Genomic DNA, 57,671 nt, shown 5'->3' with positions numbered 1-57,671 from the left:
CCTGAGGGACATTAATTATTGGACAGAAATCGTGAACAGCAGCCGGGATGCCGAGGTTATTTCCATATACGAGATGGAAAGCAACGAGAATGTCTGGGCTGACTGGCTGAACCAGGAAAACGAGATTGCGGTCAATGACCGCAAAACAATGAATGCAGGCGGCGGAAAATACCTGAATTTTATCGCTTTCGTCCTGCGAAAAAAATAACAGACACACAACACTGAGGTCTGTACAAAAAAAGAAATATAGAAAGTGAAAAGAACCAAAAAATAGCTTTTAACCAAAAATATCCCCATAAAAATACAGGAAACAAATCGTGAAAACTGTCATTACGGTTCAGCACACACAATCTCAACATCACATAAACGGGATGATCGGCTCATGGACAGACTGGGACCTCTCTGAAATTGGAGTTCAGCAGGCTCAGCGAATTGCACAAAGGCTTGCTCCGGTAGTTAAAGATCAGGAGTGGTGCATGTATACTTCCAATCTGCTCAGGTCAAAACATACAGCAGAAATCATTGCTGAAACCTTAAACTTACACCCGCTAGTCACAGGTGCACTTCGTGAACGAAACCTTGGCTCTGCCGTGGGAAAATCGGTGCAATGGTTTAGGGAAAATATGCAGAGGCAGGAACACTCTGTCTATGACCGCTTCTTTGATGATGCCGAATCAAGAAAGGATGTATGGGACAGGCTTTTACCTTTTGTCAATGAAATTATTACCTCCGGTGATTCAAATGTTATACTCGTTTCCCACGGTGACACTCTTAGTATCCTCAATGCTATCTGGCTTGGCATGGATGCAGATGACCTCAATAGATGTGACCTGTCCGGTTTAGCCGGCGGAGTCTCCTTTCTTTATTTAAAAGATGACGGAAAACGAGTCATCCGCAGGTTAAGCGATATGTCTTTTGTAGCCGAATAAATAATTTTTTAACGGTTTTTTAATGATTTTTTCTCCTGACTTTTTATAGAGGACTAATTTAGAGCAGGCATAATCAGAAAACGATAGCACCTTCCCCAAGTGATTCCTTGTCAGGAGTCTTATATCCGGTATCCGCATCGTAGAGATTGCCCTGTTCTACCTCCTCAAGGCTCACATGCCCAATATTAAGGTCTTCATCGTAACCGACGTATCCCTTATGCGTCTTAGGAACGGATATTACGTAATCCAGGAAACTCCCCTTTATACTGTAAAATCTATCCCTTCTTTCAAGGCTGTCCTTAACAGACTTAATTTCCTGATACTCTTTCCAGATTGCGGAAGCATTCAAATCTGCCTCTACAAAAACATCAACCTGGGGATACTCATCCTTAATCAGTTTAAACTTTTTTTCAGCGGATTCAAGACTTAAAACATACAAATAATCCAGAATTTCATCGGACTCATCATTACTTACAGCTTCAGACAAAAGACTGAAATAAAGTTTGTTCATATCCAAAAATCTGCTTTCCTCAATCTCAGTGCAGTTTTCCAGAACACGCCTTGTCTTGTCCAGAAGGGTTATATCATACACTAAATCCGAGAATCTTTTCCCATTTTCGTTTAGAACCGAATATATGTTTACAATCCCGTATTTCAGTCTGGAATTTCTGTTGCACCGGCCCGCAGCCTGATTTATCGAATCCAGAGGACCGAAATCCCTGTAGACAACGTCCATGTCGATATCGACACCGGCTTCAACAAGCTGAGTACTTACGACAATCAACCGTTTTTTTCCTTTCAGGCACCGTATTTTCTTTATTTTTTCAAGTCTGTCATGCGGTACAACATATGTAGAAAGAAAAATACATTCTGACAAATCTTCTCCCGCAAGGTTGGATTTTATGTACTCATACAGATCAAGGGCTGATTTTTTTGTATTCATTATGAAAAGGAAATCAGACCTTTGATTTTCAAAAATGTCTTTAAGGCACACAGACTCGAAATCACACATTTTAACAGGATCTTTGAAATATCTCATCCTTACCCTGTCAAAAGACCTGAAATATTCGTCTCTTCCTGTACAAAGTTCGGTTATCTCTTTTTCCGGTTTAAAGATCAAAGGCTGGGTTGCTGTGATGAATACGAAATATGTGTTGAACAACCTTGAAAATACATCAAGATATTTTCTGAACACAGGCCAGTATTTTGGAGGAAGCGACTGTACCTCGTCAAGAAGGACTATCGAATTCACAATATTATGATATTTAATAAGAGTATGATTCCTGTTTGAAAACAGGGAATGAAAAAGCTGTACAAACGTCGTGACAATGATTTCAGAATTCCATCCCTCAATCAGATACCTGCTCTCACGTGTTGAATATTCCTCGCCTTTCTCTGACCTGTAATAGATTTCTGACAAATGGTGGTGTTTGAGCAAAACATCTGTTGCCGGTTTTTTCCCGTAAAAATTTTCATAAACATCCTCAAAAACCGCAAAGTTCTGATCGATTATGCTTGTAAACGGAAGTGAATATATTATTCTCGGGTAGAGATTTATCTTATCATGGACCCTGTTTCTAAGTTTCAGCGCAAAGCCGATGGCTGCAAGGGTCTTGCCTCCGCCTGTCGGGACATTTATAGAATATATTCTGTCACTCAAATCCAGTTTCTCAGCTTTAGAATTAATATCCCGGAATATTTTCATCCTGACTAAATTTATGCCTTTTTCCGGGAATCTCCCTTCAATATAGGACTCAGCCATAGAAGAATCAAGTTCTGCACAACTCAACTCAGGATACACACCTGATGCATCAGATTTGTCAGATGAGATAAGTAATGAATAAAGGTACTGTTCTAAAAGGGTATATTCAAGTCTCTTCTCCTCCAAAAGATATTTCCTGGATTCACGTACCCTTTTTCCTTTTGAGAAATCGCTTAATATTGCATCGTAATTTTCAAAAAAACAGTCAATATCTGTTTTATTAAATTCTACGTCATAAAGAGAGTACAAAGACCCGCGATCAATGGACTTCAGCTGTTCTTTCGTCAGATATTTGTTATCATCGTTTAAATCACGGATTTCATTTGATATATTGCCGATATCCCCGTGATGCCTTCTGACAACCTCATAAGAAATATACCTTATAAGTGAAAAAAGACCTTTGTCGGCAACCGATTTTTCAACCTCTTTCCCCGTAATATACCAGCAGAATACCGCAGATATAAGACCGTGGTTTGTCAGAGGACCGGTTCTTTTAATCCCGGAATCAATGCTCTCTTTAAGATAGTCCTGAAAATATTTTGTGGACTTTCCGAAATCATGCGAAAGAGCAATTGACTTTACGATTACAGAAAGAGACTTGTCATCTATTCCTATAGATGAAAAATCCGGTTTTCTGCTATTTAATGATTTTAATGAAAATTCCTTGACATTTTCGAGATGAATACGAAGCGGTTTTTGGGGGTGTGAAAAAAGTTCAGAGGAAGACAATATTGTCACCGCTGCCCAGTTTGCAGAAATCCTTTACGCTCGCAGATATTGGTTTGGCACAGCGTTCAAATACGACATTGTCGTATTCAAGAACGCACCTGTCTTCATCCATTTCAACAGGCTGTCTTTCCGAGATATATTCAAGACTGTCCTGAAAATCCAGTTTAATTACTTTTGATTCCGGGATTACACTGTGTAGAGTTGCTTTTTCACCCGATGTAACGGTTTCATATTCAAATTCACCCACAAATTTAAAACTCGCGATATGCTCGCTTATACCAAGGCATGGCGTATATATGCACTTATGCCCGGAAAGAAGGCTCTTTACCTTTTCATACAGTTTTTTGTCCGAGTGAGCGAAGTAAACACGAAATGATGGATTTTTTAAGAATTCAAAACGGATCTGAGTCCTGTTTGTAATACAATGCATCTTTTTGAAATCACTTTCGGTTTTTATAAGGTTTTCAGGGATTCTAACCTTTTCCACAGGACTGTTGAGCCCCACTGCAAGGTTCTCACATGATTTTGATGAAAATTTGAGATATTCATCCTTATCGATTCCTGCTATCGCTCCGATAAGCCCCGCCAGAGAGGTTCTCGTGGGAACCGAATATGTAAGAGGAGAAGTCGTCGTGTATATTTTCCTGAAATGCCCGTATTCTCCCCAGATATCAAAGGCCAACAGTTTATCCACAGGCTGTCACCTCACAGTGAAAGTTCTGATAACTTTATACCTGTTTTCCCAAGAGCTTCCTGAAGAGAGATTCTTTCTTTGTTTTCAGTAAAGATTACCCTGCCGTCAGCCTGATATTCTATATCCTGTATTTTGCTGCTGTTGGCAAAAAGACATCTCATGAGTTCACCGATTTCGAGTGTAAGTTCCGAGATGTCCCTCACCTCATCCAGAGGTTTTTCAGAATCAGCCAGAATCATATCCCCTATATCACCTATGTGATAGTCGTCCTCTTTGTAGTTCACTTTCAAAAGAAGTCTTGGTACCTGACCGGCCTTTGACCTTGAGATCAGGTTTTTCGTTCCGTTCCACATGCCGTCAAGAAGAAGCATTGCATCTTCTTCAGTCATTTTCGTTATTTTTGCGGCATTTTCGTTTATGATTCCGTAAAATCTTATCAGGGAATACGGGAGGATATAATTCTCGGTAAAAGTGCCCTGCTTTTTACCCTTTTCTGAAGGCATAGTTGTAGTCCCTTTTACGTATTTCATCTGGACAGGATGAACTGACCTTCCGATTCTGAACTGGACGGGACCTGTAAAAGTTATACTCTTCTTTTTTATTGCAGTAGTAGCTCCGAAGAGACGAATATCAACACATTTGCCGATTAATTCGTCAGGAGTTTTTATATTAAGTGAATCAAGTCTCTCCTCTTTTGTCTTCAGCGTATCATTTTCATTTCTGGTCTCTTTTATGAAGATCTCCTGATGTTTGAAATCATACAGGTAATCCCTGATTGTCCTTTTCAGCCTTACATCAGTGACAAGGTTCGTCATTGTGTCTTCATCGATTCTGGGCTTATTCTCGTCAAGCGGGTCTCCGTTAGGGTTTGCGTCCTTTATGTCATACATGAAAATAATTTCTGATCTATTCTTAATTTCACTCATTTTTCTCATCGTCCTCTGATTTTTCTTCTTTTTCTCTCTTAAACAGGTCTGCAAGATTCATTCCAAGCACAAAATAATAGCTTATTTCATCTTTCGGTATCTTCCAGTTTTCCCCGGCACCTATCATATGGACCGAGATCTTCTCCTCAAGGTCGCGATAGTAGTTCTTTTTGTATTCTGTAAGCTTGTTCTCTATCTGCGGAAGAAGCCTCTTTATAAGTTTTTCATCCAGTTTTAACCCCTGAAGTTTACTTCTGAAAGGATCACTGCCCCTTTCACGGTACTGAATGTTCAAAAGCTTCTGCGTAAGTACTCCCTCCAGAAAAACGGATTTTTTTATATCGTCGCTGAAAAAGTCAGGAAAACTTTCAAACAGAATATCCGCTACTTCTGAATCGGTTTTATCATTCATCTTTTTTAAGTTCTCAATCGTTACATCGTCAATCATTTTTACACCATAATTTCCCTTTAACAGTTTAAGTTCGTTTAAAAAGAGCAGCAGCTGAAAGCTTCTCATAAGAGTTTCATCGAGTGGTTTTTTGTTTGTGTACTGCGCACGGATTCGCCTTACAAATCCGGAGAAGAGAATTTCAGCTTCCAAAGCTTCATTCTGGAAGATTTTCTTTGCAATTCTCAGGAAATAACTGCTTGTGTCCTGATTGTTGTCTTTCCCGAAGAAGTGCCAGATATTAGCAAAAGTAAACAAAAGATCCCTTTTCCCGGTGAACTCCCGGTTACTGTCATATACGGACTCTTTCCCGCTGAAAAAAGGTATCATTTCCACCTTTTTTTTGGCTTCAAACAATTTTCCGAGCCTTGAAGGAAATATATCCTCGATAAGCATAATTATATTGAACGCACTGTTGTTTTCCTCATAAATCATCAGGTCCACGGTAAAGTAATTCTCTTTTTCAGAAAGATACTCAAAGACCTCAGTTTTTGTTGCATCAAGAAGGTTTGAATAATTCTTTGAGAGTGTGAATTTCTTAAACTCCTCATCATCAAACTGCCTGAAAATGTCATAAATTTCGGATTCATCTTTCTCAAGAAGAGGTTTTGGAATAAGGAAATAATCAAATCCGCAAAAATTAAATTTAGAATGCCTGCTTAGGAATGTTTTTCCGGCTTCAAGCGTCAGTGCACATCCAAGGCACACAGGATAATTTTTCCAGGATTTCGACTGATCAAAACCTCCGGATACCATACCGATATTATTTACGGTATAAAACGGATATGTGCTTACAAAACCATAAACTTCCCTTTTATTGCCGCAGACAAAACAGGTTTTATCTTCTTCAATGGACTTTTTGTTGTGTTTGCTGTAATATGCCTGAATTGCTGAGTTCACAAGAGATTTTTTAAAGGTGGAAAAATCCCCGATATAATGAGGCTTTCCCCCTGTTATTATACCAAGTGTTATTATGGCCCCGGTTCCTTTTTCAAGTTCTGTATATTTTTCCTTTAGATCCCCCGTTATTTTTTCACTGTTTTCATCAACACAACTACCTAGACCCTTTAAAAAGGTTTTTTCCTCTTCATTTAAGCTGTAAACGCCATCACCATTAATATTTTTGAACCATCCGAAAAACTTGGTTTTCAGTGTTTTTTCAGGTTCGGTAATTCTGGAAGTGGGTGTTGAATCAGGTCCGTTTGCACCGCTTCCCTTTCTGTAAAGATAAGAATTCATTTTACTTGATGAAATGTCCTCAAGATCAATTCCCTGATACCTGAAAGGCTTTTCATCTGAGTTTATCATAATTTTCAGGACTTTTTTGTAGTTCTCGGACGATTTCGGGTTGTCAGCAAGAAGAACCACACAGTCTTCAAAATTTTCAGGATCCAGTTTTGATTCAGAAAGAGAATATTCCCCCACTTTATTTAGTGCGTCAATCATCAGATAACACACTTTTTTCTGTGTAGCCTTTATAGCATATATTTTTAACGAAATTCAATTGAAAAGCTATTTATTTCTTGGAAAAGTTCACTATCTATAAAATCAAGGGGGAAAAAGAGAATATAATGACTGAACTTGAGATCTTTATGCTAAAACTTTATTCAGATTCTGAAATCAAAGGTTCGGCATCACAGCTCAGGGGATTTTTCGCAACAAAATTCAACGAATATGTTCTTCTTCACCAGCATAATGCCGACAGTTTAATTTACAGGTATCCGTTTGTCCAGTATAAAATAATAGACAATGTCCCGGTTGTAATAGGAATTAACGAAGGTGCCAAAGTTCTTAAGGAAATATATGACAAATACGGTTCAATAAGGCTTGGAAGCGCGGTCTACGAAATATGTGAGAAGGATATCAGGCTGAATAAATCCGAATTCGGCTTAACCGGAGAGTTTCATGCATACAGATTTCTGACACCATGGATAGGACTAAACCAGGAAAACTATCACAGGTATTACGGGCTTAAAAATTCAGAAGAAAGAAATGATTTTTTAAGAAGGATTCTTACCGGCAACATACTGTCCATGTCGAAATCACTTGGGTATACAGTTCCCGACAGAATAAAATGCGATCTTAAATTAAAGCCTTACAAAACATCTGTAAAATCGATTACCCACATGGGATTTTTAGGAAAATTCTATGTAAACTTCAGAATTCCTGATTATATGGGTCTCGGCAAATCGGTATCCAGGGGTTTTGGCGCTGTAGAGGAGATAAAATGAACTAATGAATTTAAGGTGAAACGTTAAATGGATCTTGTAATAAACACTTGGGGGTCTTTTCTTAAAAAGAAGGGCAATCTCTTTTTAATCAAAACAAAAGAAGGGTCAAACGAGATTGCCGCCGACAAAATAAATACGATACTCATTACAGGCTCTGCCGGAATTTCATCGGATGCCGTAGAACTTGCACTTTCAAAAAATATAGACATTGTTTTTCTTGACAAATACGGAAACCCGTACGGCAGAGTCTGGCACTCAAAATTCGGCAGTACTAACCTTATCAGGAGGATACAGATAGAGGCGGGAAGAAACAGAATCGGAACTGAACTATCCAAAGAGTGGATGAATGAAAAGATCAACAACCAGATTGGCTTTATAAAATACCTAAAAAAGAACAGACCCAAAACCGGTGAAATTTTTGACGACGCAATATCCTTCATGTCTTCTTTTCCGGATAAAATAAACGCACTTTCAGGGACGCCTGATGAAATAAGGGGCACTGTTATGGGATACGAAGGCTCCTGTTCAAAGAAGTACTTTGAAGTCTTAAGCACAGTGATGACGGATACCTGGAAGTTCAACGGGAGAAGCAGAAATCCGGCAAAAGACGGGTTCAACTGCCTTTTAAATTATGGCTACGGCATGCTTTATTCGGTCGTTGAAAAATCCTGCATCATATCCGGGCTTGACCCGTTTGCAGGTTTTCTGCATGTTGACAACTACAACAAGATGTCATTTGTCTTTGATCTCATCGAAAAATACAGGATTTTCATAGACGTCCCGGTAGTCTTCCTCTTCACGAAAAAAATGGTCAGTGAGGATTATTTTGACGAGATTCCGGGAGGTCTCTATCTTAACGCAGACGGCAAAAAAGCTATGATTGCAGCTATAAACCAGAGCCTCGAAGAAAAAATTTCATATTCCGGAAAGAATATGATGAAGAAAAATATAATCCGGGCCGACTGCCACAACATTGCCAACCGGCTTTTAAAATATGAAAACGAGGTTTTGGGATGACTCTCGTATGGGTTATATACGACATAGTCAAAAACAAAACCCGCTCCAAAGTCGTTAAAATCTGCAAAGACGCCGGTCTGTACAGGGTCCAGAAAAGCGTATTTTTAGGAGACATCAATTCAAATTCAAGGGACTCCGTTATACTTGAAATTGAGAGCATTATTGACCCGGAAGCCGATTCCGTATACATCTTTCCTATGGACAAGGCGACTTTTGAGGGCATCACTCTTCTCGGCCAGGCTTTTGACAAGAAATATGTATCAGACGAAATCATAACGAGGTTTTTCTGATGGACGACAAAAACCCGATAATCAATATATCAGACGTTTTGGAATACGAGTTCTGTCCGAGATTCATCTATTTCATTTACTGTCTCGACATCCCGCAGCACGAAGAGCTTAGGTTCAAGGTCCTCGAGGGGAGAGAGATTCACAAAAAAGTAACGCAGGTCAACAGAAACTACATCAGAAAGAAGATAGGTGCACAGTCACGTGAGTTCGACGTTTTTCTTGCATCCCAAAAATACCATTTCAAGGGAATTTTAGATGAAATTTTATTTCTAAACGACGGTAAAGCAGCTCCCCTTGAATACAAGTTCGCGGAGTATAAAGACAATCTGTTTAGGACCACGAAGTCACAGCTTATTCTCCAGTCAATACTTATTGAGGAAAACTACGGCAAAAAAGTGGACCGAAGCTTCGTATGCTATGTAAGAAGCAACCATAAACTGGTTGAAATGGATATCAGGCAGAGTGACGTCGATAAAGTAAAGGCAGAGATTTCTGATATCCTAAATATTATCAGAACCGGATTTTACCCGAAGACAAAGAAAAATATCAACAAATGCACCGACTGCTGCTACAGAAACATCTGTACATGAAAAAATAAAAGAAAAACAGCAACCTGTTCGGCAAGCGGTATGAGCAGAATCTATGAAAATAACAGAACTGAATGCACAACAGTTATTAGTTTTCAGTTATTTGTTTTTGAATATTTAATTAATTTGAAAAGATTTCATTAAAAGCTTAGATATCAAAACATGATTAAATCTTGAGGGATAAGATATAGACAGATAAACCTCAGTTTAATTTATTAATCTGTAGGACTTATTTACTCGTGTAGCAGGAGTTACTTTTTCTTATATTTATAAAGGGTTTGATAATTTTGCCAGAAGAAAACACAACCATAATTTCGGGCAGAAATCACGGTTTATACGTAAAAAGAAGAAAAATTGCCTGCTCTTGAAGAACTACATCCAATAAAACAAGGATTGAAACTCAATTTCACCTCCTTTTACAACTCATTTTCCAAATATGCTTGAAGAACTACATCCAATAAAACAAGGATTGAAACTTTTTGGATAATTTCGTCCGCTTACATTCTGCATCTAACTTGAAGAACTACATCCAATAAAACAAGGATTGAAACAGAATTTTGCAGGTGCTCTGATGCGGGCATCCTTTGCACTTGAAGAACTACATCCAATAAAACAAGGATTGAAACTGGTGAGCTTCTCCAATGATTTCTGTTTCCGCCCGCTTGAAGAACTACATCCAATAAAACAAGGATTGAAACAAGCCCCATATTGTTATAGCAAACATACAGATTATCTTGAAGAACTACATCCAATAAAACAAGGATTGAAACTCGAAACGCTTCCTACGGTTTCCGGGGGGTGGTTTCGACCTTGAAGAACTACATCCAATAAAACAAGGATTGAAACTACATACATCAAAACCTATATATTCTCAGGAACCTACTTGAAGAACTACATCCAATAAAACAAGGATTGAAACTTCAATCGAGGATAACAAATAGACAGCACGCCTAAACTTGAAGAACTACATCCAATAAAACAAGGATTGAAACAGGGTGGGTGGCACTGTATGTGATATCTTTTCTGTACTTGAAGAACTACATCCAATAAAACAAGGATTGAAACGGCCTGATAATGAAATTGCAATTGTTATAAGACCTGCTTGAAGAACTACATCCAATAAAACAAGGATTGAAACACACCTGTCCACCAACAGAAGTGAAAGCATGATAAACTTGAAGAACTACATCCAATAAAACAAGGATTGAAACAACGGTAAACTATGCAAAGCCGATGACAACGAATATACTTGAAGAACTACATCCAATAAAACAAGGATTGAAACAAGAAAAAGATTGCAGGAAAAGAGAAAAGGGACGTTCTTGAAGAACTACATCCAATAAAACAAGGATTGAAACCAGAAAACTATTTCTGACGACGTTCTGACTCCTTCACTTGAAGAACTACATCCAATAAAACAAGGATTGAAACCAATTAAATCTTATTGTTGCGTTGCTTTCAGGTATATTCTTGAAGAACTACATCCAATAAAACAAGGATTGAAACTGATTACGTCACAGCCTGCAATACCATAACCTGAGACTTGAAGAACTACATCCAATAAAACAAGGATTGAAACAAATAATTGTAACCTTCGTCAAGATAGATATCCGAACTTGAAGAACTACATCCAATAAAACAAGGATTGAAACAAACCACAAAAACAAAATATCTGAACTTATGGGTTCGCACTTGAAGAACTACATCCAATAAAACAAGGATTGAAACCATATGCAAACCTCCGTAATGCCTTGAAGAACTACATCCAATAAAACAAGGATTGAAACTACATCTGGCCTTGTGTACTCTAATGTTTATTCTTCCTTGAAGAACTACATCCAATAAAACAAGGATTGAAACCAGATGCAGACCTCTGTAATGCGTACCTCCGTAATCTTGAAGAACTACATCCAATAAAACAAGGATTGAAACTTGTGTTCATGTCGGTTATTCCGGTTATTGCATAAAATCTTGAAGAACTACATCCAATAAAACAAGGATTGAAACTGGATATGGGTACAGGCAAAACCCTAACAATACTTGAACTTGAAGAACTACATCCAATAAAACAAGGATTGAAACTCGATGATTCAACGGATCATAGTTATTCTAATTCGTCCTTGAAGAACTACATCCAATAAAACAAGGATTGAAACTCAAATCTCTGTATCACGTGTTCTGTAATCTGTCCATTCCTTGAAGAACTACATCCAATAAAACAAGGATTGAAACTGCGGGGGACAAGAGACCAAGCCGAAGCATTTGATCAACTTGAAGAACTACATCCAATAAAACAAGGATTGAAACTGTTTCTTCTTCGGCCTCTGTAACTTGGTTTTTGAATGCTTGAAGAACTACATCCAATAAAACAAGGATTGAAACAGAGCCAGTTTCAGTTTTCCTAATGATGAAACAAACGTTCTTGAAGAACTACATCCAATAAAACAAGGATTGAAACCACGTTGCCCCGGCTGCCATACCCGCAAATGGAATCTACTTGAAGAACTACATCCAATAAAACAAGGATTGAAACAAATGAGGATCAAGTAGTTCGCAGTTTGAAGGTAAAATCTTGAAGAACTACATCCAATAAAACAAGGATTGAAACCAGGATGCTGCTGATGCATGTTTTGTTTCTCGCACTCTTGAAGAACTACATCCAATAAAACAAGGATTGAAACATACTGAGACCGGAGCGATTGATTACGTCCCTTGTCTTGAAGAACTACATCCAATAAAACAAGGATTGAAACTCAAAAATCATAGGTGTAGCAAATGAATGAAAATAGTCTTGAAGAACTACATCCAATAAAACAAGGATTGAAACCAAAATCTGTTGCAACCTCTTCCCCAAACCTATCATCTTGAAGAACTACATCCAATAAAACAAGGATTGAAACCTGGTTGTCAAAACGTACCGTATCGGTTGGCATGCAGTGCTTGAAGAACTACATCCAATAAAACAAGGATTGAAACTCTATGTATATGGTGATACATAGTTCGCAGAGGCCACCTTGAAGAACTACATCCAATAAAACAAGGATTGAAACGACTGCATTGACACCCGTAAAAGAGCCTTGAAACGCACTTGAAGAACTACATCCAATAAAACAAGGATTGAAACATCAGACTCCTCGGACTGAGACGGAGCAGTAAACCGCCTTGAAGAACTACATCCAATAAAACAAGGATTGAAACTACGGTTTTGAGAAAGCAAAAGGTCTAAATCATGCTCTTGAAGAACTACATCCAATAAAACAAGGATTGAAACTCTGAATTTGTTTCTTTGTCTTCTAATGGTACATTGCAGCTTGAAGAACTACATCCAATAAAACAAGGATTGAAACTTCTATCTCTTACAGCCTTTGCAATATACCAATTGACTTGAAGAACTACATCCAATAAAACAAGGATTGAAACCATTCAGCAAGTCTGAGGATTCTTTCTTTACCGGTTTTCTTGAAGAACTACATCCAATAAAACAAGGATTGAAACTAACCAGGATTCTTGGATACTGCGTGCCACCTGTTCTTGAAGAACTACATCCAATAAAACAAGGATTGAAACATTGCTTATATCCACCTGAAAAAGTTTGCAGAAGAGCTTGAAGAACTACATCCAATAAAACAAGGATTGAAACTTGGCCTGTGCTCTTGGAGTCCCGATCTCGACAAGCCTTGAAGAACTACATCCAATAAAACAAGGATTGAAACGTAGTCCCAAAATTGATCAGCTCCTAGGTATACAGCTTGAAGAACTACATCCAATAAAACAAGGATTGAAACCCGTTTGGTAATATCTCGTTAAGTGAAACCTGCACACTTGAAGAACTACATCCAATAAAACAAGGATTGAAACATTTTATGGTTTCATTGTGCCAGTCAATTTCAGCAAGGCTTGAAGAACTACATCCAATAAAACAAGGATTGAAACATATTTTCAATACCAAAACGGATTGTACTTGTTTACTTGAAGAACTACATCCAATAAAACAAGGGTTGAAACTCACATTAGAAGCCCTCTTCAACTTCTATGATACGACCTTCAAGAATTACATCCAGTAAAACAAGGATTGAAAATAACTGCCCAAATCCTTACTAAGGGTCTAAAAAACAGACAACTAATGATAGCCTTTTCTAAAACGAAACACAACATATAACCTGCAATTAATGACGAAATTTAAATCGAAATCAATACTGCAGTCAAAAAATATTCAAACAACAAATATCAGCCTGGATTTCATGCTGCGGGCATTTTATATGGTCACGGGCCTTTTTCTTACAGCCGCAGGAATCGCACTGTCGACAAAAGCGGACCTCGGAACGTCTCCGGTATCTTGCATACCCTACGTATTAAGCCTCGGCCTTCCTCTGACAATAGGAGAATGGACGTTTATTATGAACTCGGCGTTCATTTTCTTCCAGTACTTAATACTAAGGGATAAGTTCCCGCCTTACCAGCTGGCACAGGTATTAATAACCTTCGTATTCAGTGCATTCATCGATTTGAACATGATGCTAATGTCGGACATGCTTATATCAGGCTACCTGCCACAGTGGATATTCTGCCTTTTAAGCTGCGTATTAATAGCACTCGGTGTATGCTTCCTTCTTAAGGCTCACATCCTGATGCTTGCAGCGGAATCGCTGATTCTTGTAATATCAAAGGTCCTTAAAGCTGAATACGGGAGGATTAAAGTATTCTTTGACTCCTCTATGGTCATCATCGCAGCTCTCCTGTCATTTATATTTATGGGCTACCTTGCAGGAGTACGTGAGGGGACAATCGCGGCAGCACTTTTAATCGGGACGATGGTCAGGTACATGAACAGGCTGAGTTTCTTTAAACGAAAACCAGACTAAAAAAATATTTTCAGACACCTGAAAAAAGACAATAACAAAACCCGACTGATATTTTAAAAAAAAGATATATTCTTTATCCGTTCAGGATATCCTTCGATATCCACTCGCCGATATCAGAGGTCCTCATCGAACCTCCCATATCCCGTGTCACGGCTTTTTTCTCTATCGAATGCTCGATTGACGAAACGACCGCATTCGCCGCTTCCTTCTCTCCGAGAGTGTCAAGCAAAAGTGAACCTGCCCAGATTGTCGCAAGAGGGTTTGCAACATTTTTGCCCCTGTACTTGGGTGCCGAGCCGTGAATAGGCTCAAACATCGACGTCCCCTTCGGGTTGATGTTTCCGCCGGGTGCAAGGCCGAGACCTCCCTGGATCATCGCTCCGAGATCGGTTATGATGTCGCCGAACATATTGGGTGTAACCAGGACGTCAAACCACTCCGGGTTTTTGACGAACCACATCGTAACGGCATCGACAAAGTTGTACTCGGTTGCAACGTCCGGATAGCTCTTTTTCGTCTCCTCGAACACCTCGCGCCAGAGGCCGTATACGTCGGTCAGGACGTTTGCCTTGTCAACGGAAGTAACTTTTTTGTCCCTTGACTCCGCAAGAGAGAACGCATAATCCATAACACGCTTCGAACCCTGCCTGCTTAAAACTCCTATCTGGTATGCAAGCTCGTCCGCATCGGTCTCGACATCGACACCAAACTTAACGCTGTAGAGTTCACGCATAACCGAAAGCTCGTCCCTCTGTTTTCCGGCCTTAGCCCTTGACCCGATGCCGACATAAAAGTCCTCGGTATTTTCACGGACCACCACAAAGTCAATGTCCTCCGGCTTCTTGTTTGCAAGCGGGGTCTCAACGCCCTTCAGGAGTTTTACCGGTCTTAAGTTTACATATTCGTCGAAGTAAAACCTCATCGAAAGAAGGATTCCCTTCTCAAGAATTCCGGGTTTTACCCTCTCGTCACCGATAGCGCCAAAATAAATCGCAGGATACCCGGAAAGCTCCTTTAACTCGTCCTCCGTTATAAGTTCACCGGTCTTAAGGTACTTCTCCGCACCGGTATCGTAGTCGGTCCACTCTATATCGAAACCGAATTTCTCTCCGGCCGCATCCAGGACCTTTCTGCCCTCGGCAATGATTTCAGGTCCTATTCCGTCTCCCGGCATGCACGCCGCCTTATATAATGTCATACTCTTAACAAGCCTCAAACTGTAATTATAATATAAATCCTGAAAAGATTCGGGGGAATTCCCCGCAAAAACTTTTCAGCGCCTCTTTGCGTATTCAACAAGACCTCCGGCATCGACAATCTCCTGCATGAACCCCGGGATAGGCTCAAGAGGATACCTGTTTCCGCCGGCTTCGATGTAAGCCTCTTTCAGGTTTACGGTAACTTCTTCGCCGTCTGAAATTTTGTCCGTATCTTTGCATACCACAGGAAGAACTCCGGTGTTAATGGAGTTCCTGTAGAATATCCTTGCAAAAGACTTTGCGACAATATATTTGACTCCTGCACCCTTAAGCGCAATCGGGGCATGCTCACGGGACGAGCCGCAGCCGAAGTTTTTGCCTCCCACGATAACGTCGCCGTCCTTCGCCTCTTTGGAAAACTCGTCACGTGTGCCCTCAAAGGCATGCGATGCAAGCTCCTTAGGGTCATATATCGTAAGAAACCTTCCCGGAATTATCGCGTCGGTATCGATGTCGTCCCCGAACTTCCACACTCTTCCCATAATCAGACCTCCCTTGGGTCGGTGATTACACCTTTTATCGCACTTGCAGCCGCCGTTGCAGGCGAGGACAGGTAAACGAAAGCTTCTGTGCTCCCCTGCCTTCCCCTGAAGTTTCGGTTGGACGTCGATAAAGAGACCTCTCCCGGTGCAAGAAGACCGAAGGCTCCTCCCATGCAGGGGCCGCAGCACGGGGCCTCGACAAGCGCTCCCGCATCGATAAACTTCTCGATAAGTCCGGCCTTCAGGACTTTTACGTACTCGTCCTTTGACGCGGGGACAAGAATCACTCTCACGTCCTTCGAGAAGACGTTGTCGCCGAGGATGTCCGCCGCCTCCTTAAAGTCCTCGAACCTCCCGTTTGTGCACGACCCGATGAAGACCTGGTCTATGTGCTTTCCGGCAACTTCTGAGACATCTACGACGTTGTCGACATTATGCGGGACGGCAACCTTCGGGTTAAGCTCTGATACATCGTACGAACGCTCTTCAGAATACTTCGCGTCAGGGTCGCTTTCAAGAGTGAAAGGGGTGCACGTGCACCTGTCTTTGAGGTAGTCCCACGTCTTCTTGTCAGGAGGAACGATTCCCGCCTTTGCACCCATCTCGATTGCCATATTAGAGCAGGTAAGCCTTCCCGGAATCTCCATATCCAAAAAAGTGCTCCCGCAGAACTCAAGGGCCTTGTATGTCGCACCGTCGGCACGGATGTCGCCTGCAAGGCTTAAAATAAGGTCCTTCGGGCCGACCCTGTCACCGAACTTTCCGTCTGCACTGACTTTTATCGTCTCCGGGACCCTGAAGTAAAGTTCGCCGAACTTCAGGACATAAGCCATGTCAGTTGAACCTATTCCCGTGGCAAACACACCAAGTGCACCGTAGGTGCAAGTATGAGAGTCCGAGCCTACAACAATGTCTCCGGGCTTAACCCTTCCCTTTTCGGGGACCACCTGGTGGCAGACTCCCTCTTTTATGTCATAATTGTAGATTCCCTGTTCCTTCGCAAACTCTCTCATCATCACGTGGTTTTCCGCGGCATTTATGGAGTCGGCCGGGATCTGGTGGTCAAAGAGCATGATTATCTTTTTCGGGTCAAAGACCTTATCCCCGCCCATATCGCGAAATACATTTATCGCAAGAGGACCGGTGATGTCATGTATCATCGCGGCGTCAACAGGTGCCATCACGACATCACCCGCTTTGCAGCCCTTTTTGCAGTGGCGTGAAAATATCTTCTCGGATATCGTCATTCCCATTTTAAAGTCACATCCATGAAATTTATCTTTATGAAAGCCAGACTGAAAATACCTGAAATATCAAAGATATATTTCACTCATTTCCAGTAATTTTATTTTATTCTGCTGCCGGTTCAGTAAAGAAGAATCAGGTTTTCCTATCCTCTCTGTAAAGCGACCCTTCCGGTTCTCACAAGCTCAATTATCCCGTAAGGCTCAAGAAGGTCTTTTATTGCAAGGATCTTCTCAGAATCTCCTGTTATCTCAAGGACAAGCGCCTTTTGTGAGACATCAATTATGTTCGCCCTGAATATCCCTGCGACCTGCATAATTTCGGAACGCTGAATGCCGGGGTCGGCATGGACTTTTATCAGTGAAAGTTCACGCTCGACATGCTCGTTTTCAGTGATATCAGTTATTTTTATGACGTCTATAAGCTTATTGAGCTGTTTTTTCACCTGCTCTATATGTGTATCATCACCGTCTACAACGATTGTAATCCGGCTCATATCCGGTGTTTCGCATGTCCCGACAGCAAGACTTTCTATGTTAAACCCTCTTCTCGAGAAAAGTCCCGAAACTCTTGCAAGGACACCGGACTTGTTCTCGACGAGCACACTTAATATATGCTGATTCATGGCTCACCCGCATTTTTGCAGTGCTTTCCTATCATCTCGCTTATGGCGGCCCCTGCCGGGACCATAGGGAATACGTTCTCCTCGCGTTCTATCCTGAAATCAAGAAGATACGGGCCTTCATAGTCCACAGCCTTTCTCAGGGCCGGTTCCACTTCTTTCACAGAATCCACCAACATACCTTTTATCCCGTAAGCTTTTGCGATTCCGACAAAGTCCACGGGAGGAAGCTCTGTATACGAATATCTCCGGTCGTAGAAGAGCTCCTGCCACTGCCTGACCATGCCGAGGTACATATTGTCCAGGATTACCATTTTCAGGGGCACTTCATACTGTGCCACCGTTCCAAGCTCCTGTATATTCATCTGGAAGCTCCCGTCGCCTGCAATGACAACGACAGTCTCCCCGGGCTTTGCAAAGCAGGCGCCGATTGCTGCTGGAAATCCAAATCCCATAGTGCCGAGACCCCCTGAGCTTATCCACTGCCTCGGCCTCCTGAAACCGTAGTGCTGCGCAGCCCACATCTGGTTCTGGCCGACCTCGCTTACGATTATCCCGCCGCTGTCAAGGATTTCCGACAGCTTTCTTATAACATACTGCGGGTGAAGCTTTCCGTCGTCTGCAATTGCAAGCGGGTGGTTTTCACGCCATGTTTTGACCTGTTTAACCCAGGGTTCACAGAAGCATCCCTTTTTTTCGGCCATTTTGCAGAGTTCTGATAAAACAAGCTTCGCGTCGCCTACAATTGGGACATCAGGACATACGTTCTTCCCAATTTCGGCCGGGTCTATATCCATGTGGATTATTTTGGCATTAGGAGCGAAATATTTGATATTTCCAGTTACCCTGTCGTCAAACCTTGCCCCGACCGCAATCAGTAGGTCGCACTCGGTGACCGCATAGTTTGCGTATTCGGTCCCGTGCATACCAAGCATCCCAAGATTTAAAGGATGATCGCACGGAATGGCCCCGAGCCCCATCAGCGTAGTCGTAACGGGAATGCAGAAAAGCTCTGCAAATTCCTTAAGCTCTTCTGACGCTCCTGATGATATGACACCTCCGCCGGCGTATACAAGAGGCTTCTTCGCTTCGTATATCATGTCAAGGGCCTTTTTTATCTGCCTGGAATGGCCTTTCAGCGTCGGTTTGTACCCGCGAAGCTCGGCGTCTTTTGAAAGGACGTCTTTTGGGTCGACGGCCTGAGTCAGAACGTCCTTGGGAAGGTCTATTAATACAGGGCCTTTTCTACCCGTTCCTGCGATATGAAACGCCGAACTGACAACTCTTTTAATCTCTTTTGCGTCCTTTACAAGGTAGTTATGCTTCGTAACAGGCATAGTAATCCCTGTTATGTCAGACTCCTGAAAGGCGTCATTTCCAAGCATTCCTGTAGGGACCTGCCCTGTCAGTGCAACGACCGGAACAGAGTCCATATTTGCTGTCGCTATTCCCGACACAAGGTTGCATGCTCCGGGGCCTGAAGTAGACAGGCACACTCCGACCTTTCCGCTTGCCCTTGCATAGCCGTCGGCCGCATGTACAGCAGCCTGCTCGTGCCTTACAAGGATGTGCCTGAGGTCTGAATCATAAAGCTCATCGTATACCGGCAGGACTGACCCACCCGGGTACCCGAATATCACTTTCACGCCTTCCTCTTTTAAGCTGTCAATCAGTAGTGCCGCTCCTGTTTTCATCATTCTGCCTCAATAATCTGTTCATACCGGCCACAACGGCCGCAACACTTGCCTCAATTATGTCTGTATCTGCGCCTCTGGAAGTTATTACCCTTCCGTCCTTCCGGAGTTTCACCGTAACATCGACAACGGCATCAGTCCCGCCGTTTATGGCATCGACATGAAACTCCTCAAGCTTTATGTCCCCGAGCATCGCGACCGACTGTTCAAGAACGTTTAAAGCCGCGTCAACCGGTCCCGTCCCTGTAGCTGCCCCTGTAACCTTTCTGCCGTCTGCAACCATGGTAACAGATGCGGTCGGTATTGCTTTGCTTCCGCTCACGACCGTGAACTGGTCAATTTGTATCACGGGTTTGCATTCAAGGAGCATAACTGAATCTGCTATTGCCATAACATCGGCATCGGTAACCCTCATGCCTTTGTCGCCGACCTTTTTGACACGTGCAACAATTTCGGCAAGCTGTTTTTCCCCGGGATTATAACCCAGATCACCCAGGGCAGCCTTAACCGAAGATGTCCCCGAATGCTTCCCCAGAACTATACGCCTCTTTCTCCCGACGGTTTCGGGAGGCATAGGCTCATAAGTCGACGTGTCCTTCAAAAGGCCGTTAGCGTGGATTCCGCTCTCGTGTGTAAAAGCCATTGCGCCGACTACAGGCTTGTTCACGGCAAGAGGTATCTTCGTCGACTGCGAAACAAGAGTAGAAAGCGAATATATCTTCTTCGCATCGATTCCGGTATCATACCCGTAAAGCCTCTCGAGAGTCATTACAACCTCTTCAAAAGAGGTATTCCCGGCTCTTTCGCCCAGGCCGTTTATCGTCGTATGTGCACAGGAAGCCCCAGCCTTAAGGGCCGCAACCGTATTTGCGGTAGCAAGACCGAAATCGTTGTGGCAGTGTATGCTCAGAGGAGCAAAGCATAAGTGCGGTATAATTCCGGGCAGCTTTTCAGGCGTCAGAAGACCGACGGTATCACAGAAACACAGCCTGTCGGCTCCGGTCTCTGTTGCGTTTCTGAAAAGGTCAGAAAGATATTTTTGATCGGCCCGCGATGCGTCCTCTCCGGAAAGCTCTACGATCAGGCCTCTTTCTTTGGCATAGGCGACAGAATCCATCGCCATTTTATAGACCTGTTCGCGTGTCTTGCAAAGCTTTTTCGTGATATGAAGATCAGATACAGGAACCACGAGATGTACAGAGTCTGCACCACAGTCGGCGGCAATGTCTATATCACCTTTGACGGCCCTTGAATACGTGCAGATTTCGGACTTAAGGCCTGCATCCGATATTACCCTTACAGCTTCCCTCTCGCCTTCAGATGCAACAGCAGACCCCGCTTCAATGACGTCAACGCCGATTGCGGAAAGCTCCACTGCTATCTTCAGCTTCTGTTCCGGTGTCAGTGACACGCCGGGCGTCTGTTCCCCGTCACGGAGTGTCGTGTCAAGGAAACGAATTTTTTTATTAGCAAATAAAGCACTCACTCATAGGATTAAACTCCCATAGAAAGTTATCAAAAAAACACTATATATATATTTTGTGAAAAACCCATTTTTTGTGCACCAGACCTCCCCAGATATCCCCCAAATGCGCACCACCCACAAATCATATGACTCTTAACTGAACCATCCTGGAAAAGTATATAGTGTTTCAGCTCAATCTAAATGAGTATGTCTCAAAAATATGGGATTGGAGAAGTCACTGCAAAAGTGGCAGATCGCTTTCTTTGGCGATAAAGGTACAGACTATTCAGGAAAAAGAGTGACTATTTTTGACACCACACTACGTGATGGTGAACAGACTCCCGGAGTGTCATTCACACTGGAGCAGAAGATAAGTATCGCCCGTCAGCTTTCTGACCTGGGCGTTGATGTCATTGAAGCGGGTTTTCCGGCATCATCCGAGGGTGAAGCTGATACTGTAAAAAGGATATGCGAAGAGGGTATCCGCCCGAAAGTCTGTGGACTTGCGAGGGCTGTTAAATCTGACGTCGACAGCTGTATTGATACCGGTGTCGACATGGTGCATGTTTTCATACCGACCTCCAAAATCCAGAGGGAAAACACCATCAGAAAGACTCATGCGCAGGTCCTTGACATTACAGGCGATATTGTATCGTATGCAAAGGAAAACTTCGGCCAGGTGATGTTCTCGCCTATGGACGCCACGAGAACCGACATAAAAGAGCTTATTGAGGTATGCAGGACAGCTGATGCAGCCGGAGCGGATATCATAAACATACCCGACACTGTAGGGGTATGCATACCATCGGCCATGAAACCCCTTATTGCAGCAATAAGAGAAAACGTAAAGTGCGGAATCGACGTCCACTGCCACAACGACTTCGGCCTTGCTACAGCAAACACGGTTGCAGCGGTAGAAGGCGGTGCCGACCAGGTCCAGGTGACCGTGAACGGTATAGGCGAAAGAGCTGGAAACGCGGATATAGCGCAGACAGTAATGATAATGAAATCCGTTCTCGGCATTGAAACAGGCATCTGCACGGAAAAGCTTGTCGAAACGTCAAGACTTGTTTCAAGATATTCACAGATTGCAGTACCTCCTATTCAGCCTGTAGTTGGCGAAAACGCGTTTTCGCATGAAAGCGGCATTCACTCTCACGGTATTATCTCAAACCCGAGCACTTTTGAGCCGGGTGTAATGACTCCGGAGATGGTAGGTCACAAAAGGCGCCTGAAGCTTGGAAAACATGTCGGAAAGCATGCAGTAAGGCAGATGCTTGAAGACGCAGGCATAAAAACCGATGACGAGCAGCTCGACATGATTATACTGAGAATCAAAGAGATCTCAGGCCGCGGCAAAAAAGTCACCGAGTCAGACCTGTTTGAAATCTCCGACAGCATAACCGGAATTCACCCGGCTTCAAAGACGATTGTGCTGGACGACATATCCATATTTACAGGAAACCACGCAATACCGACTGCAAGCGTAAAGGCCGTTGTCAGGGGCAACAAAATGGTATGCTCAAAGACAGGCGACGGACCTGTAGATGCGGCGATGAAAGCGCTGCTTGCGATAGCACCCGGACACGTTGACTTAAAGACCTACCAGGTCGAGGCCATATCCGGTGGAAGCGAGGCACTGGGTTGTGTCACAATTGAAGTGGAGGACCCGAAAGGAAGAATTTTCGACGCGAGCGCCTCAAACTCAGATATTGTGATAGCCTCTGCCGAAGCTATGGTTAACGCCCTGAATGTGGTCTACAGGGCCGATGAACCCGGCAGATAACCTTATTTAACCCAATTGTTTATGGATGATATCAGACAATTTTTAACTAAAAAATGAAGGGACAAAAAATGATGGAAAAATACTATGAATCCGACGCGGATCTTGGAAACATCTCAGGCAAAAAGATAGCTGTAATCGGATACGGTTCACAGGGAAGAGGACAGTCCTTAAACCTTAAGGACAGCGGCCTCAACGTCATTATAGGCATAAGACCAGGCAAGAGCAAAGAGCTGGCTGTAAAAGACGGTTTCGAGGTATTCGATGTCTGCGACGCCGCAAAATCCGCTGACATCATCATGATCCTTACCCCGGACGAGACGCAGGCTGCAATATACAAAAAAGAAATAATGCCTTACCTTTCGGAAGGCAAATGCCTTATGTTCTCACACGGCTTCAATATCCACTACAACCAGATTGTACCGCCGGCAAACGTCGACGTAATCATGGTAGCCCCGAAAGGACCTGGCCACATGGTAAGAAGGACCTTTGAGGAAGGAAATGGGGTTCCTGCACTCATTGCAGTTGCACAGGACTATACAGGAGACGCAAAGAAGACAGCCCTTGCATACGCAAAGGGAATCGGTGCCACACGTGCCGTAGTTCTTGAGACGACGTTCAGGGAAGAGACGGAAACCGACCTGTTCGGAGAACAGGCAGTACTATGCGGAGGAGTCACATCACTCATCAAGGCTGGTTTTGAGACGCTTGTCGGTGCAGGATACGCTCCTGAGATGGCATACCTGGAAGTCCTGCACGAGATGAAGCTTATCGTCGACCTGATATACGAGGGCGGGTTCACAAACATGCGCAGCTCAATCTCAAACACCGCAAAGTATGGCGACCTCACACGCGGCCCGCGTGTAATCGGCGAGGAGTCCTACGAAGCAATGGAGGAAATACTAAGTGAAATCCAGTCAGGTGAATTCGCAAAGGAGTGGATGCTTGAGAATCTGGTAAACAGACCTGTCTTCAACGCCCTGACCCGCGATGCCGAGGGACACCTGATAGAGAAAGTCGGTGCTGAAATTCGCTCAATGATGCCGCAGTTCAAAAAGGACTGAAAAATATAGACAAGAATCATTGCCCGAAAACCTCATAAGATAACAAAATACTATTTTTTTACGGAATTTATGAAGTGTGTACTGTCCTTAAAACGTGAAAAAAAGCGGGTTGAAGAGAATTTCGATGACGGAGAACTAATCTCTGGCCTGCTGTTGAAAAACAATATTCTGCCGGATACCGTTCTTATATTCAAAGAAGGCGTGCCTGTACCTGAAGACGAAACAGCAGAGGAGACGGAATACCTGATTGTCACCACCTCATCACGCGGATAGAAAAAATATCCGGCCTTTCATCTCTTAAAAGGATACAAGAAATAAATTCCTGGCCTAATCTTCAGTTTCTTCATAATAAGGGTCCGGATTTGTTACTGTTATCATTATATGAGATGAAAAAGAATTCAGTCCTGTTTCATCGTCGTACGTGGCGCACCCCAAAAATACATTTCCGGTATTCTCCCCGTCATAAATTAGGGAAACATTCAGTACTGCAATACCGTCTTCATCTGTTTCGACCTGTCCGATTACCTCGTCAGCGCTGAAATCTCCGGTTCTGGCATTATTGAAAAAATAAACGTTCCTGCCTGAAACGGGATTTCCGTTTTCATCTGTAACTGTTGCTACGATGCAGGCTTTGCCACCACTCAGGACGTTTTTGTCCTTTGTAAACAGGTCCGCCGATATCGCAGAAGCCGGTATGCAAAGTGCAGCTGCAACGGATAAGAGCATTAAAAATGCCATAATTTCTTTTTTTATCATTTAAGTTTAGTCTCCTTTACGTATATTCAAAAATGCATCCAAACATTTTTTATTTTTACAACTGCATGAGACGTCTGCGGATATTCAATATATATGAGTTTAATAATTCCGGTTACACCGTTTAACTCCATGGTTGACTATTCAGTGCTCTTCCAAGACATTGAAAATCAGCCAGACAGTTCATATGATTTTTTGACAGACAATTTGTTGGATGATTTTTCAGCAACCGTTCCCCGAAACAGGATTTAAAGATAAAAATAGAGATTTTGGTTATTTATTAAAAGGTCTTTTCAGTGACTTCTTGCCATCTGTGCAGCCGACTTTGAGACCATCATGTCGTCCACACGGATTAAAAGAGACGCTGTCTCTGACGCACTCTCAATTGCCTGCTTTTTTACACGCATCGGCTCGATTACGCCGCCTTCATACATGTCGGCGACTTTTCCTGTGTATACATTGACTCCTGCATGCTTTTTGCCTGATGAATGCTCTGCCTTTAAGTCCACAAGTATGTCTATCGGGTCATGACCGGAGTTTTCAGCAAGGGTGTTTGGAATTGTCTCGAATATTTTTGCAAACGACTCGATTGCAAGCTGAATCCTTCCGCCGACCGTAGGTGCATACTCTGAAATCCTAAGATTTAATTCGGTGTCAATAGCTCCTGCACCGACGACGAAAAGACCGTCTTCGAGTGCGTCCATCACCACACGCACACCGTCGTATGCCGCACGTTCGAGCTCGTCTACGAATATCTGGTTTGATCCCTTTATGAGAATACTCACGGTCTTTCCGTTTTTGCAGCCCGTGAACTTCGTTGCCTTGATATCCTTTAATTCCTCTACAAGCTCCGCGTTTCCGAATACGGAGTCATCAAGGTCATTGACAGAGGTTACAATAGTTGCACCGAGGGCACGTGAGAATGCCTTCATGTCCTTTTCAGGAACGTCCTGGATTGCAAGGATATTCTCGTGGGAAAGGAAGTACTGGACAGCGTCTGCGATGCCTTTCTGGCACAGGACAACATTTGCACCGGATGCCTTTATCTTGTCGGCAAAGACCTTCAGGTTCTCCTTTTCCTTCTGGGAGAAAGCATCGACCTGCTCGGCTGACGTTATCTTAATCTTAGACTTTGTTTCCGTCTTCTTTATCTCAAGAGGCTGGGAAATCAGGGCGATTACCGCATTTTCAACCTTTTTTGGCATACCAACATCGCAACGCGTCTTGTCGATTACAAATCCGGTTACAAGCTCAGCCTGGTCAAGGCTGTCACCGACGATTGTCTTTATTCTTACGTCATCCTCGTCTACGGTTATCTTCCCTGCCTCATCTTTCTGGATAACATCAAGAACAGCATCGACAATAATCTTTGTAATGCTCTCCCTCATCGACTCGATGGACTTTCCGGTAACTGCCGTCTCTGCAACTTTTACAAGTATGTCCTTGTTTTCAGGGCCTGCACTGATAGCGTTCTCCTTTAAAACCTCAAGAGCCTTCCGCATTCCGAGGTTGTATCCTTTTGCTATTATAGTGGGATGTACTCCTTTTTTCAGGAGGATTTCGGCCTCTTCCATAAGTGCCCCGATAAAGATGGTCGCAGTTGTAGTACCGTCTCCGACTTCATCATCCTGGGCCTCTGCAACCGATACCACCATCTTTGCTGCAGGGTGCTCGACAGAAAGTTCATGAAGAATAGTCGCTCCGTCGTTTGTGATGACCACATCACCTGACGGTGATACAAGCATTTTATCCATACCACGCGGACCTAGAGTTGTCCTTACAGCACCCGCTATGGCTTTGCATGCCATAATATTTGAGTGCTGAGCCTCCATTCCGCTTGTTTCCTCAACATTATCACGTAAAATTACTATTGGCTGTCCTGCTAACATATGCAGATACTCCTCTATTAGATTCTCCATAAATGTGGAATTGTGATTCTATATATACATTTCTATAATGAAAATTCAGTACGCATGCGTGTAAAGGGATACATAAAAAATGAGGTGAAAAAGCGGGTCATAAAAATTGAAATCGCTTTTTAAGAGAAATTTTTCAGAAAAAAACTCTGGTTCCGCCCGATGACCCCGCTGATAAAATAAGAAATATTTATGCAGGGAATGCCTGAATATAAAAAATGAATCCTTTTCCGGACTGGCTGCGGCTAACTTATCTTAAGGTCTGAGAGGATTTTTTCCAGGTCAATCCATATTATAAGCCTGTCGTCTTCGGAATCAGACTTCTGCTTGATAATACCCTTCAGATAAGCTTCCTTTGTAATCGCATCATCCATGTGCTCAACCGCATCCCCGTCTATCTGGATGACGCTTCTCACATTGTCAACTATAATACCCATCCTGGAGCCGCCCGACTCTTCAGAAGTCAGAATGATTATTTTTCTGCTCTCCCCGGTATGGCTTTCCGGTATTTCGAGTACTTTGTTCAGGTTGATTATCTTCGTTATCTCTCCCCTGAGATTGAGTATTCCGGCAATGTACTCAGGCATACGGGGAACTGGAGTAATCTCCATGAATTCAACGATTTCACGGGTAAGATTTATATCAAGTGCGTAGTATGTGCCGTTCATCTCGAATACCACGACATCTATTAATGACATTTCCTTAATCTCTCCATAAAAGGACTTTTCAGTCTATTCTGCTCACCTTCACAAGAGAATATACAGGCACCCCGGCGGTCTCGCTTATGCCAAGTTTGTCGAAGAGCGTACATATTCCTATAGGTATACCTCCATGGTTTCTTACGACGGATACTGCCTCTGCAACAGTATTTCCGCTCGTTATCACGTCATCGACGATAAGACATTTCCTGCCCAAAACGTCTGCAAAACTGCTGTTGAGAGAACCAGTCGGCTTATCACCCGTTGCGTGCTTTTTCGGGTGAAACATTGTAAAGAGGCAGTCTGATTCACTTGCGATCATGGCTGCAATAGGTATTCCCGAATGTGCGACTCCTATTATTACGTCTGGAAAATTTTCCTCGCACTCGTCAGGCATGCTCTCCTCCTGGGCATGAATAAATCTTTTGAGAAGCATCAGCGATGCATCCCTGAGCATGTCCGCATGACCGCTTATGGACGACCAGTCTATTACTATATCCTTTGGTGCCGCTTTTTCACCTTTCTGCTGGGTCAAAAGCCATGTCACCGTCTCTATTGAAAGACTCATCTCGTCAGCGATCTGGCTTGAACTTCTCCCTTCGGAATGGAGATTCTTTGCCTTCTCAATAAGTTCGTCAAGGGATGACATATATTTAGGATTATTTATTTTATCACTTAAACATTCTTTTGATCTCTGCACCGCAGACATCGCAGAAACCGGGGCTGTCATGATATTTACCGCAACCTGTACACTTAAATTTCCATTTTCTCTTTTTTGCCGCCCTCTGCTGCAGGGGAATGACAGTTATTCCAAGTGTTTGTGCAGTATTTGACAGGGCATAGTCGTCTGTTACTACTTCACCACCCGTCTCGAGGGCAAGGGCTACAACATCAAGGTCGGTCTGCGACAAAACACCGAGGTCACCGGATTTTTCAGCTGCTGCCTCGGCTTTTTTCCGTGAATTTTTTGAAGGCTCCGCAACAAAAAGGCCTTTCTCCTCCATGGCGTCAAATTTTGATTTAGCCAGTAAATCCTTAAGCTCAGACTTAACAGATGACGGAACGGCAAAAGAGTTTCCCTCAACAGGAATATCAACGAAGAAAAATGATGAATCAAGTATTTTTACAGTCATAGATTATGAAAGTACAGCATTTTTTATACATTCAGCCGCTGAAATTCTGCTTGATGCCGATTCGATGGTATCGCTTGACACTATGGATTTCACTCCTGCAGAATAGAGCTTTGCATACCCGCCGCCTGAAAAAACCCCGTGGACGCATGCCGCATGGACACTGACTGCACCCTGCATCATAAGCATTTTTGAGGCAGTTGCAAGCGTTCCCCCTGTCGATATTATGTCATCAACTATGACGACGCTCCTGCCGGAGGCATCAAGCTCCTTTGGCTGCATTGTGACCTCGGTCCCGGAATGGCGCGTCTTGCTTAAGTGATCGCAGTCAAAATGCACCTTCTCGGCAACAGATTTCGCAAAAACGGCGGCACCCGCATCAGGAGCAAGAATCAGGGGGTCGTCAAGGCCGAGAGTTTTTATGTATTCTCCCATATAAGGCGCCAGCGAGAGGTCTTCTGCGGGCACCCTGAAGAACGAAAGGTTGTCCGTTTCATGAGTATTTATCGTGTACACCCTGCTGACTCCTTCCGAAAGAGCCCTTGCAATCGCACGTGCACTTATTGCCTCACCCTCATTAAACCTCTTGTCCTGCCTTGCATATCCCATGTAGGGCAATACAAGCGTCACTTCTGAGTCCTCACATGCATCGGCAAGGAGAAGAGTCTGGATAAAAGAATCACTGTCCGTCACACTTGAAATGATTACAGTCTCTTCATCCGTTTTTCCTGTCTTTAAATACAGCTCCCCGTCCGGAAACTTCTTAAAGTCGGTCGCGACAAGCTCAAGCCCGGTCGCCAAAGCCGTTTTTCCGGCTAAAACCTGTGATTTTTCGTTGCAGAGAATTTTCATTATAATTACCTAATCTAGAAAGTACTTAAACTATCACGAATGAATCATTTAAGCACTATCGTTTAGAAAGAGGTATACCTGTCAATGGAAAATAACGATAAATATACGGATATTAACTTAAAGGAGACTGAAAAAGAGGAAATTCCTGTTAATCAGCCTGATACCGGCAATGACAGCGAAAGTCCTGGCCCAGCTCCAAAGACAACTGAGACCCCTCCGGAGAATCCACGCGCAAATGATGCGCCTGTGGTTACAGTAGAGGGCGAAAAAGGGAACAGCAAACCAAAAAAGGCACCCTTAAAACTTGAAGAAATAGAGATTGACAATATTGAGACCTCGTCTGACATAGAAGTCCCGAAAAGGCTTATAGATCAGGTGATAGGTCAGGAGCATGCTGTAGAGGTAATAAAAAAAGCAGCAATACAGCGCCGCCATGTAATGATGATAGGAACTCCGGGGACAGGCAAATCCATGCTTGCAAAGGCTATGGCCGAGCTCCTTCCGAAAGAGGACCTTCAGGACATACTCGTGTACCCGAATTCAGAAGATTCCAATACCCCTATAATAAGAACGGTAAAGGCGGGACGCGGAAAAGAGATTGTGGCTGCACACAAAGCTGAAGCAAGAAAGCGTGCCCAGACCAGAAATTCACTAATAATGATCCTGATATTCGGAATTATGGGGTATGCTATAATTACCGGGCAGCTTTTAATGGGAATTATAGGTGCGGCCTTCATATTCATGGCCCTGCAGTATTCAAGGCCTAAAGAGGAGGCTATGGTTCCCAAACTTCTCGTCTCAAACGACAAAGGCTCAAACGCCCCTTACCTTGACGGGACAGGTTCGCATGCGGGAGCACTTCTCGGGGACGTAAGGCATGACCCTTTCCAGTCGGGAGGTCTTGAAACTCCGGCTCACGAACGTGTCGAAGCCGGAGCGATACACAAGGCAAACAAAGGAGTTCTGTTCATCGACGAAATAAACACCCTTACAGCACATTCCCAGCAGAACCTGCTGACTGCTCTCCAGGAGGGTGAATTTTCTATTACAGGACAGAGTGAACGTTCAAGCGGTGCAATGGTAAAGACCGAGCCTGTGCCGTGCAAATTCGTAATGATTGCAGCGGGAAACCTTGACGCTATGGAAAACATGCACCCGGCACTGCGTTCACGTATCAGGGGATACGGTTACGAGATTTACATGCAGGACTCAATGCCTGACACAGAAGAGAACCAGAAAAAGTTCATCCGCTTTATAGCACAGGAAATCAAAAACGACGGAAAGATACCCCCGTTCGACAAGGGTGCAATAGAGGAGATAATGCGTGAGGCGAGGCGCAGAAGCAACAGAAAAGGCCACATCACGCTGAAGCTGCGTGATATGGGCGGACTAATCCGCGTTGCAGGCGACATGGCCCGCCAGGACAACTCCCCCGTAACGACAACCGATCACGTACTTAAGGCAAAGTCAATCGCCCGCTCTGTAGAAAACCAGATCTCCGACGAGTATACAAAGAGAAGCCGTGAATATGAGCTTATGGTCGTTGAGGGAACACAGGTGGGCCGTGTAAACGGTCTTGCGGTAGTCGGTGCCGACTCGGGCCAGGTCCTTCCCATCATGGCTGAAGCCACACCTACACAGGGTGCAACCGGTACAATCATCGCAACAGGAATGTTAAAGGAGATTGCACAGGAGTCCATCAAAAACGTAAGCGCTATAGTGAAAAAGTTTACCGGCCGCGACATAAGGTTCATGGACATACATATCCAGTTCATCGGGACTTACAACGGTGTAGAGGGAGATTCGGCGTCAGTCAGTGTCGCAACAGCTGTCATAAGTGCAATTGAGGGGATTCCTGTCCGCCAGGACATTGCTATGACAGGTTCCCTTTCAGTAAGGGGAAACGTCCTTCCTATAGGCGGTGCGACATACAAGATAGAGGCCGCGGCAAAAGCAGGAATAAAGAAGATAATAATACCCGAGTCAAACCTTGACGACGTCCTGATAGAGGACCGCTACAAGGAAATGGTCGAGATAATTCCTGTGACAAAGATAGAGGAAGTCCTCGAGATTGCCCTCGTGCCTGAAAAGAAGGAGGCATTTATGGAAAAGGTAAGAAACCTTGCAAAAATTACTCCCGCAGAATTTATAGAGAAAATTTCGGCATCCGGACCAGGAAAGAAGGCTCCGGGTGTCTGAAACGGACAGGTTTTTTTAACTATAAGGATTAAAACCCTCTGCAACGCAAAAAAACCGCAAAAAGGGATTTTTCCGGGCAGTGTAAAAGGGTTAAATCCTGTCTTTTGTTTTATATAACGGAGTTTTGTCATGGAAGAACCCGAATATTATGATATAAGTCACGTAAAGGGTATTTCAACCCATATTGAGATAGACAACGGCATTGTTGAGTCCGCTACGAACAGTTTTTCTGATACGGCCGTAATGCGTGTCCTAGGAAAACGCGGCTGGGGTGTTGTGACGATTGAAAATTTCACAGGGCGGTCGGAAAAAGAGATCAAGGAATACATCGCCCTTGCAATGAAGTACGCAAAGGCTACGGAAGAAGAGGTTGTTCTGGCAGACTGCACCTCAGGCATTCTTCCCGTTCCAAAGCCCTCGGAAAACCCCACAGAAGTATCCCTTGAAGAAAAATGCTCCCTTTTAATGGATATTGAAAGGGCCGCCAGAATAGATTCCATCGTAAACACCCGTGCAAACTATACCGAAGGAAACGGGACAGTCCACTTCACCGATTCATCGGGACACGAGTACAAATACAGCCTTTGCAGGTCCGGCTACTCGGTCTCGGCCGTTGCAAAAAAGGGAAGTGTAATGCAGGCCGGGCGTGAAAGCGAACATACGATTCTCGGGTTCAACCTAAGACACAAGGAAAACAAAGGTCTTGAGGCCGCCGAAAGGGCTGTAAAACTTCTTGACGCAAAACCTGCAAAAGGCGGAATCATGGATGCAGTCTTAGACCAGGAGCTTGCGGGAGTATTTGCCCATGAAGCCGTCGGACATGCCTCAGAAGGCGACCTTGTAAAAGAGGGAATATCTGTCCTTAAGGGAATGAACGGCAAAAAAATAGGTGCCGATATAGTAAATGTAGTCGATGACCCCACACTGCATGAATTCGGGTTTATGCCTGTCGACTCGGAAGGTGTTCTTCCGGTAAGGACTGAAATAATAAAAAAAGGCGTTTTGAACTCCTATCTTCATAACCGCCAGACTCTTGCGGCCGTCGGGTTCGGAGACGCCGGACATGCAAGGAGCCAGCCCGGCGACGTCCCCGTTGTAAGGATGAGCAATACATTCATCGAAAACGGCGACTCGTCATATGATGAAATAGTCTCTGAATGCAAAAACGGGATTCTTCTCAAAGGGTCAAGAGGCGGACAGGTCGACCCCGGACGCGGGGTATTTCAGTTCAACGCCGAATATGGCTACGTTATCAAAAACGGGGAACTCTCCGGGATGGTAAGGGACGTATCCCTCTCAGGTGACATATTAAAAACTCTCCACAACATAACCCTCTGCGCAAAAGACAGAAAAATGAACCCCGGCTACTGCGGAAAAAGCGGGCAGAACGTCCCGGTAACCGATGGTTCGCCTCATCTTCTTCTCAGAGAGGCAATTATAGGAGGGCAGGGACAATGACTTCCGACTGCGAACCTGTTATCGATGAGATATTAAAGAAAGGTGACCGCCTTGCTGACGAAACCGAGGTGTTCTTTTCCTCAGGGGAAGGAACCGGCCTTGATCTTAAGGGGAAACTCATAGGAGAGGCTTTCGGCTCCGGGTCATGGGGCATTGGCATAAGGGTAATAAAGGACGGAAAAATAGGGTGCTCTTCCACAAACGATCCCAAGTGCTGGGAAAAATGCCTCATTTCCGCTCTTGACAGTGCAAAGCTATCTTCACCGCAGAACTGGGAAGGTCTGCCTTCCGATTCTCTCCTGCCTGACGTAAAGCTTGACGTATATGATAAGGACCTTTCATGCGACATATCGTCTGCAACTGCTCTCATTGAAAGAATGCTTGACGGGGCTTCGGAATACGAATCCATTATCGTAGGCGGAGGGGCCTCGCTCTCAGCAGGGAGGACGGTAATTGCAAACTCAAACGGCGTATTCTATTCCATTGAAAAAACCGGTGCGGGAATTTCCTTGGAGACTATTTTCGGGACGTCAACAGGATACGAATTTGACTCATCTGCATATACGAAACGCCTGAACCCTGAAAAAACGGGAAGGGAAGCGTCATCCCTGGCTGTATTTTCAAAAGATGGCTGCGATATCAAAACAGGAATATACGATGTAATTCTCTCGCCTGTCGCCGTGTGCCAGCTTTTAAGCTCGGTTCTTATACCATCGCTTTCAGGCAGAAACGTAAAGGCCAAAAGGTCATTTTTCGACGGAAAACTCGGGCAAAAATGCTTTGATGAAAATTTCAGCCTTTACGATGACCCTTTCAGCGGTATGGGAGCGACACTACGCGATTCCGAAGGTGTTCCCACAAGAAGAATAGACTTCATCAAATCCGGCATCGTAGAAGAATTTTCCTACGACCTTAAGACCGCATACCGCTACAACGAGAAGTCAACCGGAAGTGCCGTACGTGACGGGGCCGGAGGTGCTCCGGTAATTGGGACGCACAACATCTGTGTCGACGGAAAAAGAGAGAACATATTTGATGAAAAGGCTGTATATGCACATACGGTCGTCGGTGCACACACGGCAAATGCGGTAACCGGAGACTTCTCGGTTGAACTTTCAAATGCAGCCTTTGTCGAAGGAGGAGAGAAGGAGAAACCGATAAAATCGGCAATGCTTTCCGGAAACGTGTTTGAAATGTTAAACTCAGTGTCAGGAATGTCAGAGGAGACCAGAAGCCTCGGCTCGATGACCGTCCCCTCGGTCAGGTTCTCCGGCCTTTCGGTAGTCGGAAGACTGTAGTCAATATATTTTAAAAATCCACATTTTTGCTTTCTGCTGAAGAAAGATTAATGTAAATTGGCTGTTTTAATTATTATTGCAAAAATGTTGGACACTCTGATAACTATCATAATTGCCGGAGGAATCGTCTTTGTCCTCTGGTATTTCCTGAAAAATCTGACAACACTGATAATAAATTCCGTAGTCGGCCTTGTCACGCTTATAATTGTATCCCAGATGAACCTTCTGGGGATGGAATCATTCAATATTACCTGGGGTGCAGTCCTTGTATGTGCCCTGGGGGGACTTCCCGGTGCAATTCTTCTGATGGTTTTAAACCTTGCAGGAATCACTATTTAGAAATAATCTTTTTTGACACTCATATCAATCCGCAAATATTGCTTTTTTTAAGACTCAATAGATTAGCCTATATAAGTTGACAACAATATTCAATGATAATCACAATTCAATTGCGTTGATATATTGACTATAATTTTTATTTTGATCTATATAATATAATATAAAAAAATTATATAAAATATAAATTGATCATACTTATATATTATTATCACTAATTTTCAGCTGAGGCGATTTAGCGACATTCACAGCTGAATAAAGTGGTTTTTTTAATTAAATCACATTTTGATTTCTTATATTAACTAACCACCAAAACCCTCTAAATCGTTTTATTAATCACATAAATATTCACAATCCAAGGAAGGTAATGCAAATGACCGCAGCAGAAAAAGTTGAAGAAATACTTTCAGCACTCAACAACGGCGACAAGGTAAAAAAAATAAGTCCCGGAGAACTCGGGGAGGAGTTTTCCGGAGTTTTAAATGAAATAAACGCACTAATTGATGGTTTTTCGGCAATACACGAAAGTATGGACACTTTAGGTGTTATGTCCGAAAACGATTACACCAAAAAGGCAGAGGGAAATTGCACAGGAATTTATAAAAAGTTAACTGATTCAGTTAACCTCATCAGAAAAAGATTCCTTACTCTGGAAGATGTTGCAGAAGACCTTTCCAGGGGCGACTTCTCCGACCTCGAAAAATTCAGAAGCATTGGAAACGGCGCCGGAAAGAGATGCGAAAACGATAAAATTGTACCGGCTTACATCGAAATGATGGAGGCGATAAACAATGTCACTGAAGAGATTGAAATTCTCGGAAAATATGCTTCTGAGGGGAAACTCGATTACAGGAGCAATGCCTCGTCTCATAAAGGTGCATACGGTGAGATTGTAAAGTCAGTCAACAGTGCAATAGACTCGTTTGTAATCCCCATGAACGAAGCCATGAGAGTCTGCAAAAAGTACGCGGACGCAGACTTCACCGCCCATTTCTCCGACAGCATCGACATGAGAGGTGATTTTGAATCCTTTAAGGAGGCGGTTGACGGCATAGGCGAGTCCATATCCCACAGCCTTTCCGTTACAAGCAAAGTCACTGAACAGGTCGTAGCAAATTCAAACGAAGTGACAAAAGGGACCGACGAAGTGGCAAAGGCAACAGAAGGTGTCGCAAACGCAAGCCAGAAGACTGCCGACCTTACAAAAGACCTTCTGACAAGTATTGATGACATAACAAGGCAGATTGCTGACCTTTCAGCATCAAACGAAGAAATTGCAAGCACCTCCCAGGAAGTCCACAATGCAGCAAACCACGTTGTTGACGTAGGAAAAGAAACGCAGGAACTGGCAAACGTCACAAACAGCAAGATGGGTGATGTCGAAAAAATAGCAAAAGAAAGCGTCAGCGAAATTCAGGAGCTGAATACCCAGATTAAAGAAGTGGGAAAAATAGTAAAACTCATAAACGACATTGCAGGTCAGATAAACCTCCTTGCACTTAACGCCGCAATTGAAGCGGCACGTGCCGGTGAACACGGAAGAGGTTTTGCAGTCGTTGCAGGAGAGGTCAAAAACCTTGCAGCCGAGGCAAGAACCGCAACCGATTCCATAGAAAAGGTGGTTTCTGCCGTCAAGGACGGAAGTGACAAGACTGCAAAGGCCATAATGCTTGCAAATGACGAAATAATAGACGGTGTTGACAGCGTCAACAAGACACTTGAAGCACTGAACACAATAATAAAAAGTGCAGGCCAGGTTACGCATGACATAGGAGAAATAACGAAGGCAATAGAAGACCAGGCACTTATTGCCAACAATGTTGTAAACGCAGCCGAAAAAGGCGATTCTATGACAAAGGACGTGCAGAGGGAGGCACAGGAGCTCGCAGCACTTGCAGAAGAGTCCAGTGCATCCGTGGAGGAGATCGGAAGTGCTGTGCATGAAGTCAACTCTCTTATAAAAGAGCTTAATGAAGCAAACTCACAGTTCAAATACAGGATGTGATTTTCACAATGGCAACGATTGGCGTGGTGCAGTTTGAGATATCAGGCACAAATTATGCAATCGATATAAGCACTGCAAGGGAGATTGTCGAAATGATGCCTATAACCCCGGTTCCAAGGTCCCCTGTGCATATAGCCGGAATAATAAACCTGAGAGGCGAGATTACAAACGTTATGAATTTAAACAGCCTTATGGGGCTTGACTTTTCAGAAGACAACACAAACAAAAAAATAATTGTTCTTGTGCCGGAGGCTACCGGCGGCTCGAACATAGGCCTTATAGTTGACGATGTACACAGCGTCCTTCAGGTAAATGATGAGAATATAGACCAGATTGACGCTTCCCTGTCAAAAGAAGCGTTTGTAAAAGGAATCATAAAGACAGGCAGTTCAAACAGTACTAAAAAAGACCTTGTAATCTGGATTGACATCGAAAAAATCCTCAAAGAAACGACCGGAAAAGGCTGCAACTAAAAAAATACTTTCACCGGAAATTAAAATATGTAGTCTTCCGGATATCACGTGCACCAAATACCGTTTCAGGCTACTAAATTGCAGGTTTAAACTGGCAGGCATTGACCTGCCAGAAAATCACCTGAATAAATGGACAGCTGTTAAAAAATTCTGTACAGCTAATCAGTCCAAAAAATACATTTTAAACAGAATTTTTCAGATAAAAATTAAAATCAAATTCTATATATATATTTGTATATGAATAATTTGATCAAATTCATATAATATTGAAAATCAGAATATACGTAAAGGAGGCAGGAAATTATTAGCAGTGATAATTACTTTTATGCCGGAAATCTTGGTATTTTGGTAATTGACAAATATAAAGAAAAGATTCAGGAAATTACACAGAATACGGCCGGTATCTTCGGATGTGAATACAGCGAAATCGCAGGAAAAAGACTAAATGATATTATGTTTCTGGACTCGCGGGTAATAAATGTTATCAGGAAATTATTCCTTGCAAACGGTGAGATCAAAAATTTTCATGCAAAGACAAACCCTGACTCAGGGAAATGCAGAGACATTCTTATATCCGGTAAAAACATTCCCTCGTCTGATATGGCTGTTTTCGCAGTCTCGGATGTAACCGGAAAAGATACTTCAGGAATCTATTCAAAGGATTACACAAAAACGATTCCCGGCAACCTCTACCACCTGCCGGGCTCCCTTTACTTTATATATGACAGTGACGGTGAAATAACAGAGTATCATGTCCCTGAATGTATAACGCCTGAAAATCACGATAACTGTTTTTTTAAAAAAGATAACGACAAATACGGAAAAAAATCTCCCGCTGCAGGCAGAGAATATTTTATAGAGGAAGGGATCAAAAACTCAGGAGATTTAAATACTGGCATAAAAGCGGGAAAAATGAATTCCGGAAAGTATATACACATCATAAGCCCCATCCCTGATGATTTTCTCCCGGAATGCAAAGAAAGCGGTGCCTGCACCAAAGGCCCTGAAGAAAAAAGCAGTGATGAGGACGAAGTCAGCCGCTGGACTCATTTCATTGATATAATATCGCATGAATTAAGGACACCTCTTCAACCCGCCCTTGGATATCTGCAGCTTTTAATAGACGACATGGAAAAAAACGGGAACAATAACATGGACATGAACTTCCTGAAAAAAAGTCTCGCATGCGTCAAAAGAGAGTCATATATCGTAGAAAAAATGCTCCAGATAAGTTCTCTTGTGTCCTGCGAGGTTCTACTGAACTTTTCTGACATAAACCTCTATGAACTAGTATCAGACGTTACACGTGCGGGGGATTACTGCGAAAAGGCGGTAATAGTGTATGATATCCCGAAAAATACATATATTTGCGGGGATTTTGACAAAATATACCAGATAATGGACAGCCTGATATCCAATGCCGCTGCCTACAGCAATAAATTTGGCAGGATTGAAATATCATATAGAGGTGACGCCAGAAACCATTATGTCTCAGTAAGCGACAAAGGGAGAGGAATTGAGAAAGACTGTCTCGAAAAGATATTCAACCCGTTTTTCATCTGCAACTACATGAACAACAGCAGGGAATATTCGAGATTAGGCCTTGGTCTTTCCATCGCAAGAAGATACGCCCGTTCTCATGGCGGGGACATAAAAGCTGAAAGCAAAATTAACGAAGGAAGTATTTTTACCTTTTTCCTCCCTAAAGACCTTTCTTCAAAAGAATATTCAAATACCCGGGCACCAGAAACCTCAAAAAAGATTTTCAAAGACACCTCTGTAAAAAGAGCCTGCTGAAAATAACCGGATTTACTTAACAATTAACGATAAAGATGCAATAAACTGCAAATAACATCATCAATAAATCTAAATGATAAAAATAATACTTTTTCAGAAAACACTTGCCTCGGAATACACGTTTACCCTGTCCTCCTGTATTTCATAGGGCTTTATCTCCCTGGAGTGATTTGAGCGCCTCATTTTAACGACTTCAAGAGCAGTGTGGACTTCGGACAGGTCTGAGGGCCTTATGTACATAAGGACAATTACCGTATCCGACAGGTATTCAACAAGGCCGTACCTGCTTGTATAGTTGTTGTTCTGCTCTGTCTCGCTCGTAAGAAGGGTTGTGCACTCCAAATTTTCCATCATCTCAACGAAACGGAACATCTCCCGTCTTCTTGTCGAAATATCATCAAAAAGACCCTCAAAAAGTGAAATAGGGTCTATTACCACCCTTGAGGCACCGACACTTTTGATAAGATCAGGTAGATCATTTTTAATGCTGTTTATGGAAAGATTGAAGTCAGTAGGGTCAAGTTTTATGACAAAAAGGGACTTATCTTTGTATGGTTCTGCATCACGCCCACGGTCTGAAATCTTTTCATAAATATTCGCCTCACTCTCCTCAAGGCTTATATAAACACACTTTTCGCCCTTTTTAATACCTTCAAACAAGAATTCCAGAGCAAATGTTGTTTTTCCGGTACCATATGTCCCTATAACCGAACATGTACTGTTTTTTATCAGCCCTCCTCCGAGCATCTCATCAAGGCCCTGAATGCCTGTAAGGATTCTTTCCTTTATCATATTACAACCCTTATATTACTGACTTCAAATCCTGATCCGGGTGTGATTCTTGCTGCAAATTTCACCAGGTCATTTTCTTCGAGGTGAGGCATGACTCCGCGAAACTTATCGAAATACATTATTCTCTGCCTTTTTCGCCCGGAACTTTCCTCCCAGCGGAAACTTACCATAGCATCGCAACAGTCCGAGATCTCAACCAGACGCGGACCTGCAAGAATGCCTTCGGAAAGGAGTATATATATTACAGAATCCCAGGTCTTTGACACTCTCTGAAGACCTCTCAAAAAACCTATCAGCTCTTTCCATTCACTGATCCCCGTGCTGTCAGTTGCAATATCAGTTATAGAATCAAGCACAATAAGACTTTTTTGAGAACTTTCGTTCAGCACCTCAGCAAGCTTGGGTATAACTCCTCCTGACCGGGATTTTTTCTGAAAGCGCTCGATTACAGAGGAGTTGCTGTACCACTCAGAAGGAACGGCACTTGATTCAAAGTACATCTCAGACAGGTCGATAAAATTTATACTGTCTTCAATCCCTTCCGTGATGTCCTGCTTAAACGAAAGTTTTATTTCTTCCGTAATTGAGGATGAAAGCCTTGTAAAAGTTGCATAGTATATATTTTGAGGGAGCACAATCCCCGGTCTTTCAGCGCCTTTTCTTTTCATCATCGACAAAAAAAGGACTGAAGAATATACAAATTCACGGTTGCCTGCACCAGGCTCCCCGGCAAGAAGAATTACCGAACCCGGCGGGACTCCCCCGTCCAAAACCGGATCAAGGGATTCAATACCTGTCGGGACTCTCTTTACGTCATCATCCTGCATATGCACGTTTACAATATGAACCACCTGCTCGTAAATATTCCTATCATGCAAAAACAATAAACATACTTTCAGGCAGAATGATGCCTTCGCCGAAACAATTTAACGCAGGCACTTCATATTAAAGCCTGTGTTTTTGCAAAAAACAATATGCAACACAATTCATTAATATATGATTGTTATATATGATTATCCTTAAAGTATTCAACTGTATGCCCAAAATAAGTTTATAAAAATCCTAAAACCGGGACGGTATTTTTCAATGGCATTTTTCAGAAAAAAAAAGAAACAGGAGCAGAATGCTCAGGATATTGACCTTGATGAACTTCAAAACAATAGTTCTGAACAAAAAAACAATTCTCCCGGTGACAGGCAGGCAAAAGAAAGCGATATCAAAGGGATTTCATCAGACCTGAATTCAGGTGTAAGCCATATAAGCCATACAGAAAATCCTGATGCAAAGGATGCAGCAAACGAAGATGCGAAAGGAAATTCTGGTTCTTTTAACAATGACTATAATAGTGCCGGAGAAAAAAACTACGGTGAAAAGGATACCCAGATAAAGACAGAAACGGTTAACACCGAAACAACAAAACCGGAAACACAGGGGGAAAGTGTTTTTTCTGCCGGTGAAAAGGTTCATGAAAAAAACGGGGAAAGAGAAGATATTTCCGATAACACAGTGCAACCAGAGGATTTGAAAAATTCGGCAGAACTTCCTGAAAAAGAACCCGACGACGTGGATAACCCTGAAAAAAACAGTATAAAACCACTTGAAAATGAAAAGAATACAGGTGGACCTGCTGAAAAAGAATCAACTGGTGCCGGTCATAAAAAAGCGAAAAAATCCAGAGCCAGGGACAATGTAAAAACAGATTCCGGTGAAAACAGTGATAAACTTCAAAAAAATCTGTTTTCAGCCTTTTTTACGAGAAATACAGAGCCTGTAAAACTGTATAATTTTCGGAGAGACGGACCTCTTGTCAAAATAACAGTTCCTGAAGGATATTCGCACGTGAAAGACTACTGGATATCAGAAGGAAGGTCATGCGTTCTTATAGCCCAGAACAACGACACTCATCTCAACGAATATTTCCTTTTTGAGCCGTTACTCTCGGAATTTGAATACGAACTTCTGGAAAGGCTGTTCGAGGACATGAGAGATGTTCTCATACTGACGGATGAAGAGACAAAAAAGGACAAAGCTCAAATAATCCTTGAAAAAACGGCAGAACTTCTTAAAGAATACAAAGTGAAACCTGAAGAAAAGTCTCTCTTCATGCTTCAGTATTATCTTAAGAGAAACTTTCTCGGATGGGCAAAACTCGATCCTTTAATAAACGACCCGTATATCGAGGATATATCCTGCGACGGCTCCCTTGTTCCGGTCTTTCTATATCACAGGAAATACCGCAACATAAAAACAAACGTTTTGTTTTCGGAAGAAAACCTGAACTCACTTGCAATTACCCTGGCACAGAGGGCAGGAAAGCATATATCCATCTCCCAGCCCATGCTTGACGCAACGCTTCCCGACGGTTCACGTCTTCAGCTGACTCTGGGAAAGGAAATCACAACCAGAGGGACATCGTTTACAATAAGAAAATTCCGTGAAGACCCGTTCACGCCTGTAGAGCTCATGGAGTACAAAACATTCAGTGCAGAGGAGCTCGTCTACTTCTGGCTTGCAATCGAAAACAACAAAAGCCTTCTTTTTGTCGGTGGAACTGCCAGCGGCAAGACATCTTCCCTAAATGCCGTAGCGCTTTTTATCCCCCCGCTTTCAAAGGTCGTAAGTATTGAGGATACAAGAGAGATTACACTGTACCACGACAACTGGATTGCAAGCGTAACAAGAGAATCGGTTGCCGAGTCCACAGGGTCAAAAATTGACATGTTCGACCTTCTCAAAGCTGCAATGAGGCAGAGACCGGAGTACATCATCGTCGGTGAAGTCCGCGGAGAGGAGGCACAGACTCTTTTCCAGGCTATGAATACAGGGCATACGACATTCTCAACTCTTCATGCAAACAACGTTGACGCATCCATTCACAGGCTTGAAAACGCTCCCCTCAACGTCCCGAGAAACATGGTGCAGGCCCTTGACGTGGTAAGCGTACAGGCACTTGTATACCGCGGACAGGAGAGAGTGAGACGGTCAAGGGAAATTGTGGAGATTGCCGGAATAGACCCGGGAACCGGAAACCTCAGGGTCAACAACGTCTTCGAGTATGACCCTATATCGGATACCCATTCCTACAGCGGCAGGTCAGATGTATACAGAAGCATCATGGAAGTCAGAGGGTGGAGCTCGGCAGAGATGAACCTTGAGATTGAAAACCGCATGAAGGTTTTAAACGCAATGCATGAACAGGGAATAAGAGATTACGTAAACGTAACAAGAGTTATACAGGCGTACTCCATAAACCCCGGGAAGGTCATGTCAGTCATAGATAACCTGAAATCGGTAGTTCCATGATAGCAGACAGGTATATAAAATGGAAAATCAGCAAAAATCCGGGTGCCTATTCTGTACTTCACTATAACCTGACCGCATCACGGATGGGAGTTACGCTACAGCACTATCTTTACTATGCTCTCAGCCTGTCCTTTGTACTCGGGGTGCTTCTTGGATTACTTGGATATTTTATATCTGCAACGTTTATTATTCCAAATTTTTCCATCAGAATATATGACGTTTTCAATATACAGGTCTCTTCATACAGTGAACTGACATTTTTGAGCAGTGTTGCAGGTTTCATTTCATTCCTGGTATGCTTTATTGCAGGGTCTGCAATAGGATATTACACTGCCCTGAAGTATCCTGAAATGCAGAAATCTGCACGTGCAACGAAGATAAATCTCTCAATCCACAATGCGGTCTCATACATGTACGCTATGAGAAGAGGCGGGGCAGAACTTCTTGAAATCTTTGAATCCATATCCGACAACTCAGGAATATACGGTGAGATTGCCCTTGAACTGAGGCTTGTCATAAGAGACACTGAATATTTCGGTCTTGACCTCATCTCTGCGCTCAGAAACCTGACATACACAACCCCCTCCGAAAAATTCAAGGACTTTCTTGAAGACCTCCTGTCGGTATTAAACAGCGGGGGGGACGTATCTTCATACCTTGAAGGCCGCGTGAGGCTTTACCAGGATGAGGCGAGGTTCGAACAGAAGCAGTTTCTGTCAGTCCTCCAGATAATAGCAGAGAGCTATGTCACTGTCTTCGTTGCAGGACCACTGTTTCTCATCATAATAATGGTCGTCATGGGTATGGTTGGAAGGACTGCCGTAATTCAGTTCACCGCAGTAACCTACGTGGTCCTTCCTATAGGCGCCGTTGTCTTTATGCTTTTCATCGATTTAATCTCCCTGAAGGACGAGCAGATAGAAAAATATCTCCAGGCAACCGTACTGAACCAGTTCAATGACATAACGGTCGTAAAAAAGAAAAGCGACAGCGAAAACCTGGCACTTCTGGACAGCTACGACAGGAAAAAAAAGTTCATGGACTTTCTGAAAAGCCCGACGAAATGGTTCACAACAGACCCAAAACGCTCACTTATTATCTCTGCACCAGTTGCGGCCGCCTATGCCATTCTTATTTATCTCAGTATACCGTATTACTCAAACTCTGAAATAACGATAGACGTAATCGACGACCACTTAATAATCGCCATACTGATGGTAATAATTCCATATGCCATATTCTATGAAATATGGAGGAAAAAAGTCAGAAATATAGAGGAGGGAACTCCGGATTTCCTGGACAGACTCGGTGGTATAAACAGGGTAGGAATGACTCTGGCGGATGCCATAACAATTCTTGTAAGAGCAAACCTGGGTGTCATCTCCTATGAAGTGAGAAGAATAAAAAGGGACATAGAATGGGGAGCAAATGTACGCGACGCACTTATCCGTTTTGAGAAAAGAATTAATACGGCCGCAATCGCAAGAACCGTGACACTTATTACCAAAGCAAGCGAGATGAGCGGTGAAATCGGTGAAGTTTTAAGCATTGCATCAAGCGACGCACGTATGAGCCAGACCCTTAAACACGAAAGGTCAGGTGAGATGTTCATATACACTATGATAATTTACCTTGCTTTTTTTGTTTTTGTATTCGTTGTAGCTGTCCTTGACGTCAACTTCCTAAGTATCCTGAGCACTGTAGGAACTTCGTCTGCAACCCAGGCAACAGACCTGGCGCAGGGCTCATCATATCTCCAGAGCACACAGGTGCCTGTAGACACCTTCAAGCGACTGTTGTACCACACGTGCATGATACAGGCATTTTTTTCAGGACTTATTGCGGGTCAGATGGGTGAAGGGTCACTTAAGGCAGGTGTAAAACATGTTGCTGTCATGCTCATTGCAGGCCTTATAATATTCAATACAGTTATATAAATTAAATTTAATTATCTAAGTACAGGATCTGATCAAAAGAAGGTTTTTCAAGATTATTTCCATTCTGGAGAAATACAGAAAAATCATTCCCCGTTTGTCAGAACAATACAATAATGCCTATATATAGAACATTATCTTATAGTAAAACAAGAATTTTTGAAAATACGTAAGGGATGTACGGTGTGTTAAATTTTGGATGATAAATCTGAAGCATTTACTGGCCTTGAGGCTGCTATTGTCCTTATAGCATTCGTAGTTGTAGCTTCGGTTTTCTCATTTGCCGTTCTGGGTGCGGGATTTTTTACGACAGACAAAACGCAGGACGTATTATATTCGTCAGTACAGAGTGCAGGCGCGATGCCGCAGCTTCTGGGCAATGTATACGGCCTTAAAGGTGAAAACGGCATAGGCTCGATAAGGTATTCCATATCTCTTTCGCCTGGAGGGGATATTCTTGATCTAAGCAGCATGGTCGTAACGTGGAGTACAAGTGAAAATATAGAAAACATCGAACCGAACGACCCGCTATACAGTACATCCATAGACAAAGGGCATTGGGGAATTATTGACCGAAAACCTTCCTCCAAGTCAAACGACAATTTCCTAGAATCAGGAGAGACATTTACAATTCTCATTCACCTGGATTCATTGGATGAACTCAGTGAGAACGAAAAGTTTACGGTAGAGATGAAATCCCCGTCGTCAGGCGTTTTTATTGTCTCCGGAAATGCTCCGTACCAGGTTGACAAGGTAAATATTCTCTACTGAGAACCCGTTCACACGTATCAGTTCACCTCCATGCACCCTTTTCAGACAGCCGCCTTTCAAACAGTTCTTTTTTTACAGATTAAACCCCACTTCAAAAAATATTAATACAGGTCTGTACAATTTTACCAGAAAAGAGGGTGCAATAAAACTTATGTGTTCGGTTGGAGGCCCTATTGATATAGAGCTTGAAGAACGGCTTAAAGGCAAAAAATACAGGTGCAACGACTGTGGCACGACTTTCGAGGCTGTAGGAAAACATCCTGTATGCCCCTCATGCCAGTCTGAAAACGTGACTTTAATATGAAAATTTCCCTTAAAGACGAATATATTCTTATAAAGGGGAAAGAATCGTTTCTTGTTGCAGCATTAGCCGGGGAGCTTTTTGTTCTTTTTATTGAAACTTCAGAAAAAGAACTGTGCCAGACAATAGAAAAAGATGACATTATCGCGGTTTCGGCACCCGAAGGCGGTGACATAATGCATGCAGCTGTTCTTATAGAGCTTGTAAGGAAATACCGCCAGCCGCTTGTTGTGCTTCCGAAAGAACACCCGGGTTCAAAAAGACTTAAAATGGTCGTATCTGCGGGTCAGTCCATATACACGAGATGCGACATTAAAAGAGGTACACATCCCGAACAAAACGTAATATGTGCTTCAGAAGAGCTTGGAGATATCAGCCTTTATTCCCACGGTGGAGGAATAGAGATAGAACCGCAAAAAAAAAGTCATTATGAAATATCATTAATCAGCCCAAAAGACTTTTTTCAGGTTTAATTTACCTGACGGCGCTTTTTTAAAAGCCTGAAAAATGCCGGCTTAAAAATGCCCTTACCCGATTAACCTTATTTATCCTGAATGTAAACATTTTTCTAGTAAACATATTCTATTAAGGCAATTTTACCAGCCCTGTACTTCACAGGAGGATATGAGAAAAGACAAGCATTAATAGCCTTCTTTTCACATAACATTAGGTATTGCCGTGAGAGGAGGGTTGGATGAAGACTGAGGTCCTCAAGAGCATCAAAGATTCAGAAGAAGAGTACAAAAAAATTATCAGTACAGCTTTGGAAGAGAAAAAACGCACTATTGCGGATGCCGAAGCTGAGGCTGGCAATCTTATTGCGAAAGCACAAAAAGATGCTGAAGAGTACAAGAACAAGCGTATCGCAGACGCACGGTCTGAAGCGGAGAAGAACTTCGCAAAGATCGTAAAGGACGGCGGACAGCATGCTGAAGCTCTCAGAAAGAGGGCAACAGAAAACCTTGACAAAGCAGCAAATATGCTTGTAGAAAAGTTCAAGGTGAAGCTAAATGTTTAAAGTCCAGAGGATGAGCAAACTGCTCATCGCCGCGTCCAAAGATCAGCTTGACCCGATTGTACGTGAGTTGTACAGACATAATGTCTTTCACATAGAAGACTTTGTGGAGCAGAATGCTGAAGGATTCGACGGCCTTAAAATCGGAAAACCGATGGAGAACGCCCCGGAGACATCAACAGAACTGCTCAGAGTAAGGTCTCTTTCGAACACTATGGGTATAAAAGCCGATTCTGTCGAAAAAGAGGCACTTCAGAGCGCAGGCTCTCTCCACAAAAGTATCGGGGAGGAACTGCCGGCTATAGAAAAAGAGGTCGCAGCACTTGTAAGCAAACGAAACGAACTTGAATCGAAAGCCCGCGAATGCGAGCAGAAAATTCAGGAGCTTTCACCGTTTACATCTTTTCCGTATGATCTCTCTCTTTTGTCAGGATATGACGATTTTTCTGTAGTCGCAGGTCACATCCCGCATGACGTTAAACTGCCTGTTGACTGCGAGGAGTTTTTTGCGGAAAATTCTGAAGGAAACCTGTATATTGCTGTTTTTAAGAAATCCGGGCAAAAGGAGGTCGAGGATTTCCTTTCAGGCAATGGTTTCCAGTCCCTGCCAATACCAAAAGAGTGCGGGGATGCACTGGGCAGAATAAATTCGTACACTCATGAGAAAAACAGTCTCGAAAAAGAGACTGGTGAAATCAACGAGCAGATAGCTGCTCTTAAATCTAAGCACGCATCGTATCTTGTGGCATGCGATGAACTGCTCACGGCAGACGTGGAACGTGCGGAAGCACCGCTTAGATTCGCCACTACCGAGCAGACTTTTGTTGCCGAAGGCTGGGTTCCTACAGACAAGGCGAAAAGTCTGGTCAAAGATCTGGAGTCTGTTACGGGCGGAAAAGTGTTCGTAACGGAAGAAGAGATTGATTACGACAAAGATTCAGTGCCTATTGAATACGATAACCCCGACTTTTCAAAGCCTTCCGAGGTTTTAATGGATATCTATTCAAGGCCGCAGTATAATGAGTTTGATCCGACATTGCTCGTTGCAATTGTCTTCCCGATATTCTTCGGTTTCATACTGGGCGATATCGCGTATGGTCTTATACTGCTTATTGTAAGCGTCTGGCTGCGCAAATATCTCAAAGACAGCATTGCAGGTAACCAGCTTTTAGACGTTCTCAGAAACGCAAGTATTATGAGTATAATATTTGGTGTAATATTTAGTGAATTCCTGGGATTTGCATGCCCATGGGAGCCTTTCTTTATCAGCCGCCACTTCCATATCGGAGCGACGGAAGCTACAGGAGGAGGTCCCGATGCAATTATTCTGCTGATTATATCGGCATGGATAGGTATCCTGCATATAACCTTGGGAAGATCGATTCACATAAGAAACACCTGTATTCAGATGCACCCCGGAAAACACAGGAGCAAGGTAATATTTGCCCAGCTCGGCTGGATTATGGTAATGTGGGGGATTCTGTTTCTGATATGGACTATAGCCGCAATTCCGCTTATGCCCGATTTGACCGCAGGACCTATGGTCACAGGCTTCAACGTCTTCGCATTTATAGGTGCCCTGCTAATCGTCGCAGGAATTATCGGCATAGGGCTGGATTCGGCGCTTGAGCTCATGGAGCTCACGACAATTATAAGTCACGTATTGTCCTACACCCGTCTTGCAGCAGTCGGTCTTTCATCGGTTGCAATCGCAGCGGTTGTAAACTTCATCTCAATAGGCATGATGATAGAGCCTGCATTTGCAGACTTCGGTCTCATGAGCTTTGTGATGATTATAGCGGGAATTTTCGTATTCCTGATAGGACACATTTTAAACACCGCTCTTGGTCTCCTTAGCGGTGGTCTGCATTCGATTCGTTTGCATTACGTTGAATTCTTCACCAAATTCTATCAGGGTGGAGGAAAGAAGTACGAACCATTTGGAATTATAAGAAAGTTTACGGAGGAATAATATAATGGTAGTTGAAGGTATGACAGTTGAAGTTGCTCAGGCATCCGCAGTTGGATTTAAAGCAATTGGTGCAGGTCTTGCAGTAGGACTTGCAGGTATGGGAACAGGTCTCGCACAGCTCGGTATAGGTGGTGCGGCAGTAGGTGCGACAGCAGAGAACAAGGAAATGTTCGGTCTTGCACTTCTGTTCACCGTTATCCCCGAGACAGTCGTTATCTTTGGTCTTGTTGTTGCACTTCTTCTCCTCTTTACATAAACGGGTATACAAGGAGTAGATTTGACAATGGCATTGGATGCTGTAGTCGGTGAAATTAAGGACAAAGGCAATAAGGAAGCTGCGGCTATAAAGGCAGAAGCAAAGGCTGAATCCGGCAGGATTCTATCCGAGGCAAACTCTAAGGTTGTTGCAATTAAAACAGCGGCAGAAGAGGAGGCAAACCGCCAGTCGTCCCAGATTATATCAAGGGAGACTGCGGCTGCAAATCTTGCGGTCAAAAGAGAGGTTCTCAACGCCGAAAAAGACCTTCTGGACATGGTCCACAAGGCAACAGTCAACGCAATAGATGACCTGCCCGGTGATTTCCACAAAAAAGCCGTCAGGGAGCTTTGCAAGGCCGCTGCAAAAGAGCTTGGAGAAGGTGTTCTCTACTGCAACAAACGTGATAAAGAAGCAGTAGAGTCTGCAATATCCGAACTTAAGACTTTATCCGGATTTACACTGGCTGGAACAAAAGATATCTCCGGTGGCGTCATCGCCGAGAGCAAAGACGGGCTGCTTCAGCTGGACTTCAGTTACGGCGCCTATCTTTCGGAGGTCTGGGAGACCGGGCTTAAAGACGCATCAGAGGCTCTGTTTAAGTAGAGGGGATTAGCTAATGGCTGCAGTTAATACTACAGGCCCGGCTCCCTACATATACGCCTGCACACGTATGCGGGTCAGGAAGGCATCTCTCCTTCCGCATGAAGAGTATATGAGGATGCTTAATATGGAGCTCCCGGAAATAGCCCGTTTCATCGAGGAAACGAACTATAAAACGGAAATAGATGAGCTCGCCTCATCGTTCTCCGGCATTGATCTCATGGAGATTGGACTCTCATGGAACCTTGCAAAGGAGTACCAGAGAATAATAGCACTTGTACCCGGACATCTCAAGGCTTTTACAAAGAGCTACCTTTTAAAATGGGATATCCTTAACATGCTCACAATCCTCAGGGGAAAGAACCAGGGAGTTTCCGCAGGCAAAATAAAGGAGATTTTAATTCCCGCCGGAAGTCTTGACAAGGACAGTCTTGACAAACTCCTCGCAGAAGACTCAACAGACAGAATTATAGACAGCCTGAAAGGCCACATGCTCTATGACGTATTCGAGCAGGAGATTGCGGCAGCTGTTGAGTCAGGGTCTTTTTCACGGATGGAAAACGAACTTTACAAGGCGTATTATGCAATTCTCATAAAGGAGTCCAAGAGCGGTGTCAGGGGAGGGCATGCCTTCCTCAAATATGTCAGGCTTGATATTGACACGAAGAACCTTGAGACCGTCTTCCGCGTTAAAGGTGAGACAGACACCGAATCTATCAGAAATCTTCTGATTGATGGCGGAAGCTTCTCCGCCGATGAACTCGTCCGTTTCTCAGGAATGGAAAACATTGATGAGATGATAGATTCCGTAAAGAAGAGGATGAAGACAGGTTCGTTTGATGCAGTATTTGAGGCTGTAAGCGAGAAAAAACCGGTGCAGGAGCTTGAGGTAGGTCTTATCACGGCAAAACTTGCCGAAATGGACAGGCTTTCAAAGCTCTACCCTATGTCCGTTGCACCGATTCTCCTCTACCTCGAGATGAAGCATTACGAAGTCACGAACCTTCGCGCCATAGCACGCGGAAAGGAATCGAACCTTCCAAACGAGAATATAAAGGCCTGTATGGTGGTGCTTAATGGAAATAGCAGTAGTTGGTAACAGCGAGTTCATACTCGGATTCCGCCTTGCCGGCATCCAGAAGACCTACGCGGCAGACACCGATGAGGCGTTTGCCGACCAGGTCACAAAGGTTCTCGGCGACAAGGACGTGGGAATCATAGTTCTTAAAGGCGAAGACATGCAGAAACTGTCGTTTAGGCTTCGCACCACGCTTTCGGAGTCTGTAAAGCCGACCGTTATCACCATCGGAGAGGAGACGGGAGGCATTTCCATGAGAGAGAGAATTAAGAGATCAGTGGGTGTTGATCTGTGGAAGTAAAAGGAAAATCTAAAGGAATTCTAAAAAGGATTTCCGGGCCGGTCGTTACAGCCGTAGACCTTGAAGCACATATGTATGATGTGGTCAGGGTAGGCAACGAACAACTTATGGGTGAGGTTATCAAAATAGACGGCGATAACGTCATCATCCAGGTCTACGAGGCGACCGACGGAATCCGCCCGGGCGAGCCGGTTGAAAATACCGGGCTCTCCCTGGCAGTTGAGCTTGGACCGGGTCTTCTGACAAGTATCTATGATGGTATTCAGAGGCCGCTCGAGGTGCTCATGGAAAAGATGGGCAGCTTCATCGAGCGCGGTGTAAACGCACCGGGTCTTGACCATGAAAAGAAATGGGAGTTTAAGCCTGTCGTCAAAAAAGGCGATGCGGCAGGTCCGGGAGCTATCATCGGAGAGGTCCAGGAGACAAACATAGTCACAAAGATTATGGTCCCGCCGAACTTTAAGGGCGGCAAAGTCAAAGAAATCAAAAAAGGGAACTTCACAATTGACGAAGTTGTCTGTGTCCTTGATTCCGGCGAAGAAGTGACCATGATGCAGAAGTGGCCTGTACGTGTCCCGAGACCATACATCGAAAAGAAGAACCCTGATGTACCGCTTATTACAGGTCTTCGTATCCTCGACGGTCTTTTCCCGATTGCAAAGGGCGGTACGGCTGCAATCCCGGGTCCGTTCGGATCGGGAAAGACAGTTACGCAGCAGTCGCTTGCAAAGTGGTCCGATGCCGAGATTGTAGTCTACATCGGGTGCGGAGAGCGTGGAAACGAGATGACCGAGGTTTTAACCGAGTTCCCTGAGCTTGAGGACCCGAAGAGCGGAAAGCCTCTGATGGAGAGGACAATTCTTATCGCAAACACCTCGAACATGCCTGTTGCAGCACGTGAGGCATCGGTTTATACAGGTATCACAATCGCGGAGTACTTCCGTGATATGGGATACGATGTATCCCTGATGGCTGACTCAACGTCACGCTGGGCAGAGGCAATGCGTGAAATTTCGTCACGTCTTGAAGAGATGCCCGGTGAAGAGGGTTATCCGGCATACCTGTCAGCTCGTCTTTCCGAGTTCTACGAACGTGCAGGACGTGTTGACGCTCTCTGCGGCAAGATGGGATCAGTAACCGTTATCGGTGCCGTATCACCACCAGGTGGTGATTTCTCGGAACCTGTTACCCAGAACACTCTTCGTATCGTAAAGTGCTTCTGGGCCCTGGATGCAAAACTCTCGCAGAGACGTCACTTCCCGGCCATCAACTGGCTGAACTCGTACTCACTTTACCTTAACGCTCTTGCAAACTACTACGATGAGAACGTCTCACCTGAACTCAACCCGTTAAGGTCATGGGCGATGGAGGTTTTGCAGAAGGAATCCGAACTCCAGGAAATTGTACAGCTTGTAGGTTCAGACGCACTTCCTGAGGCGGAACAGGTCACAATCGAAGTCGCACGTATGATCCGTGAGGTCTTTTTGCAGCAGAACGCTTTCGACCCCGTTGATGCATACTGTTCGATGGAGAAGCAGTTCGACCTGATGAAGTCCATCAGAAAATATGCAGACCTTGCATACTCTACGCAGAAATCAGGATTCCCGATTGCGGCGATTATCGCCATCAAGTCCAAGAACGAGCTTGCACGCTTAAAGTACGTTGCAGACTACAAGCCAGAACTTGAGAAGATTCTCAAAGACATGGAAAAAGAGTTTGCAAAGATTAAGGAGGCCTGATTGGAAATGAAGGAATATCGCACAATTACCAAGATCCAGGGACCGCTTGTATTCGTCGAGAAGACCGAGCCTGTAGGGTACAATGAGCTTGTAAACATTGTCCAGTCTGACGGCACGGTAAAGCGTGGCCAGGTTCTTGATACTTCAGATGAGATTGTCTGTGTCCAGGTCTTCGAGTCGACTGCCGGTATAGGCAAGGACTCGGGAGTCCGCTTTACAGGCGAGACCATCAAGATGCCTGTCGGAAAGGAAATGCTCGGACGTATCCTGTCCGGTGCGGGTAAGCCAAAAGACGGCGGCCCCGATATCGTCCCTGAAAAGAGGCTTGACATCAACGGTGCAGCTATCAACCCGTATGCACGTGCATCCCCGTCAGAGTTTATCCAGACAGGTATATCGACAATCGATGCGACAAACACACTTGTCCGTGGTCAGAAGCTTCCTATCTTCTCCGGTTCAGGTCTGCCGCACAATGAGATTGCTCTTCAGATAGCACGTCAGGCAAAGGTTCCGGGCTCTTCGGAAGAGTTCGCTGTTGTCTTTGCGGCTATGGGTATCACAAAGGAAGAAGAAAACCAGTTCATGGCCGACTTCGAGCGTACAGGTGCTCTTGAGCACGCCGTCGTGTTCCTTAACCTTGCCGACGACCCTGCTGTAGAGCGTATCATAACACCGCGTCTTGCTCTTACAACGGCCGAATACCTTGCTTTCGAGCTCGGTTACCATGTGCTTGTCATCCTTACGGATATGACAAACTACTGTGAGGCACTGCGCCAGATAGGTGCTGCCCGTGAAGAGGTCCCGGGAAGGCGTGGATATCCGGGTTACATGTATACCGATCTTGCATCTCTGTATGAGCGTGCAGGTATCATCAAAGGTAAAAAAGGCTCGGTTACACAGCTTTCAATCCTGACCATGCCAGGTGACGATATAACTCACCCGATTCCTGACCTGTCGGGATACATCACGGAAGGCCAGATTGTGGTAAGCCGTGAGCTTCACAGGAAGGGCATATACCCGCCTATAAACGTCATGCCTTCACTGTCACGTCTGATGAACCTTGGTATCGGTGCCGGAAAGACGCGTGACGACCACAAGAAGGTATCTGATCAGATGTACGCCGGATACGCAGAGGGTGTCGACCTCCGTGGTCTTGTTGCAATCGTCGGAAAGGACGCACTTTCAGAGCGTGACCAGCGCTTTTTGGAGTTTGCCGACCTCTTCGAAAACAAGTTCGTCCGCCAGGGCCATGACGAGGACCGCTCCATTGCAGACTCGCTTGACATCGGATGGGAACTTCTGGCAACACTTCCGGAAGAGCAGCTTACGCGTATCGACCGCGACCTTATCCAGAAGTATCACCCGAAATACAGAAAGAAGGAGTGATCCCTGGATATGGCGCTTAAAGATGTAAAACCTACACGTTCAGAACTAATAAACCTTAAAAAGAAGATTAAGCTCTCCGAACGCGGGTACAACATCCTCAAGATGAAGCGCGACGGACTAATCCTTGAGTTCTTCAAGGTGCTTGAAGAGGCCAAGAAGAGCAGGGGTGCTCTTGCCGAGGGCTATGAACATGCAACCAAAACGATTGCGGTTGCAAACACGGTTGAAGGGTCAATCAGGGTTAAGGCGGCTGCAATGGCTGTCAAGGAAAACCCACAGATCTCTTTGAAGGAGAAGAATATCATGGGTGTCGTCGTCCCTGATATCGAGGCTTCGTCAGTCATAAAGACTGTTACAGGCCGCGGCTACGGTATCCTCGGTTCGTCCGCCGTAATCGATGAGACCGCGACGGCTTTTGAGGAGCTTGTCGAGGCAATCATCGAGGCGGCTGAAATCGAGACCACCATGAAGCGTCTCCTGGACGAAATAGAGTCCACAAAACGCCGTGTTAATGCCCTTGAGTTCAAGGTCATCCCTGAACTCTGCGAGGGACGTGACTTCATCAAGATGAGGCTTGATGAGATGGAAAGAGACGAGATTGTCCGTCTCAAAAAGATCCGGGCCAAGGCCCAGGCTAAATAATTTTTTTGCTTTTTTTAGAGACCTGTTTTTTCAGCTAATCCTTCCGGCAAAAGACTTTATGCAGTTTGTTATCCTGTATCCAAAAATCACCGCTGACTAACCGTATATTCCTCTTTTACAAGTAGCAGCTGGTGCGGATTTTTTGCAGGTAGTAATTTTGTGGAAAAACAGGAGGTTTTTGAGGTTATAATAAATTTAGGTAATTGTGTAACTTTTGCCCCATTACATTATGATGTTAGGATAGTGATCATGGTCAATCCTTCAAAATGATATTTTTCAAAAAAATATCTCCAAAGTCAATATTTGTTTAATCTATGAATCTAATTCAAGTAACTTTAAAATTTTTTTACCTTTATTCTCTAGACAATATTTTTGATTTCTGCTATTTGGTTTCTCTGGAATTGTCATTTCAATATATCCTCCTTTAATTGAGGGGAGTAAGTATTTTTTCCTAAAGTTTTCAGCATCTTTTAGATTTAAACTTTTTTGAAGCTCTTTGCGTGACATTTCTCCTTTTAAAACTTGTAATACTTTTATGACTTCCGGGGCAACTTCCGGGGCAACTTCCGGGGCAACTTCCGGGGCAACTTCCGGGGCATAGAAAATTAAAGTAACGCCGTTCTTATCACAGAACCATCTGGGAATAGGTAATCCATGATCTACACAAGATTTTTGGATCATTATACTACCGCGCCCCATCTTTTCCATTAATCCCCGCAGATAAACAACATGAGCTATATCAGGGTTCCTCAAGACTGAGATCTGCCCTGATGAAAGTTTACCTAATGTGACACCATCAGGAAGAGTACCAGTATTATTAATTTCCAGTCTGTTTGGATAAATGCTGACTATAATCCCTCCTGCAAAATTACTATAATCTCGGTGAACAAAAGCATTTACGAGACCTTCACGAATCGCAGCAGGTGGATAAAGTGATTTATCTTCACGTTTTAGATCATTGAGGCTAAAATGTGATTTCGTGGGCGTATTCCTCTGTATAAAGAGAAATACATCTTCAAGAGTCGAAATCAGAGGTCCCTCAAATGATTTTAAATCTTTATAATTTTCATCAGATTTATCAGACGTATAGCATGAAGCACGAACACGAACTTGTGGATATCTAATTGCAGGGTTCTTTCCAAAAAGGACGTCTCCACCATTTGTTAAACGACCATATTTAGAGACAGATAAGTCCTCAAGAATCATACTTGTGTTATCTCTATCCCGAAATTTGAAGCGACTGGATAATTCTTTCACTGTTGAAAATATTTCAGTTTGATCTAAATCATCATTGATATTGGCCGTTGAGAAACGTCGTTCCCATCTTTCAGTTTCAATTTGTTTACGGAGGATCATATCCTGAACTGTATAAATGTCAGCTTTTTTTGTAATATTATCTGCCCTGATGTAAACGATGTCATCATATGCATAGGGTACATCCTTACCTGCAGGAACTTCTATGACAAGAATATATTTTCCTTCAATTTCAGTCAATTCAACGGAAATAAGAACTTTTGGTGAGATATTTTGTTGAAAATTTTTTTCAATACTATTTAATCTTGATTTGGTTATATTGATCCCTTTAATATTACCGGTTTCATCCACTCCACATAAGATATATCCTCCAGATGTGTTCAAAAAACCACAGACGATCTTGCCGACATGTGAAATATTCTGACATTTTTCTTTGAATTCAATATTTTGCCCCTCTTCCCCAAGCATTAGGTACTCATTAAGCTTATTGAATTTCATAATCTACCTCCAGAGTCACGTATTGCTTTAGAGACATGATTATAGTCTTCAAAATTTTCTTTTACAAATGCTTCAACCTCTTGGTAGCGGAAAAATTGTGCATTTGCAAAAATGATGACATCATCATCAGAATAATACTTTTGAACCCAGTTCCCACTCCGCTTTGAAAGAGGCTTTTGTGAAATTAGTGCTTCCTCATACATATCAATAACACGGAGATCATCAAAAATACGGTTTTTTCCTAAGGAAAGTTTTTTTCTGCTTAATTTAGTGTCATATCCTAAATATTTAAGAAGCGATTTGGCGAAAACTACATGATCATGAACTAATAACCAGCGTGGTTTATTCAGCTCAATAGCCTTTTTTAACTCCTGATGCGTTATAGAAATTTCTTCACCATTTCTTCCAGATCCATAAAATGGAGTTATCAATCCTAGAAACAGATCACAATTTACTACTGCGTTGATGCAATTCTCAAAAGCAGAGCGATCGGAAAAAACTGGAACTGTTCCTTTATGTGACATCCAGACCTCATAACCATATTTAGTCAAAAGTGTGTAAGTTTTATCTAAAAGTTCCTCAAAACCATACACAGTAGATGACACAAAAATTGTTAGTTTTTTCTTATTTTCCATTTAAACACCGCTATTATCTATAAAAGATCACAATTGACTATTTTAGAAAGATTCTTACTACTGAGGATTACAGTCTGATCACTTAATATTATTGTGATAACTTTAGATTTTTTCCACTCTCACTGAAATTCCATCAAAATTATCTTATTTTTCATGTTAATCGTCATCTTTGTTACTTCTGTTTTTC

The 57,671-nt window shown here is 43.5% G+C and carries 51 protein-coding genes and 1 CRISPR repeat array (1 of these 52 only partly in view); of the genes, 31 read left to right on the top strand and 20 right to left on the bottom strand.

Features of this window, described 5'->3' with window-relative positions; genetic code table 11:
* Both J2128_RS07835 and J2128_RS07830 read left to right on the top strand, forming a co-directional pair.
* Positions 1–208 carry the end of a cyclopropane-fatty-acyl-phospholipid synthase family protein gene (locus J2128_RS07835; protein ID WP_209690579.1) on the top strand. 509 nt of this gene lie to the left of the window's left edge, so 208 of the gene's 717 nt are visible here — the last part of the coding sequence; its start codon lies off the left edge, out of view; its stop codon occupies positions 206–208.
* A 109-nt stretch (positions 209–317) separates the two neighbouring features.
* Complete coding sequence (locus tag J2128_RS07830; protein WP_209690578.1) at positions 318–929, top strand: histidine phosphatase family protein; 612 nt, start codon at positions 318–320, stop codon at positions 927–929.
* A gap of 73 nt (positions 930–1,002) precedes the next feature.
* Here J2128_RS07830 and cas3 read toward each other — a convergent pair whose 3' ends face one another.
* Genes cas3 through J2128_RS07810 form a run of 4 tightly spaced genes read right to left on the bottom strand, consistent with a single transcriptional unit; the run spans position 1,003 to position 6,934 of the window.
* Positions 1,003–3,420: a CRISPR-associated helicase Cas3' gene (cas3, locus tag J2128_RS07825; protein WP_209690577.1), complete on the bottom strand. Its 2,418-nt coding sequence runs from the start codon at positions 3,418–3,420 to the stop codon at positions 1,003–1,005.
* Positions 3,407–4,114 (bottom strand): type I-B CRISPR-associated protein Cas5b, encoded by a 708-nt coding sequence (cas5b, locus tag J2128_RS07820; protein WP_209690576.1) that lies wholly within the window; start codon positions 4,112–4,114, stop codon positions 3,407–3,409. Before cas5b ends, cas3 begins: the two co-directional genes overlap by 14 nt.
* 11 nt (positions 4,115–4,125) lie before the next feature.
* Positions 4,126–5,040: a type I-B CRISPR-associated protein Cas7/Csh2 gene (gene cas7b, locus J2128_RS07815; protein ID WP_209690575.1), complete on the bottom strand. Its 915-nt coding sequence runs from the start codon at positions 5,038–5,040 to the stop codon at positions 4,126–4,128.
* Positions 5,033–6,934, bottom strand: coding sequence for a TIGR02556 family CRISPR-associated protein (locus tag J2128_RS07810; protein WP_209690574.1), 1,902 nt, complete (start codon positions 6,932–6,934; stop codon positions 5,033–5,035). The genes cas7b and J2128_RS07810 overlap by 8 nt, the downstream gene beginning before the upstream one ends.
* Before the next feature lie 125 nt (positions 6,935–7,059).
* Here J2128_RS07810 and J2128_RS07805 point away from each other — a divergent pair, with 125 nt between their 5' ends.
* The 5 genes from J2128_RS07805 to J2128_RS07785 all read left to right on the top strand — a co-directional run bounded on the left by J2128_RS07805 (position 7,060) and on the right by J2128_RS07785 (position 14,475).
* Positions 7,060–7,719, top strand: a complete 660-nt coding sequence (locus tag J2128_RS07805; protein ID WP_245323476.1) for a CRISPR-associated endonuclease Cas6 — start codon at positions 7,060–7,062, stop codon at positions 7,717–7,719.
* A 27-nt stretch (positions 7,720–7,746) separates the two neighbouring features.
* A complete protein-coding gene (cas1, locus tag J2128_RS07800; RefSeq protein ID WP_209690573.1) occupies positions 7,747–8,736 on the top strand; it encodes a CRISPR-associated endonuclease Cas1 in 990 nt (329 codons plus the stop codon).
* Positions 8,733–9,026: a CRISPR-associated endonuclease Cas2 gene (cas2, locus tag J2128_RS07795; RefSeq protein ID WP_209690572.1), complete on the top strand. Its 294-nt coding sequence runs from the start codon at positions 8,733–8,735 to the stop codon at positions 9,024–9,026. The genes cas1 and cas2 overlap by 4 nt, the downstream gene beginning before the upstream one ends.
* Positions 9,026–9,616, top strand: a complete 591-nt coding sequence (cas4, locus tag J2128_RS07790) for a CRISPR-associated protein Cas4 (protein ID WP_245323473.1) — start codon at positions 9,026–9,028, stop codon at positions 9,614–9,616. Before cas2 ends, cas4 begins: the two co-directional genes overlap by 1 nt.
* A gap of 360 nt (positions 9,617–9,976) precedes the next feature.
* A CRISPR array of direct repeats spans positions 9,977–13,692; the repeat unit is 37 nt; unit sequence CTTGAAGAACTACATCCAATAAAACAAGGATTGAAAC.
* 180 nt (positions 13,693–13,872) lie between these two features.
* Positions 13,873–14,475, top strand: coding sequence for a YitT family protein (locus J2128_RS07785; protein ID WP_245323471.1), 603 nt, complete (start codon positions 13,873–13,875; stop codon positions 14,473–14,475).
* Between the two features lie 73 nt (positions 14,476–14,548).
* Here J2128_RS07785 and J2128_RS07780 read toward each other — a convergent pair whose 3' ends face one another.
* The 6 genes from J2128_RS07780 to J2128_RS07755 all read right to left on the bottom strand — a co-directional run bounded on the left by J2128_RS07780 (position 14,549) and on the right by J2128_RS07755 (position 21,263).
* Positions 14,549–15,673, bottom strand: coding sequence for an isocitrate/isopropylmalate dehydrogenase family protein (locus tag J2128_RS07780; RefSeq protein ID WP_209690570.1), 1,125 nt, complete (start codon positions 15,671–15,673; stop codon positions 14,549–14,551).
* Positions 15,674–15,748: 75 nt separating this feature from the next.
* Entirely contained in the window at positions 15,749–16,216 is a 468-nt protein-coding gene (locus J2128_RS07775; protein WP_209690569.1) for a 3-isopropylmalate dehydratase small subunit, read from the bottom strand.
* 2 nt (positions 16,217–16,218) lie between these two features.
* Complete coding sequence (locus J2128_RS07770; protein ID WP_209690568.1) at positions 16,219–17,469, bottom strand: 3-isopropylmalate dehydratase large subunit; 1,251 nt, start codon at positions 17,467–17,469, stop codon at positions 16,219–16,221.
* A gap of 137 nt (positions 17,470–17,606) precedes the next feature.
* The gene (gene ilvN / locus J2128_RS07765; RefSeq protein WP_209690567.1) at positions 17,607–18,086 is read right to left on the bottom strand and encodes an acetolactate synthase small subunit; all 480 of its coding nucleotides are present in this window, start codon (positions 18,084–18,086) and stop codon (positions 17,607–17,609) included.
* Positions 18,083–19,777 carry a biosynthetic-type acetolactate synthase large subunit gene (gene ilvB, locus J2128_RS07760; RefSeq protein ID WP_209690873.1) on the bottom strand — a complete coding sequence of 565 codons (1,695 nt, stop codon included), beginning with the start codon at positions 19,775–19,777 and terminating at the stop codon, positions 18,083–18,085. Before ilvB ends, ilvN begins: the two co-directional genes overlap by 4 nt.
* Positions 19,749–21,263, bottom strand: a complete 1,515-nt coding sequence (locus J2128_RS07755; protein ID WP_209690566.1) for a 2-isopropylmalate synthase — start codon at positions 21,261–21,263, stop codon at positions 19,749–19,751. Before J2128_RS07755 ends, ilvB begins: the two co-directional genes overlap by 29 nt.
* Positions 21,264–21,462: 199 nt before the next feature.
* On the opposite strand from J2128_RS07755, the gene J2128_RS07750 reads away from it, so the two are divergent.
* The 3 genes from J2128_RS07750 (at position 21,463) to J2128_RS07740 (ending at position 24,362) form a co-directional block, all read left to right on the top strand.
* Positions 21,463–23,028, top strand: coding sequence for a 2-isopropylmalate synthase (locus J2128_RS07750; protein WP_209690565.1), 1,566 nt, complete (start codon positions 21,463–21,465; stop codon positions 23,026–23,028).
* A gap of 68 nt (positions 23,029–23,096) precedes the next feature.
* Positions 23,097–24,089, top strand: coding sequence for a ketol-acid reductoisomerase (gene ilvC, locus J2128_RS07745; RefSeq protein ID WP_281069289.1), 993 nt, complete (start codon positions 23,097–23,099; stop codon positions 24,087–24,089).
* Between the two features lie 69 nt (positions 24,090–24,158).
* Entirely contained in the window at positions 24,159–24,362 is a 204-nt protein-coding gene (locus J2128_RS07740; protein ID WP_209690564.1) for a hypothetical protein, read from the top strand.
* A 54-nt stretch (positions 24,363–24,416) separates the two neighbouring features.
* On the opposite strand, the gene J2128_RS07735 is transcribed toward J2128_RS07740, so the two are convergent.
* The 6 genes from J2128_RS07735 to J2128_RS07710 form a co-directional block, all read right to left on the bottom strand.
* Positions 24,417–24,845: an Ig-like domain-containing protein gene (locus tag J2128_RS07735; protein WP_209690563.1), complete on the bottom strand. Its 429-nt coding sequence runs from the start codon at positions 24,843–24,845 to the stop codon at positions 24,417–24,419.
* A 290-nt stretch (positions 24,846–25,135) separates the two neighbouring features.
* Complete coding sequence (gene thsA, locus J2128_RS07730; protein WP_209690562.1) at positions 25,136–26,731, bottom strand: thermosome subunit alpha; 1,596 nt, start codon at positions 26,729–26,731, stop codon at positions 25,136–25,138.
* A 272-nt stretch (positions 26,732–27,003) separates the two neighbouring features.
* A complete protein-coding gene (locus J2128_RS07725) occupies positions 27,004–27,456 on the bottom strand; it encodes a chemotaxis protein CheW (protein WP_209690561.1) in 453 nt (150 codons plus the stop codon).
* A gap of 28 nt (positions 27,457–27,484) precedes the next feature.
* Entirely contained in the window at positions 27,485–28,105 is a 621-nt protein-coding gene (locus J2128_RS07720; protein WP_209690560.1) for an orotate phosphoribosyltransferase-like protein, read from the bottom strand.
* A 22-nt stretch (positions 28,106–28,127) separates the two neighbouring features.
* Positions 28,128–28,589 (bottom strand): NOB1 family endonuclease, encoded by a 462-nt coding sequence (locus tag J2128_RS07715; protein WP_209690559.1) that lies wholly within the window; start codon positions 28,587–28,589, stop codon positions 28,128–28,130.
* Between the two features lie 3 nt (positions 28,590–28,592).
* Entirely contained in the window at positions 28,593–29,438 is an 846-nt protein-coding gene (locus tag J2128_RS07710; protein WP_209690558.1) for a ribose-phosphate diphosphokinase, read from the bottom strand.
* Between the two features lie 84 nt (positions 29,439–29,522).
* On the opposite strand from J2128_RS07710, the gene lonB reads away from it, so the two are divergent.
* The 7 genes from lonB (at position 29,523) to J2128_RS07675 (ending at position 39,004) form a co-directional block, all read left to right on the top strand.
* Positions 29,523–31,637 carry an ATP-dependent protease LonB gene (lonB, locus tag J2128_RS07705; protein ID WP_245323469.1) on the top strand — a complete coding sequence of 705 codons (2,115 nt, stop codon included), beginning with the start codon at positions 29,523–29,525 and terminating at the stop codon, positions 31,635–31,637.
* Positions 31,638–31,766: 129 nt separating this feature from the next.
* Positions 31,767–33,095: a TldD/PmbA family protein gene (locus tag J2128_RS07700; RefSeq protein ID WP_209690557.1), complete on the top strand. Its 1,329-nt coding sequence runs from the start codon at positions 31,767–31,769 to the stop codon at positions 33,093–33,095.
* Positions 33,092–34,393 carry a TldD/PmbA family protein gene (locus J2128_RS07695; RefSeq protein ID WP_209690556.1) on the top strand — a complete coding sequence of 434 codons (1,302 nt, stop codon included), beginning with the start codon at positions 33,092–33,094 and terminating at the stop codon, positions 34,391–34,393. Before J2128_RS07700 ends, J2128_RS07695 begins: the two co-directional genes overlap by 4 nt.
* An 84-nt stretch (positions 34,394–34,477) precedes the next feature.
* Positions 34,478–34,732: a pro-sigmaK processing inhibitor BofA family protein gene (locus tag J2128_RS07690; protein ID WP_209690555.1), complete on the top strand. Its 255-nt coding sequence runs from the start codon at positions 34,478–34,480 to the stop codon at positions 34,730–34,732.
* Between the two features lie 370 nt (positions 34,733–35,102).
* The gene (locus tag J2128_RS07685) at positions 35,103–36,734 is read left to right on the top strand and encodes a methyl-accepting chemotaxis protein (protein WP_209690554.1); all 1,632 of its coding nucleotides are present in this window, start codon (positions 35,103–35,105) and stop codon (positions 36,732–36,734) included.
* Between the two features lie 8 nt (positions 36,735–36,742).
* Complete coding sequence (locus tag J2128_RS07680; protein ID WP_209690553.1) at positions 36,743–37,207, top strand: chemotaxis protein CheW; 465 nt, start codon at positions 36,743–36,745, stop codon at positions 37,205–37,207.
* A gap of 345 nt (positions 37,208–37,552) precedes the next feature.
* Positions 37,553–39,004 carry a sensor histidine kinase KdpD gene (locus J2128_RS07675; protein WP_209690552.1) on the top strand — a complete coding sequence of 484 codons (1,452 nt, stop codon included), beginning with the start codon at positions 37,553–37,555 and terminating at the stop codon, positions 39,002–39,004.
* Positions 39,005–39,097: 93 nt separating this feature from the next.
* On the opposite strand, the gene J2128_RS07670 is transcribed toward J2128_RS07675, so the two are convergent.
* Positions 39,098–39,796 (bottom strand): KaiC domain-containing protein, encoded by a 699-nt coding sequence (locus tag J2128_RS07670; RefSeq protein WP_209690551.1) that lies wholly within the window; start codon positions 39,794–39,796, stop codon positions 39,098–39,100.
* The gene (locus J2128_RS07665; protein ID WP_348632379.1) at positions 39,793–40,674 is read right to left on the bottom strand and encodes an ATPase domain-containing protein; all 882 of its coding nucleotides are present in this window, start codon (positions 40,672–40,674) and stop codon (positions 39,793–39,795) included. The genes J2128_RS07670 and J2128_RS07665 overlap by 4 nt, the downstream gene beginning before the upstream one ends.
* A gap of 208 nt (positions 40,675–40,882) precedes the next feature.
* On the opposite strand from J2128_RS07665, the gene J2128_RS07660 reads away from it, so the two are divergent.
* The 14 genes from J2128_RS07660 (at position 40,883) to J2128_RS07595 (ending at position 55,097) form a co-directional block, all read left to right on the top strand.
* Positions 40,883–43,099: an ATPase, T2SS/T4P/T4SS family gene (locus J2128_RS07660; protein ID WP_209690550.1), complete on the top strand. Its 2,217-nt coding sequence runs from the start codon at positions 40,883–40,885 to the stop codon at positions 43,097–43,099.
* Positions 43,096–45,036: a type II secretion system F family protein gene (locus tag J2128_RS07655; protein ID WP_209690549.1), complete on the top strand. Its 1,941-nt coding sequence runs from the start codon at positions 43,096–43,098 to the stop codon at positions 45,034–45,036. The genes J2128_RS07660 and J2128_RS07655 overlap by 4 nt, the downstream gene beginning before the upstream one ends.
* 192 nt (positions 45,037–45,228) lie before the next feature.
* Entirely contained in the window at positions 45,229–45,804 is a 576-nt protein-coding gene (locus tag J2128_RS07650) for a flagellin (protein ID WP_209690548.1), read from the top strand.
* Positions 45,805–45,955: 151 nt separating this feature from the next.
* The gene (locus J2128_RS07645; RefSeq protein ID WP_209690547.1) at positions 45,956–46,108 is read left to right on the top strand and encodes a hypothetical protein; all 153 of its coding nucleotides are present in this window, start codon (positions 45,956–45,958) and stop codon (positions 46,106–46,108) included.
* Positions 46,105–46,578 (top strand): hypothetical protein, encoded by a 474-nt coding sequence (locus tag J2128_RS07640; RefSeq protein ID WP_209690546.1) that lies wholly within the window; start codon positions 46,105–46,107, stop codon positions 46,576–46,578. The genes J2128_RS07645 and J2128_RS07640 overlap by 4 nt, the downstream gene beginning before the upstream one ends.
* Positions 46,579–46,799: 221 nt before the next feature.
* Positions 46,800–47,123: an ATP synthase archaeal subunit H gene (gene ahaH / locus J2128_RS07635; protein ID WP_209690545.1), complete on the top strand. Its 324-nt coding sequence runs from the start codon at positions 46,800–46,802 to the stop codon at positions 47,121–47,123.
* Complete coding sequence (locus J2128_RS07630) at positions 47,116–49,092, top strand: V-type ATP synthase subunit I (RefSeq protein WP_209690544.1); 1,977 nt, start codon at positions 47,116–47,118, stop codon at positions 49,090–49,092. Before ahaH ends, J2128_RS07630 begins: the two co-directional genes overlap by 8 nt.
* Positions 49,093–49,096: 4 nt before the next feature.
* On the top strand, positions 49,097–49,348 hold the full coding sequence (locus tag J2128_RS07625) for an ATPase (RefSeq protein WP_209690543.1): 252 nt from the start codon (positions 49,097–49,099) through the stop codon (positions 49,346–49,348).
* A 27-nt stretch (positions 49,349–49,375) separates the two neighbouring features.
* Positions 49,376–49,954: a V-type ATP synthase subunit E family protein gene (locus J2128_RS07620; RefSeq protein ID WP_209690542.1), complete on the top strand. Its 579-nt coding sequence runs from the start codon at positions 49,376–49,378 to the stop codon at positions 49,952–49,954.
* Between the two features lie 13 nt (positions 49,955–49,967).
* Positions 49,968–51,050, top strand: coding sequence for a V-type ATP synthase subunit C (locus J2128_RS07615; protein WP_209690541.1), 1,083 nt, complete (start codon positions 49,968–49,970; stop codon positions 51,048–51,050).
* Positions 51,028–51,330, top strand: a complete 303-nt coding sequence (locus J2128_RS07610) for a V-type ATP synthase subunit F (protein WP_209690540.1) — start codon at positions 51,028–51,030, stop codon at positions 51,328–51,330. The genes J2128_RS07615 and J2128_RS07610 overlap by 23 nt, the downstream gene beginning before the upstream one ends.
* The gene (locus J2128_RS07605) at positions 51,321–53,069 is read left to right on the top strand and encodes an ATP synthase subunit A (protein ID WP_209690539.1); all 1,749 of its coding nucleotides are present in this window, start codon (positions 51,321–51,323) and stop codon (positions 53,067–53,069) included. The genes J2128_RS07610 and J2128_RS07605 overlap by 10 nt, the downstream gene beginning before the upstream one ends.
* A gap of 6 nt (positions 53,070–53,075) precedes the next feature.
* A complete protein-coding gene (locus J2128_RS07600; RefSeq protein ID WP_209690538.1) occupies positions 53,076–54,455 on the top strand; it encodes an ATP synthase subunit B in 1,380 nt (459 codons plus the stop codon).
* A 9-nt stretch (positions 54,456–54,464) separates the two neighbouring features.
* Positions 54,465–55,097, top strand: a complete 633-nt coding sequence (locus J2128_RS07595) for a V-type ATP synthase subunit D (RefSeq protein ID WP_209690537.1) — start codon at positions 54,465–54,467, stop codon at positions 55,095–55,097.
* 312 nt (positions 55,098–55,409) lie between these two features.
* Here the strand turns inward: J2128_RS07595 and J2128_RS07590 are convergent, their stop codons facing one another.
* Both J2128_RS07590 and J2128_RS07585 read right to left on the bottom strand, forming a co-directional pair.
* On the bottom strand, positions 55,410–56,849 hold the full coding sequence (locus J2128_RS07590) for an RNA-binding domain-containing protein (RefSeq protein WP_209690536.1): 1,440 nt from the start codon (positions 56,847–56,849) through the stop codon (positions 55,410–55,412).
* The gene (locus J2128_RS07585) at positions 56,846–57,484 is read right to left on the bottom strand and encodes a DUF4062 domain-containing protein (RefSeq protein ID WP_209690535.1); all 639 of its coding nucleotides are present in this window, start codon (positions 57,482–57,484) and stop codon (positions 56,846–56,848) included. Before J2128_RS07585 ends, J2128_RS07590 begins: the two co-directional genes overlap by 4 nt.
* Positions 57,485–57,671: the final 187 nt, after the last annotated feature.

Origin of the sequence: Methanomicrobium sp. W14 (genome assembly GCF_017875315.1) — an archaeon.
Lineage (GTDB): Archaea > Halobacteriota > Methanomicrobia > Methanomicrobiales > Methanomicrobiaceae > Methanomicrobium.
Note: the sequence above shows the minus strand (reverse complement) of the source record. Positions and strands in the feature narration are given on the sequence as shown.

Excerpts from the sequence above, each read along its gene's own strand:
- J2128_RS07695 (WP_209690556.1), top strand. The coding sequence starts at position 33,092 with ATGACTTCCGACTGCGAACCTGTTATCGATGAGATATTAAAGAAAGGT.
- J2128_RS07640 (WP_209690546.1), top strand. The coding sequence starts at position 46,105 with ATGAAAATTTCCCTTAAAGACGAATATATTCTTATAAAGGGGAAAGAA.
- J2128_RS07625 (WP_209690543.1), top strand. The coding sequence starts at position 49,097 with ATGGTAGTTGAAGGTATGACAGTTGAAGTTGCTCAGGCATCCGCAGTT.
- cas1 (WP_209690573.1), top strand. The coding sequence starts at position 7,747 with ATGGATCTTGTAATAAACACTTGGGGGTCTTTTCTTAAAAAGAAGGGC.
- cas7b (WP_209690575.1), bottom strand. The coding sequence starts at position 5,040 with ATGAGTGAAATTAAGAATAGATCAGAAATTATTTTCATGTATGACATA.
- J2128_RS07630 (WP_209690544.1), top strand. The coding sequence starts at position 47,116 with ATGTTTAAAGTCCAGAGGATGAGCAAACTGCTCATCGCCGCGTCCAAA.
- J2128_RS07590 (WP_209690536.1), bottom strand. The coding sequence starts at position 56,849 with ATGAAATTCAATAAGCTTAATGAGTACCTAATGCTTGGGGAAGAGGGG.
- J2128_RS07725 (WP_209690561.1), bottom strand. The coding sequence starts at position 27,456 with ATGTCATTAATAGATGTCGTGGTATTCGAGATGAACGGCACATACTAC.
- cas2 (WP_209690572.1), top strand. The coding sequence starts at position 8,733 with ATGACTCTCGTATGGGTTATATACGACATAGTCAAAAACAAAACCCGC.
- J2128_RS07585 (WP_209690535.1), bottom strand. The coding sequence starts at position 57,484 with ATGGAAAATAAGAAAAAACTAACAATTTTTGTGTCATCTACTGTGTAT.
- cas4 (WP_245323473.1), top strand. The coding sequence starts at position 9,026 with ATGGACGACAAAAACCCGATAATCAATATATCAGACGTTTTGGAATAC.
- thsA (WP_209690562.1), bottom strand. The coding sequence starts at position 26,731 with ATGTTAGCAGGACAGCCAATAGTAATTTTACGTGATAATGTTGAGGAA.
- lonB (WP_245323469.1), top strand. The coding sequence starts at position 29,523 with ATGGAAAATAACGATAAATATACGGATATTAACTTAAAGGAGACTGAA.
- J2128_RS07620 (WP_209690542.1), top strand. The coding sequence starts at position 49,376 with ATGGCATTGGATGCTGTAGTCGGTGAAATTAAGGACAAAGGCAATAAG.
- J2128_RS07655 (WP_209690549.1), top strand. The coding sequence starts at position 43,096 with ATGATAGCAGACAGGTATATAAAATGGAAAATCAGCAAAAATCCGGGT.
- J2128_RS07780 (WP_209690570.1), bottom strand. The coding sequence starts at position 15,673 with ATGACATTATATAAGGCGGCGTGCATGCCGGGAGACGGAATAGGACCT.
- ilvB (WP_209690873.1), bottom strand. The coding sequence starts at position 19,777 with ATGAAAACAGGAGCGGCACTACTGATTGACAGCTTAAAAGAGGAAGGC.
- J2128_RS07600 (WP_209690538.1), top strand. The coding sequence starts at position 53,076 with ATGAAGGAATATCGCACAATTACCAAGATCCAGGGACCGCTTGTATTC.
- J2128_RS07680 (WP_209690553.1), top strand. The coding sequence starts at position 36,743 with ATGGCAACGATTGGCGTGGTGCAGTTTGAGATATCAGGCACAAATTAT.
- J2128_RS07785 (WP_245323471.1), top strand. The coding sequence starts at position 13,873 with ATGGTCACGGGCCTTTTTCTTACAGCCGCAGGAATCGCACTGTCGACA.
- J2128_RS07715 (WP_209690559.1), bottom strand. The coding sequence starts at position 28,589 with ATGACTGTAAAAATACTTGATTCATCATTTTTCTTCGTTGATATTCCT.
- J2128_RS07720 (WP_209690560.1), bottom strand. The coding sequence starts at position 28,105 with ATGTCATCCCTTGACGAACTTATTGAGAAGGCAAAGAATCTCCATTCC.
- J2128_RS07670 (WP_209690551.1), bottom strand. The coding sequence starts at position 39,796 with ATGATAAAGGAAAGAATCCTTACAGGCATTCAGGGCCTTGATGAGATG.
- J2128_RS07740 (WP_209690564.1), top strand. The coding sequence starts at position 24,159 with ATGAAGTGTGTACTGTCCTTAAAACGTGAAAAAAAGCGGGTTGAAGAG.
- J2128_RS07775 (WP_209690569.1), bottom strand. The coding sequence starts at position 16,216 with ATGGGAAGAGTGTGGAAGTTCGGGGACGACATCGATACCGACGCGATA.
- J2128_RS07810 (WP_209690574.1), bottom strand. The coding sequence starts at position 6,934 with ATGATTGACGCACTAAATAAAGTGGGGGAATATTCTCTTTCTGAATCA.
- J2128_RS07770 (WP_209690568.1), bottom strand. The coding sequence starts at position 17,469 with ATGGGAATGACGATATCCGAGAAGATATTTTCACGCCACTGCAAAAAG.
- J2128_RS07595 (WP_209690537.1), top strand. The coding sequence starts at position 54,465 with ATGGCGCTTAAAGATGTAAAACCTACACGTTCAGAACTAATAAACCTT.
- J2128_RS07690 (WP_209690555.1), top strand. The coding sequence starts at position 34,478 with ATGTTGGACACTCTGATAACTATCATAATTGCCGGAGGAATCGTCTTT.
- J2128_RS07700 (WP_209690557.1), top strand. The coding sequence starts at position 31,767 with ATGGAAGAACCCGAATATTATGATATAAGTCACGTAAAGGGTATTTCA.
- J2128_RS07750 (WP_209690565.1), top strand. The coding sequence starts at position 21,463 with ATGGGATTGGAGAAGTCACTGCAAAAGTGGCAGATCGCTTTCTTTGGC.
- ahaH (WP_209690545.1), top strand. The coding sequence starts at position 46,800 with ATGAAGACTGAGGTCCTCAAGAGCATCAAAGATTCAGAAGAAGAGTAC.
- J2128_RS07645 (WP_209690547.1), top strand. The coding sequence starts at position 45,956 with ATGTGTTCGGTTGGAGGCCCTATTGATATAGAGCTTGAAGAACGGCTT.
- J2128_RS07805 (WP_245323476.1), top strand. The coding sequence starts at position 7,060 with ATGACTGAACTTGAGATCTTTATGCTAAAACTTTATTCAGATTCTGAA.
- J2128_RS07660 (WP_209690550.1), top strand. The coding sequence starts at position 40,883 with ATGGCATTTTTCAGAAAAAAAAAGAAACAGGAGCAGAATGCTCAGGAT.
- ilvN (WP_209690567.1), bottom strand. The coding sequence starts at position 18,086 with ATGAATCAGCATATATTAAGTGTGCTCGTCGAGAACAAGTCCGGTGTC.
- J2128_RS07610 (WP_209690540.1), top strand. The coding sequence starts at position 51,028 with ATGGAAATAGCAGTAGTTGGTAACAGCGAGTTCATACTCGGATTCCGC.
- ilvC (WP_281069289.1), top strand. The coding sequence starts at position 23,097 with ATGATGGAAAAATACTATGAATCCGACGCGGATCTTGGAAACATCTCA.
- J2128_RS07735 (WP_209690563.1), bottom strand. The coding sequence starts at position 24,845 with ATGATAAAAAAAGAAATTATGGCATTTTTAATGCTCTTATCCGTTGCA.
- J2128_RS07710 (WP_209690558.1), bottom strand. The coding sequence starts at position 29,438 with ATGAAAATTCTCTGCAACGAAAAATCACAGGTTTTAGCCGGAAAAACG.
- J2128_RS07615 (WP_209690541.1), top strand. The coding sequence starts at position 49,968 with ATGGCTGCAGTTAATACTACAGGCCCGGCTCCCTACATATACGCCTGC.
- J2128_RS07685 (WP_209690554.1), top strand. The coding sequence starts at position 35,103 with ATGACCGCAGCAGAAAAAGTTGAAGAAATACTTTCAGCACTCAACAAC.